A 44,761-nucleotide genomic window follows, 5' to 3' on the forward strand; every position below is an offset into this window, starting at 1 on the left:
CCGCCCTCCCCCTCTCCCGCGGAGAAGGCAGCCCGAGCATGTTACCCGCTTCCGGCCCCGGGCGCAAGGGGGCATTTCGGGTTTTTTTCGGACAAGGGCTTCGTGCCGTCGGGCCGACGAAGTCGTGACCGCATGGTTTTGCGGTTAGGACGAACGCTCGCTTATATTAGTATAGGAAGCGAATGAAAGGAGCTTGCGCCATGCCGAACCAGCCCGACCTCGATCCGACCGTCGTCATCCCTTTGCCGCAGCGCACGCTTGCCGCCCTCGATGCGCTCGAAAACGCCGGCTTCGAGACGTGGATAGTGGGCGGATACGTCCGCGACGCGCTGCTCGGGCGGCCTTCCTCCGATATCGACATCGCCACGCAGGCTCACTGGCAGGACGTGCAGCGCGTTTTCGAAGGGCAAGGCTATCGCACCCACGAGACCGGAACCGCGCACGGCACGCTCACCGTGATCGTCGACGAACAGGCGCTGGAAGTCACCACGTACCGCAGCGACGGCGCTTATGCCGACGCGCGTCATCCGAACCAGGTATCGTTCGTGCGCACCATCGCCGAAGATCTCGCGCGCCGTGATTTCACGATGAACGCCCTAGCCTATCACCCTGCGCGCGGCCTGTTCGACCCCTACGGCGGACACGCCGATTTGGAGGCGCGGATCATCCGAGCCGTAGGCGATCCCGATCGGCGCTTCTCCGAAGACGCCCTGCGCATGCTGCGCGCCTGCCGGTTCGCCGCGGAGCTGGGCTTCGCCATCGATCCGAACACCTTCGAAGGCATGCTGGCGAACAAGGGGCTGCTGCCCCGCATCTCCACCGAGCGCATCACCCACGAGTTGCAGCGCCTGTTGCTTGGAGAGCATGCCGGACGCGCGCTCACGGCCACGGTCGACGTGCTGGCTGCCGTGCTTCCTGAGCTCGTGGCCATGAAAGGCTTCGAGCAACGCACGCCGTACCATATATACGACGTGCTCGAACACACAGCGCGCGTGCTGGACGGCGTGCCGCCTTACCCGCTTGTCCGCTGGGCAGCGCTGTTCCACGACATGGGCAAGCCCGCGGCGTTCTTCACCGACGAAGACGGGACGGGGCACTTCTACGGGCACGCCGCCATCAGCGTGATGCTGGCGCGCGGCATCATGGGCCGACTCGCGCTGTCGTCGGCGTTCGCCGCACAGGTGCTGACGCTGGTCGAACGCCACGACGACGTGATCGATCGCACGCCGAAAGCCGTGAAGCGCGCGCTTTCGCGCCTGGGCGGCAACGTCGAGCTGTTCGCCGCCCTGTGCGACCTCAAACGCGGGGACGCGCGCGGCCAGGCGCCTCGCTGCATCGACCGCGTGTCCGATGCCGACGAGCTGGAGCGCATCCTGTCCGAGATCCTCGCCGCCGACGAGGCGTTCTCGCTGAAGAAGCTAGCCATCGACGGTCGCGACGTCATCGAGCTCGGCGTGCCGCAGGGTCCCCTCGTCGGCCTCGCCTTGTCGGATGCGCTCGACGCCGTCATGGACGAGCGCATCGACAACAAGGCGTGCGCTTTGCGCGCTTTCATAGAGGAATGGCGTGCCGAGCATGAAGATCGAGCCCCTCTATAACGGCCGAGCCACCGCCCGGTGACGGCTTCCCGCATGCCGATCGCTGCACGCGTTCGCTTTCTATACTGACATACGCTCATCACGATCATCCCTGGAAAGCGAGGCACCTCATGACCACACCCTCCGCAACCGCCCAGTCGCAGCCGGAAGCCGCCGTCGACGCCCCCGTCGATCGCATGAGCATCACGATATCCCTCAACGGACCGTATCTCGTAAACGGAGGGGTGCCCTTGACCCAGGAGGTCATCACCCCCGTCGGCGGCCATCGCGAGTACCGCACGGCGCGCGCCTTTCCCCACCAGGAAACCTACGCGCTGTGCCGCTGCGGGCAGACGAGCACGCCGCCGTTCTGCGACGGCTCGCACGTTGCCGCCGGCTTCCACGGCGCGGAAACCGCGTCGCGCGCGTCGTTCGAGGAGCGCGCCGACATCTACCCTGGCCCCGGGGTGACGCTGTACGATGACAACCGTTGCGCGTTCGCCCGCTTCTGCCACCGCGAGGACGGCGACGTATGGACGCTCACCGAGCTGTCCGGCGACGAGCGCCTGAAGCGCGAGGCTGTCCAGGAGTCCACCGACTGCCCAGCCGGAAGGCTCGTGCACGTCGATTCGGAGACCGGAGCGATGTACGAGCCGGAGCTCGGCCCCTCCATCGCCCTGCTCGAAGACCCCGAGGAAGGCGTGAGCGGCCCTTTGTACGTGCGCGGCGGCATCCCGCTCGTCGGCGCGGACGGCACCGAGTACGAGCTACGCAACCGCTATGCGCTGTGCCGCTGCGGCGCGTCGCGCAACAAGCCCTTCTGCGACGCCATGCACGTGACCGTGGGCTACGAAGACGGTTTGAACGGATAAACACCTGGTAAACGCCGGGAAATCGCACGCTTGCGTCCTGTCCGACCATCCAATTCATCAACTTTTCCAAAATAATTTGCCGATAAGGCTTGACGAAGCGCCGCATACCCCGTAATATACCAACTCGCGCTTGCGACTGTTGTTCAAAACAACAGGAGCACATCGGTTAGCCGATGGGGTGTCGTCTAATGGCAGGACAGCGGTTTCTGGTACCGTATGTGAGGGTTCGACTCCTTCCACCCCAGCCATTTTTACGGTATACTGCACAGCGCACTATGTGGCTCCGTCGTCTAGCGGTTTAGGACGCCGCCCTCTCAAGGCGGAGGTCGCCGGTTCGAATCCGGTCGGAGCTACCAAGAAATTGCAGGCCAGGAGCGCACAAGCTCCTGGCCTTTTTCTTTTCGATCGTCTTTCGTGTGCCAAAATGTGCCATCTTGCGGAATTACGGTGCCTTACGCCCTTCTCGCCTAAAGCCTTCTACCGCCGGCCGCGCATGCTGTCGTACAATGGCGGCGAACGAAGAGAAAAGGAAACCTCATGGAGCAAGAACAGAACCGCGCACCCGAGACCCCGCCAGCTGGCGCCCCTGCGGAACTGCCGTTCGGCGAGCCCCTGCTGATCTGTCCCGGGCTCTACCGCGTACGCGTGCCGCTTCCCCATAACCCCCTGCAGGCGCTGAACTCCTACATCGTCCTTGGAGACGAGACGACTACGATCATCGACGTTGGCTTCAACCACCCGGCATGCGAGAAGGCGCTTGACAAGGCGTTGGAATCCCTCGGGCGAACCTGGGACACCGTCGAGATCGTCCTGACGCATTCCCATCCCGACCATACGGGCAATCTCGATCGGATCTACCGCGACGGTATGCGCGTGTATGCGAACCTCCACTCGTTCAAAGAGGTGGAGAATCTCATGCAGATGCAAGCGAACGTGTTCGGCCCCCTGCTTCGCAAGGCGGCGACGCCGCAGCAAAGCGGGCTCGTGTTCCGCAAGGGCAAGCATCGCCTGCACATATCGGCCGAGCTGCTGCCGCTGACGTGCAAGCCCGATCTCATCTACCTGCACGAAGGCGATGTGCTGCGCGCCGGAAGTTTCTCGTTCGAGGTGATCGAAACGCCAGGACACGATCCGTGGCATATCTGCCTGTACGAGCCCGACCGCAAGCTCATGATCATCGGCGACCACGTGCTGGAGCGCATAACGCCGTCGGTTTCGTCGTGGTTCCCCGCGTACAACGCCCTCGAGGAGTTCTTGGAGAGCTTGGGGAAGATGTACTCGTACGACGTCGATCTGGTGCTTCCGGCTCACGGAACGCCCTACACCGGACTGCGCGAACGCGTCATGTTCCTGATAGCGCATCATGGGGAGCGCCTCCAGGAACTGTACGACCTCGTGGCCGCCGGCCACGACGACATCGTATCGATATCGTCGCATGCCAAGTGGCGCTACGAGAATTGGAACGAATGGCCGCTCGACCAGAAGTTCTTCTCGATGGGCGAGACGATGGCCCACCTCGTGCACCTCGTGTGCGAAGGCAAGATCAAGCAAACCATCTGCGGCGACGAGTACCGTTTCGAGCTGCCGTAGCGCCGCAGCCGCGATAGAAGGGAGCATCACATGCGCATCGATCTGATCATCGAGAGCCGAAACGTGTTCACAGGAGTCGGCGACGTCGCCCGACCTGCGGCCATCGCCGTCGCGGGCGATCGTATCGTCGCCGTCGGATCGCGCGAGGACGTGCGCGCCTTCGCGCTCGAGGCGAACGCAGGCGGGGGCGCGCCCGAGGTGCGCGACTTCGGAGACGCGCTCGTGGTTCCGGGATTTCACGACTCGCACCTGCACTTCTTCCATTCGGCCGTGTATTCCTCGCCCTTGGCGACCATGTTTCTGGGCGAAAGCGAGACCGACTGCGTGGCGCGCATGCAAGCGTTCGCGAAAGACCGGCCGAACGGCTGGCTTCTGGCACAAGGATGGCGCGAATACCGCTGGAACCCGCCAGTGCTGCCGTCGAAGCGCTCGCTGGACGAAGCGTTCCCCACGCGTCCCGTGGCGCTGTACTCGGGAGACGCGCACACGCTGTGGCTGAACTCGGCCGCGCTCGACGAGCTGGGGCTCACGCGCGACAGCGTGCCGCCGGCAGGCGGCTCCTACGACCGCGACGAGACAGGCGAGCTGACCGGCATCGTGCGCGAGGCGGCCGCCATGGAGTTGATGCCGCAGATCATGGGGTCGTTCACCGACGAGGAGGTGGCCGACGCTTACCGCGGCTTCTTCGCGCGGCTGGCCGAGAACGGCGTGACCAGCGTATGCGACATGTCGCTCATGGCCCATCCGGGGCTCGACTTCATCCGGGACGACGTGCACGCATCCCTGCTGGAGCGCGGCGAGCTGACCGCGCGCGTGCACCTCTTCCCCACCTTGCTCGACGACATGAGCCGCTTCGAGGACATGCGTGCGCGCTACACGGGTCCGTGCCTGCAGGCACCCGGTTTCAAGCAGTTCTTCGACGGCGTGTCGAGCCAGCATACCGCCTGGGTGACCGAACCGTACGCGAACGCGCACGTCGAAGGCGATTGCGGCCGACCCACGGTAGATCCCGAGATCATGCGACGCTACGTGCTTGCCGCAGCCGAACAAGGCTTCCCCGTGCGTATCCACGCCATCGGCGATGCGGCCATCCATGCGGCGCTCGACGTCTTCGAAGAGGCGCGCGCGAAATTCGGACCGCTGCCGGAGGGGCAGCGAAACTGCCTGGAGCACCTGGAGAACTTCCTGCCCGGGGATATGAAGCGACTGGCCGATCTGCAGGTGGTGGCCGCCGTGCAGCCTCCTCACATGACGCTGGATCCCGGCGGCCCCGAGCGCGACCTGGGGCCCGAACGCGTTCCGTACATGTGGCCCTTCCGCACGCTGCTGGACGACAACACGGTGCTGGCGTTCGGCACGGACTCGCCCGTGGTAGGTGTGAACTCGATGGACGTGCTGTACAGCGCGGTAACGCGGCAGGACCCGGGCACCCACGAGCCGACAGGCGGATGGCTGCCCGACGAGCGCATCGGCATGGCCGAAGCTCTGCGCGCCTACACGCAGGGCAGTGCTGCGTCGGCAGGACGTAGTAGCGAGCTGGGCACGCTGGAAGCGGGCAAGCTGGCCGACATCGCCGTGCTCGACCGCAATCTGCTGGCCTGCGACACCGACGACATCCAGAAGACGAAGGTGCTGGCCACCTTCATGGGCGGGACGTGCGTGTTCGAGCGGTGACGGATCGGAGCTTCGCGCTAAGCGCGAAACGGGCGCGCAGGTCGGCGTAGTAAGTCAGCGAGGGCGGCCATGGTGCCCGAGATCGTGGGGATGGCGAGGGTGAAGCGTACCTCGGTACGCGAGCCCTCGGCATCGCCGCGAGATCGGGTGCCATGGGCGGCCGCAGCATCGGCATGTTCCGGCGGCCGGAAGGCCGCCGGAACCTAATACTCCCACATGTGGTCGAGGGGGCCGCTTCCCTTTCCCAGGTTGAGGCCGGCGGCGAGGGCGCCGCGAACGTAGTCCTTTGCGGCGCGCACCGCTTCTTCCATCGGAAGACCCTTGGCAAGCCCGCAGGCGATGGCGGACGAGAGCGTGCAGCCCGTGCCGTGGGCGTTCTCGGTGTCGACGCGCGGCGCGCGCAGCCACACGACATCGCCCTCCGCCGTGACCAGCACGTCGTCGGCGCGATCATGGCGATGACCGCCCTTCACGAGGGCAGCGCCCGTCCCCGCCTCGGCAAGGCGCAGCGCGGCGCGTTCCATCGACGCCTCGTCTACAACCTCGAACCCGGCCAGCACCGCAGCCTCCGGCATGTTCGGCGTGACCACGTCCGCGAGCGGCAATAGGCGCGCCTTCAAAGCTTCGATCGCATCGTCGCCGATGAGGCGGGCGCCGCTCGTGGCCACCATGACGGGATCGACCACGATATTGGCGGCTGCGTGGCGCTCGAGCGCGTCGGCGACGGCTTCTATGATGGCGGCCGACGACACCATGCCCACCTTCACGGCGGCAGGCCGGATATCCTCGAACACGACGTCGATCTGCTTCGCGACGAACGCCGGATCGACGTCGAGCACGCCCGTCACGCCCAGCGTGTTCTGCGCGGTGAGCGCCGTGATCGCCGTCTCGGCGAACAGGCGGTGCGCGGCGATGGTCTTGATATCGGCCTGGATTCCCGCGCCGCCGCTGGAATCCGAACCCGCGATGCTGAGCACTGCTTCCATAGCGCTTTCCTTTCTATCGGCGAGCGTCGGCTATGCGCCGAGCGCTGCTTGCACCGCCGCCCGCAAACGACGCGTCTCTTCCTCGATATCCTCAGCCGCGAAGATGGCCGACACCACCGCCGCGCCGTCGGCTCCCGTCCCCGCGAGCTCGGGGATCGTACGCTCGTTCAGGCCGCCGATGGCCACCACGGGAATATCGACGGCGGCGCAGATGGCGGCAAGGCCGTCCGTCCCCACGTCGGCGGCATCGGGCTTCGTGGGCGTGCCGAACACGGCTCCTACGCCCAAGTAGTCTGCGCCGTCGGCCTGGGCGACCAACGCCTGCTCCACCGTCTGCACCGACACGCCCACGATGGCGTCGGGCCCCAGCTTCTCGCGCGCCTCGACGCATGCGGCGTCATCCTGCCCCACGTGCACGCCGTCGACGCCCGCGATGCGAGCCGCCTCCACGTCGTCGTCCACCACGAACGGCACGCCCGCCTCGCGGCAGAGCGGCGCGAGCGCCCGGGCGCGCAGCACCACCTCGGCCTGGGGAGCGTCCTTCTCGCGCAGCTGCACGAACGTCGCACCGCCCGCAAGCGCCTCTTCGACGCACGCGGAAAGCGTGCGCTCGCCCAGCCACGCGCGATCGGTGACCGCGTACAGCGCCATCGCCCGGCGCAGGTTCTCCCTCGGGTACATGCGCTCCTCCTTATGCTAGCTCTTCGACCCGCGCGCCCGCTTCCAGGGCATCGCCGTCGAGGTTGTACAGGGCGTCCAGCAGGTACGTGCGGAACGACCCGTTGCCGTCGTAGCCGCCCATGCGGCCTTGGGCGATCTGGCCTGCCAGCCCCATGCCGGCGACGGCGGCCACCGTGGCGTCGAGCAGCGCATCGGGGTTCGCCGTCGCGAACGCCGCGCACACGCACGACAGCATACAGCCGGCGCCCGTGATGCGGCCCATGAGGGGACTGCCGTTGCGAACGGCGTAGGCGCGCTCGGCGTCGGCCACGATGTCGATGGCGCCCGTGACGGCCACGACGGCGCCCGTCTTCGCGGCGAAGTCGCGCGCGAACGCCGCGCCGGCCGCCAGGTTGTCCTCAGTGACCGCATCGCCGGGGCACACGTCCACGCCGCGCGTGGCCGCCGCGCCGCCTGCGAGCGCCTTCGCCTCCGACATGTTTCCGCGCACGACGGACACGGCCAGCTTGTCCAGCAGGTCGGAAGCCGTGCGCGTGCGCAGAGCCGACGCCCCGGCGCCCACCGGGTCGAGCACGATGGGATGGCCCAGCTCGCTCGCACGCTCGCCGGCCGCGAACATGCCCCGGATGGAGCGCTCGTTGAGCGTGCCGATGTTCAGCGTGAGGCCGCCGCAGATGGACGTGATGTCGAACACGTCGGCGGGCTCGTCGCTCATGATGGGGCTTGCGCCGATGGCCAGCAGCGCGTTCGCGCAGTCGTTCACCGTCACGTAGTTTGTGATGTTATGCACGAGCGGCGTCGTCGCCCGCACGTTGTCCAAGGCCCTCTTCAAAGCGAACGGTTCCATAGGCTACTCCTTCCCGAGATCGACCGTCAGGCCGTCCATGATGGTGTTCACGGTTCGCATGGCGCACATCTCGCCGCACATGGTGCAGGTGCCGTCGGTCGAGGGCGGAGCGCTCTCGAAGTAGCGGCGCGCCTTGACCGGATCGAGCGCCTCGGCGAACATGCCCTCCCAGTCCACGCGGCGCCGAGCGTCGCTCATGCGGTTGTCGCGGTCGCGCGCTCCGGGCACCCCGCGCGCGATGTCGGCCGCATGCGCGGCGATCTTCGTGGCCACGAGGCCCTCGCGCACGTCGGCGGCGTCGGGCAGGCGCAGATGCTCGGCCGGCGTGACGTAGCAGAGGAAGTCGGCGCCCGAAGCCGCGGCAACCGCGCCCCCGATGGCGGCCGTGATATGGTCGTAGCCCGGCGCGATGTCGGTGACCAGCGGCCCCAGCACGTAGAAGGGCGCGTCGTGGCACAGCCGCTTTTCCAGCTTCATGTTGGCGGCGATCTCATCGAGCGCCATATGCCCGGGGCCTTCCACCATCACCTGCACGCCCGCGTCCCATGCGCGCTTCGTGAGCTTGCCGATCTCGATGAGCTCGGCGATCTGCCCCGCGTCGGTGGCGTCGTACGTGGAGCCGGGCCGCATGGCATCGCCCAGGCTGATGGTCACGTCGTGCTCGTGCAGGATGGCCAGCACCTCGTCGTAGAACTCGTAGAAGGGGTTCTCGTTGCCGGTGGCCTCCATCCACGCGAAGATGAGCGACCCGCCGCGGCTCACGATGTTCGTGAGGCGGCCCGTCTCGCGAAACGACTCGATGGTGCGCCGATTCATGCCCGCGTGGATGGTGACGAAGTCCACGCCGTCCTCTGCATGCGCGCGGACCACGTCGAGGAAGTCCTCCACCGTGATGGTGATCAGCGGCTTCTCCAGATAGCCGATGGCGTCGTACATGGGCACGGTGCCGATCATGGCCGGCGACTTCTCGATGAGCGCGCTGCGGAACGCGTGCGTCTTGCCGGTGTTCGACAAGTCCATGATGGCCTCGGCGCCCAGCTCCAGCGCCACGTCCACCTTCTTCCATTCCTCGGCCTCGTCGGCGACGTCGCCCGAAATGCCCAGGTTCACGTTCACCTTCGTGCGCAGGCCGCCGCCCACGCCTTCGGGCGACAAGCTGGTATGGTGGATGTTGGCGGGGATGGCGATGCGCCCGGCCGCAACCCCCTCGCGGATGAACTCGGGGTCGCGCCCCTCCTTCTCGGCCACGATGGCCATTTCGCGGGTGATGGTGCCGGCGCGTGCCGCGTCGATCTGCGTCATAGAACTCCCTTCGTTGGCATTACCCATGTCAGGTTCCTCGGGTCGAAGCGTGAATCGGCGCTTCCTCTCAGCCTGTCCGGCCGCGATGCGGCTGCAAGCTCCCCGGTATGTCAAGCCGTCGCGCATGCGACGGAGCGTTTAACCAGTATACGCCAGCGGGTAGAACACGTACAGCGTGCCCTCCTCGACGGCTACAGTGGCCTCCTCGCCGGTCAGTTCGTTCGACAGCCCGCGCGAGGTGCGGTTCGACAACGGCTCGTCGTCGATGGAGTACTCCATGCCGCGCTCGATGACGCCGCGCGCCATGTCGTTGGCCGAGAACACCGACACGGTTCCCCCGCCAAGCGCCGGCAGCTCGAACACGTCGGGACCGGTGAGCAGCCGCACGGCGTACGTGTCGGCGACGGCGGTCACGTACACGTCGCGCTCGGAGAACTTCGCGAACAGCTGCAGGTTCGCCAGCGTGTGGTCGAGCCGCGCTCCCAGCGCGCCGTAGACGATCAGCTCGTCGTGGCCCCAGGACAACGCCTTCTCCATGGCCAGCTCCATGTCGCTCTTGTCCTTCTTGACCGGGTGGCGCGACACGCGGCGGCACTTCGGCACATAGCCGAGCGAGTCGAAGTCGCCCACAGCCATGTCGGGCACCGCACCAATGGCCTCGAGGTGCGCGAAGCCCGCGTCCACCGCGATGACATAGTCGAACTCCCCGGCCGCCTGGCGGGCCTTGAAGTCCTCCGCGTTGAAATCGACCGCCCCCACGAGCGCGCACGTAGCCATGTTCCACACTTTCCTTACCTTCGAGCCGTACCGATCGTGATAGAATACCATACGCGAGCGGGCCAGACGATCGCGCGCTTCGGCGTGAGGAAAGTCCGGGCTCCATAGGGCAAGATGCCAGCTAACGGCTGGGCGGGGCGACCCGACGGAAAGTGCCACAGAAAAGAAGACTCCCCCGCGAACACGCGCTTCGGCGCGCAGAAACGGGAGAAAAGCTGAAACGGTGCGGTAAGAGCGCACCAGCGCGCCGGCAACGGCGCGGCTTGGAAAACCCCATCTGGAGCAAGCGCAAATAGGAACGCGACACGGTTGCCCGCCGTACGTTCGGGTTGCGTGCTAGAGGCGTCTGGCGACAGGCGTTCGAGATAAATGGTCGTCCAACGACAGAACCCGGCTTACCGGCCCGCTCGCATTCTTTTTTTCCACGTTTTCCGTCACACTTCCGACATTCGACCGTCTAACCTATCGAAGGAAGGCATCGGGCGCATCGCAGAGCGCCCGGCCGACGACGAGACGAGCGGAAGCGCCCGGCGGGCCTTTCGCGGAAGGCGGCACCATGCATCGCGAAGAATTATCGAAAGAAGCGCAGCTCGACCTGGTGGACAAGGCCATCGTAGGCGACGGCCAGGCGTTGGAGGAACTGCTGCGGTCCACGAGCGGGCTCGTGTTCAACCTTGCGCTCAGGTTCCTGGGCACCGTCCACGACGCCGAGGACGCGAGCCAGGAGATCGCGGTCAAGATCATGACCCGGCTCTCGACGTTTCGCAAGGAGAGCGCGTTCTCCACATGGGTGTACCGCATCGCCGTGAACCACCTCAAGGACTGCCGCACGCATCAGTTCGCGAACGCCCCGTTCAGCTTCGAGATGTACGGGGCCGACATCGTCGACGAGCGCGCGAAGGACGTCCCCGACCTGTCCGAAGGGGTCGACCGCGGCATGCTGGCGCGTGAGCTGAAGCTGTCGTGCACGAACGTGATGCTGCAGTGCCTCGACGCCGACAGCCGCTGCGCCTACGTGCTGGGCACCATGTTCAAGGTGGACAGCTCCACCGCGGCCGACGTGCTGGGCATCACGCCCGAGGCGTACCGCCAGCGCCTGTCGCGCGCCCGCAAGACGGTCGCCGAGTTTTTGGGCGCGTACTGTCAGCACGGCGGCGCGGAGACGTGCTCGTGCGAGCGGCGCGTGAACTTCGCCATCGCCACGCATCGGCTGGCCCCGCACAACCTGGAGTACCTCGAGCTCACCGAGGAGGAGCGCGCGCAGGACGCCTTCGTCGACGCCATGGACGAGATGGACGGCTACGCCAGCCTGTTCGACCGGCTTCCCTCCTACCGCCCCACGCCGCGCGCCAAGGAGCTGCTGGAAGCGTGCATGGGCACCGCCAGCTTCGACGCCGTGGTGAACGCCGGCAAGGAGGCCTCCCATGCCTAACGTCCTCATGCTGGATTTCCTGGCCGACCTGCGCGAGAACAATTCCCTCGACTGGATGCACGCCCACAAGAAGCGGAAGAAGGAGGCGCAGAACGCGTTTCTGGAGCTCGTGCAGGGCTGCATAGCCGACCTCGCGGAAACGGAGCCGTGCTTGGCGGCGCTCGATGCCAAGGACCTCGCGTTCCGCATCAACCGCGACACGCGGTTCAGCGACGACAAGTCGCCGTACAATCCGACGTTCCGTGCGCACATCTCCCCCGCCGGGCGCATGCCGGTGCCCGTGGGGTACTTCGTCAGCGTGACGCCGGGCGGGTCGTTCGCGGGAGGGGGCCTGTTCGCGCCGCACTTCAAGGACGCCACGCGCATGGTGCGCGACCGCATCGCAGCCGACCCGCAGGCCTTCCTCGACATCGTCGAGGCGCCGGGGTTCGCCGAGCGCTTCCGGTTCGTCGGCATGCCGCTGAAGAACGTGCCGAAGGGCTACGACCCGCAGAGCCCGGCCGCTGAGTACCTGAAGTGCAAGTGCTGGGCGGTGGAAGAGCACTTCGACGATGCCGTCGTCGCCGACGACGAGGCCTGCCGCCGCGCGCTGCTGGACAGCTTCGCGGCCATGAAGACGTTCAACGAGTACCTGAACGAGGCGCTGAAAGGCTTCGCGATGCCGACGCGCTAGGGCGGTTTGCGGCCCGGCCCCGGCGCACCCCGTTCGATTGGGCGCAAAACGATAGCCATGGCAAAGGCAGTCGAAGCTTCACGGATGGTTCGGTATTGCGCGGGCACATAAGGCCTGGTCGCAGATTCCGCATACGAGGAATCTGCGACCAATGCCCCGCGTTTTCTGCCATAGGGTGCAATTCGCGCCCAACGTTTACCGGACGGTTCGCGATGCCAGGCCTGCGGAGCCGCATCGCAGAACCCTACGCCGGGAACAGCGTGTAGGCCCGTCCCTCGGCGGCCTCGTGCGGACGGATGCTCACGCCGAAGGCCCGCTCGATGGCGCCGGTTGCGAGCACCTCTTCCACCGTGCCGGCCGCCGCGGCGCGCCCGCGTTCCATGACCAGCAAACGGTCTGAGTAGCGCAGCGCCAGGTCGAGATCGTGGATGACCATGACGATGGTCTTGCCCGCCTCCTCGTTCAAGCGGCGGATCAGCTCCATCGTCTCGTGGCAGGCGCGGATGTCGAGGTAGGTGGTGGGCTCGTCGAGCACGATGAGGTCGGTGTCCTGCGCCAACGTCATGGCGATGAACGCTCGCTGGCGCTCGCCGCCCGACAGCCGCCTCAGCTCCTGCGTCCGGAACCGCGCGATGCCCGCAAGCTCGAGGGCGCGCTCCACGTGCTCGCGATCCTCGCGCGAGAGCTTCCCCTGATGCGCCTGGTACGGATAGCGCCCGCATGCTACGAGCGCCTCCACCGTCATCGCCGGCGGGCGGCTGGCCTGGGCCAGCACGGCCACGCGACGGGCGCGCGCCTTCGCCTTGAGCGACAGCGTGGGCACCCCGCCGACGCGCACCTCCCCCGCCTGCGGCCGCAGCAAGCCGTCGACGAGTTTGACCATCGTGGACTTCCCGCAGCCGTTCGGGCCGACGATGCTGGTCACCGCCCCATGCGAAAACATCGCGGAAAGCCCCCCGATGAACGGTTCCTTGCCGTAGGAGAACGACACCTCGCGAAGCTCGATGGCAGGAACACAGGGCTGCGCGACCTCTGCGGTCGAGGAGCCGAGGGCCGAGAGGTCCGCCGCGAGTTTCCCCGAGGGGACTTGCTTCGCGGTGCCGCGACGAGCCGAACAGCCCAGCGGGCTGTTCGTGCGAGCAGGACTGTTTGAGCGCCGGACCTCTCGGCCCGCGGCCCCGCAGGATGCAGGCGCATTATTCAAGGCTTCCCCTCCTGTTCTTCAAAATGAGGTAGATGAAGAAGGGGCCGCCGAGGAACGCCATGAGGATGCCCACCGGCACCTCGTAGGGTGCGAACAGCACGCGCGCCAGCAGGTCGCACACGACGACGAACGCCGCGCCCGACACGGCCGACAACGGCAGCACGATGCGGTTGTCGTGCCCGACGAAGAACCGCACGAGGTGCGGGATGATGAGCCCTACGAACCCCAGCAGGCCCGCGAAGCTGACGGCCGCGCCCGCCAGCACGGCGGCGAGGCCCAGCATGGCCAGCCGGCACGCGCCCACGTTCATGCCCAGCGCATGGGCCGTGTCGTCGCCGAGCGCCATGATGTTCAGCTTGCCCGCCGCAAGCAGAGCCGCGGCGAGGCCTGCCACGATGTAAACGGCGGGCCACCACAGGTCGTCCATGAGCACGCCGGCCAAACCGCCCACGAGGAACGCCGACGAGCCGATGTAGGCGTCGGGGTTCACGATGAGGATGGTGTTCATGCCCGCACCGAACACCGACGTGATGGCGATGCCCGCCAGCACCACGGTGAGCCTCGACGTGCTGGCGCCCAGCGAGATGCCGAAGATGATGAGCGCCGTGGCCAACGCGCCCGCAAATGCCGCGAGCGGCGGCAGCCAGAGCGCGCTGGGAAACACGCTGGCGGCGATCAGCACGAACAGCCCGGCGCCCGAGTTGATGCCGATGATGTTGGGGCTTGCCAGCGGGTTGTCCAGCACGGCCTGGATGATGGCGCCCGCCACGGCCAGCGCGCCTCCTGCCAGAAGCGCCGCCAGCACGCGCGGCAGGCGCACGTTCACGAGGATGCTCTTCGCCGACGCGCTCACGTCGCCGCCCGTGGCCCAGGCGACAAGATCGCCCAGGCTCACCGACGACGACCCCACGAGGAAGGCCGCCGCCGTCACCGCCGCCAGGACGGAGGCGGATACGGCGATTGCGAGCGGTGCGGCCTTTTCACGGTTGAACGAAGTCACCGGACGGCCTTCGCTTTACGCGTACAGAGCGTCGAACAGCACCTGGTAGCTCTGATCCCAGCGCTCGTTCGGCTTGTACTGGAACAGATGCGGGTCGAGCGTGACGTAACGGCCGTTCTGAACCGCATCGAGCGTCGACCAGGCGGGATTGGCAGCCGTTTGATCCTCGAGCGCCTTCATGGCGGCTGCGTCGTCATTGCCCATGGGCACCACGAAGATGTAGTCGGGGTTCATCTCGATGATCGATTCCAGGCTGAAATCCTTGAGCAGGCTGGGATTCTCGTCTGCCAGATTCTTGACGCCCAGATCGGCCAGCATGGCACCCGTCATCGTCGAGGACGCCTGCACGCGGGTGCCGCCCGAGAATGTGGTCAGCACCAGCGCCGTGGGCGCCTCGCCCGCAGGCACCTTGGCCGTGATCGCCTTGATGCGCTCGGACACGGCCTGGGCGTTCTGTTCGTAGAGATCGTCGCGTCCCGTGATGTCGCAGCAGGTGCGCAGCATGCGCTCGTAATCTGCGAACGTCGTCACCTGAAAGCACGCCACCGGGATGTTCGACGCTGCGAGCGCCGCCTTGAGGTCGGCCTGGTTCGAGTCGCCTCCGCGGCCGCCCGAGCCGCTCGTCATGATCACGAAGTCGGGCTCCAGCGCGATGATGGACTCGAGGTTCGGGTTCGAGAAGTCGCCCACCTTCTGCACGTTTTCGGACTTCAGATCGTAGTCGGACAACGTGAACGCATCATCGGATGCGCCCACGAGCGTGCCGCCCGCAAGCTCCCATATGCTGGCGAAACTGCCCATGCAGGCGACCACGCGCTGCGGATTGTCGACGGTCACCTCGGCGCCCGTGTCATCGGTGAACGTGACCGCTCCGGCCTGAGAGGCGGCCGGGGCTTCTGTTTGCGGAGCGCTTGCGTCAGCATCGGCGTTCGGCTGAGCAGCCGAGCAGCCGGCAAGCATCATCGTCGCAGCAAGGGACGCGGCGACGGCAGAAGGAATGATGCGTTCGGAGATAGTGGTCATGAGTGGTCCTTTCGATGTCGACGGTTTAGACGGCGGCCGCAACCAAAGCGTTGCCGTGGGCGCAGTAGTCGTCTTGAGCGAGGATGTCGCCGTCGTGGTAGTAGGCGGCGCGGGCGCGACAGCCGCCGCAGCCTTGCGCGTAGTCGCAGGTGCCGCACGAGCCGGAGTACGCCTGCGTGCGCAGCTTCTCGAACACGGGGCTCGACGCCCAGATTTCATCGAAGGGAGTCTCGCGCACGTCGCCCGCCTCCTCGGTCATGTAGGCGCAGGGACGCACGATGCCCTCGCTGCCGATGACGCAGTACGTGAGGCCGGCCAAGCAGCCCCGCTCGAAGCGCGTGTCCACGCCCAGCTGCTTCGCCACGCGCGTGAACTGGGGAGCGCACGTGGGCTTCACGTCGATGGGCACCTGCGAGGCCTTCGTCATGATGTCCTTGAGCAGCTGCTCGTTCTCCAGCACCTCGAGCGATGTCTCCTGGATGAACTTGCCGCGCCCCACGGGGATGAGGAAGAACACGTAGTGCGCCATAGCGCCGATCTCCACGGCGAAGTCGGTGATGTCGCACACCTCGTCGCGGTTCCAATCCACGACGGTGGTGTGCAGCTGGAACGGCAGGCCCGCCTGCTTGCAGGCCTCGATGCCCGCCATGGTGAGGTCGTAGGCGTGCTCGAGCCCGCGGAACCTGTCGTGCTTGACGGCATCGAGGCTGTCCACCGAGATGCCCATGGCGCAGGCTCCGGCCTCCTTCAGCCGCACGGCGACCTCCGGCGTGATGAGCGTGCCGTTCGAGCCGAACACGGGGCGCAGCCCGCGCGAGGCAGCGTGCGCCACCAGCTCGTAGATATCGGGGCGCATGAGAGGCTCGCCGCCCGAGAAGATCATCACCTTGAAGCCGGCGCGGGCGATCTCGTCGATCATCTTCTTGCCCTCCTCGCAGGAGAGCTCTTTGTCAGTGGCCTCCTCGGCGTCCTGGTAGCAATGGACGCACTTGAGGTTGCACTTGTTCGTCGTCATCCACGACACGAGCATAGGCGTATCCTTTCTTGGTTGCGGCTTCGCCTTTTGGCGGCGCCATGCTTGCTGAAACCGAACGAGGGTATGACGTGCCGTGCGGGAGCCGCAAAGGGAGGTAGGAGAGATGAGGTTTTGCGGCACCCGCACGGCGCCGAGATCGCAGCCTATTCGGCCGGATCGGGGCGGGAACGGTAGGAGGCGACGATGGCTTCCAGATGGTCGAACACCGCTTGACGCAGCTCGTCGAACGATCCGTCGCCGCCGGCGTGAGGGGCGATGTTCTCCATGAGGATGAAGTTCTGCTCAGCGCGCGCCGTGTCCTGCTCCATATCCAACTCGAGGTAGCGCTTGGCCAGCTCGCGGTTACGTTCGCTGTCCACGGGCTCGCCGGCAGGCATGAGGCGGATGGTGTCGGCGATCAGCTCGTGCCACTTCGACACGGATTCACCGCGCGCCACTTGGTTCTCGGCGGCCTCCTCCGAAGCCGGAGCGTCGTCGCGGATGCAAGTAAGGCGCCAGAAGAACTGGCTCTCGCCTTGGCAGCGTTCGATGGTGTCGGCCATGGCCTCCCAGTTCACAGACGCATCGTCGAGCGACTCGTCATGCAGGGAGCGCAGCGTGGTCATGCGCTTGAACAGCGATTGGAACTGCTCTTCGATAGCATCCATCTGCTCGTCTGCCAACTCCTGCAATGCTGCCGGCTCTCGGTAAAGAGCTGCATCGGATTTGATCTGGGCCAGCGACAGCCCGAGGTACTTCAAGGTCAGAATGCGATACAGGTCTTTCACGTTGTCGTCGGTGTACAGGCGCTGGTTCTGCGGACCCTTCGCCGATGGCGACAGCAGCCCCTGCTGGTCGTAGTACTGGATGGTGCGCACCGTCACGCCGACGCGTCGCGCCAGCTCGCCGATAGTCAGGTAGTTCTGATCGGTCATGGATGCTCCTCCGAGGCGACCGAAGCTCGGCCGCCGCCTTTCCTCTCGCCTTGCCGCGCGTCCCCCGCGCGCTCGAACTGCAATCGAGCATACGCGATGACGTAACGTCACCGTCAACGATCTCCAAAAGATGGCGACAAAAATCAGGGAAAACCCTAAGCGTTTCCTGTCGGCGAAAAAAAAAACGCGCTCCCGGGCGGGAGCGCGTTTCGTCGTCCATGCTGCGAGCGTGATAATACGCGCGGTTTAGTCGATTTCCTCGAACTCAAAGGCATCGTCGGCATCGCCGAACCCGGACAGATCCTTCTCGACGCCAGAAGGAGTCGGCGTGGCCGGCGCCACCACGGCGCCCGTCGCCTGGGGCACAGAGTACGCGCCCGCGCCGTCGCGGTTGATGGGAGCCTGCGCCGGAGCCGTCACACGGCCCGTAGCGGTGGTCTCGACCACGTCGATCGTGCGCGCATGGGCGCTGACCGGCAGGGAAGCGGGCATCTCGCCGCCGATCTCGGCCAGCTTGCGCGTAGCGTCGCCGATGAAGTCGGTGAGCAGGTCCCGGTAGTCCTCGCGCACGTCCTCGCGGTCGTCCTCGAGCTTCTTGATGGCGTCGAGCACCTTCTGACGCTCGGCTTCCGCCTTGTCCACGATGCGCGTGCCCTCGTCCTCGGCATCTTTGATGGTGGCCGCTGCCTGGGCATTCGCGTTCGCGATGATCTCGTCTGCGGAACGCTGCGCGATGATGAGAGCCTGCGCGATGGCGTTGTCGTCGGCCTTCTTGGCCTCGAGCTGGCGCTCCAAATCGGCGATGCGCGCGTCCTTCTCGGCCAGCGCGGCATCGTCCGTCACGACGACGGGAGCTTCGACGCGAGCCGGCGTGTCGAAGCCTTCGAACTTACGATCGTCCAGCTGGTTCTCGAGTTGGGCGATCTGGGCGTTCATGCCGTCGATCTCGTCGGCGACATGCTCGAGGAACACATCGACTTCGTCGACGTCGTAGCCTTTGCGATCGATCGAGAAGCTCTGGTTGTGTATCTCAGCCGAGGTGATAGCCATCTGTAGTCCCTTCGTCTTGTTCGCACGCGAACACGATTCTACGCATTAAAACAAGTTTATCAGTAAACGTACTCCAAATTGTAATACAAGCAGGGCGATGATGGGCGTAACGTCCACCATACCTCCAAGCGGGGGTATCAGCTTCCTGAAGAGGTTGAGATACGGGTCGCACACTTTGGCCAGTACCCGGTTGATGTCCGCCAAGATGCCACGGTCGGTGGGAAACCACGACATGAGCACGTAGACGAACAGCACCATACTGTACGCATCGGCAAGCGACACGATGAGGTATTTGATGCTCAACATGCGTTCTACTCCTTAGAACGTCGGGCGGCGGCAGCCGCGCCGGCGAAGAATCGAATACGGGATCACAGCACGCCCTGCCCGCGCAGGCTCATGCGCTCGGCATCGGTGAGCGCAGCACCGCGCGAGATGACGAACACCTTGTCGGCCACGCAGTCCACGCTGGCGTCGAGAGCGCTCGACACGCCGAACGAGAAGTCGAGGATGCGCTTCGACAGATTGTCGGGCGTGTTGCGCAGCGCGAGCACCACCACATCCCCCGCCTTGAGAGCCTTCGCGATGCGCTCGACCTCGGCGTAGCTGGCCGGCTTGAGCACGGTGACCGAGCGGGAGGGGTTGTGCTTGACCGCCCCGGCGCCCGCGTAGGCGTCGAACGGATCGAACGCCGCAGTCGTCGCCGTGGCGGTTGCCACGGTAGCGCCCGAAGCGGTGGTTGCCGTTTGCACCGCGACGCCCGAACCAGAAGGCCCAGAAACGCTCGGCGCATCGTCGGACGTGGAGGTGAACAGCGAGTTCAGGCTCTCGGAGCGCTCGCGGTTCGCTGCGGCGGCCGCACGCGCGATAGGCGTGTTCGCCGGGGCGGGCTGCGCCGCTTCCACCATGGTGCGATCGCCGCGGTAGGAGCCGCTTGAAGGCGACGTCACACGGCGAGGCGGCAACGGATCGCGGTTGAGGCTCTCGGGCACCTGGGTGTGCGCGCGCACGTCGTCGATGGACACGAGCTTCGCGGATCCCACGGACGAGCTGCGCGCCGAGGAGCGCGCGTGCGAGGCGCGCGCAGGACGCGAAGTCACGGGCGCATAGGGCTCATAACGCGAACCGGGAGCATCGTCGGCGGGGAAATCGTCCTCGTTGTAGTCGGGACCGTACTCGCCGTACTCCTCGCTGTAGTCGTCGAACCCCTCGTCGTAGTAGCCGTCGTCGTAATGCGGGTTGGCGTCTGCGAAACCCAGTTTCGATTTGATTCCCTCGAGCATTCCGTGCTCCGATTTCTTGATCTTTGGCAGCTCCATACCGTTCACCTGCTTCGTTTCTTATCCGGCGGTCCAGCCGCCGCTGCGTTCAGCGTCATGGCCGCGCCGCGCTCTCACGCGTGCGCGGGGCCCTCGAAAGCGTCGTCGAACAGGGCTCGCCCGATGCGCACTATGGTAGCGCCCTCGGCTATCGCCTCATGCCAGTCTTCGCTCATGCCCATAGAAAGCTCATCGAATACGGCGGCCTGTTCCCCGTCGAGCCCAAGCCGCACTTCGTCGCGCAAACGCGCCAGATCGGCGAAGCATGCGCGAGCCCGTTGCGCATCGCCCTGCGGCGCCATCGTCATAAGCCCGCGCACGCGCACGTGCGGAAAGCCCGCGCAGTACTCCAGCATGCCGGCCACCTCGCTCGGCGCGAGACCGCTCTTGCTCGCCTCCCCCGACACGTTCACCTCGAGCAGCACGTCTTGCACCTTGCCCGACGCCGCAGCTGCGGCGTCGAACTTCGGCACGTGACGCTGTTGGTACAGCGAGTGCACGAGCGCGGCATCCCGCACGATGTCGGGAATGCGGCGCGATTGGATGTTGCCGATGAAGTGCCAGGTCTGCTGCGGAAAGCGAGCGCGCTTCCCCTCGAGGGAGTCCGGGCGGTTCTCGCCGAAGTCGTGCGCGCCGGCCTCGATGGCCTCGGCCACTTCGTCGGCACCCACCGTCTTCGACACCGCCACTACGACCACGCTCTTCGGATCGCGCCCGCACGCCTCGCAACAGGCGGCCGCCTCTGCGACCGTGCGCTCGTAGCGCTCTTTGAATCCCATGCCGCTCACCCAGCCTTTCGAAACGCCACCGCGCCATGGCGCCCGCAGATGCCGCCCGCGGCGCGGTACGAGAAGAATTCGTCGCACGAGCATACCGTGCACACGCCCGCATCAGCCACGCGCGCGCGATCGATGCCTGCCTCTTCGAGCCCGACCGTCAACGCCTCCAGCAGGTCGACATGGCGTTCGTCGGGAATGCAGGAGGAACCGAAGCGGTCTTCGAAGCGCTTGCGCACGTCGGCGCCCGTCTCGAAGCAGGACGCGTGGATGTGCGGCCCCACGTACACGTTGTAGCCGCTCGCCGCATCCTCCCCCAGCTCGGCGGCATCGGCCCGCGCGAGCGCGCGGACGGCCTTCGCGGCCACGCCGTTCTCCACGCCGCGCCATCCGGCGTGCGCCACCGCGAATCGGCCCGTCGGCGACACGACGATCACGGGGACGCAGTCGGCGAAGCACAGCAGCGCCGCGATCCCGGGAACGGTGGCGACAAGAGCGTCGGCGCCCGCGAGCGCCGCTTCGCGCGCGGCATCGAGCGCCTCGGGCGACGCGTCGTCGAGCTCCACCACGACTTCCCCGTGCACCTGGCTGGGCACCACGAGCGGAACGTCGGCCGCATCGAGCGCTTCCAGCACGAGCGCTCGGTTGCGCTCGACCGACGCAGGGCCGTCGCCCACGTGATTACCCAAGTTGAGCGAGGAATACGGGCCTTCGCTCACCCCGCCCGCGCGTCCGGTGAACGCGACGCGCACGCCCGTGCGCTCGTACAGGGCATCGTCGGTAAGCACAGGAAGACAACGCGCGCCGAAGCGGCGCGCGGTTATCTGAGGGATGGGCAGTTGTCCGGTCGCGACCATCAAGCGACCGCTCCTTACCGCTGGCGCTTCAGGAAGTCGGGGATGTAGTCCTCGTCGGCGAAACGGCCGTCGCGCGACGTCGTGGAGAACGTCACAGGAGGAGCGGACGGCATCGGGTCGGGCGCCGTCGTGGAGGCGAACAGGTCCTTGCGCGAGAAGTCCATGGAGGACTGCTGCGAAGAACCCATCTTAAAACCCGTGGCGATCACCGTGATGCGCACCTGATCCTGCATGCCTTCGTCGATGATCTGGCCGTAGATGATGTTGGCGCTCTCGTCGGCGCAAGCTTCCACCGTGCGCGCCGCCGCGTCGACCTCGGTGAGCGTGAGGTCGGGGCCGCCGGCGATGGAGAACAGCACGCGCGACGCGCCCGCGATGGAGGCTTCCAGCAGGTTGGAGTTCGTGGCCTGCTGCGCCGCGTCGAGGGCGCGGTTCTCGCCGGAGGCGAGGCCGATGCCCATCATGGCCGTGCCGGCGTCTTTCATGACCGTGCGGATGTCCGCGAAGTCGAGGTTGATGAGGCCCGGGATGGTGATGAGGTCCGTGACGCCCTGGATACCCTGGCGCAGCGTGTCGTCGGCGATGCGGAACGCGTCGAGCATGCTCGTCTTCTTGTCCACGATCTCCAGCAGGCGGTCGTTCGGGATGACGATGAGCGTGTCGACTTTCTGGGACAGGAGGTCGATGCCCTGATCGGCCTGGTTGCGGCGGGTGCGACCCTCGAACGAGAACGGCTTGGTGACGATGCCCACCGTCAGCGCGCCGATCTCCTCGCGGGCGATCTCGGCGATGATGGGCGCCGCGCCCGTTCCGGTTCCGCCGCCCTCGCCGGCCGTGACGAACACCATGTCCGCCTCGGCGAGCGCCTCGCGGATCTCCGCGCGACTTTCCTCGGCCGCCTGGCAGCCCACTTCGGGGTTCGCGCCGGCGCCCAGGCCGCGCGTGAGCTCTTCGCCGATGTGGATCGTCTTGTCGGCGTCCGACATGAGCAGAGCCTGTCGATCCGTGTTCACGGCGATGAACTCGACTCCTCGCACGCCCGCTTCGACCATGCGGTTCACGGCATTCGTGCCGCCGCCACCGACGCCGACGACCTTGATGACCGCCAAATGCTCGGAACCTATCTTGTTTGGCATTGTATCCTCCACACCTGCTGCGTTTTCAAATGCTGCGTTTCCCGTCAGGGCACAGTTCACGTGCGGTTATTGTACACGATGCTCAACCATTTGCAAATTACGCTGCGGTAATGAAATGCGCACGTCCACAGATATAGCGGATGAGCCGGGTAAGCGGAAACGATGGATGCCGCCGTGGCGCGCCGGCGCGGCCATCGACGTCGCCGCTCATGGTCGACAGGCAACCGCTGGCGAAGGGGCTCGCCCGTTCGCAAATCCGCGCGGCGCCGCTCGCAAGGCGGCTGCTGGCCGAACATGCAGGCGAGGCTATATCGTATAAGAGCAGCATCGCGTCGACCGGCTGACCGAAAACGAACGTCCGCGACCGGAAGGGAGTCCCCCATGGTTCCGCTCGTACTCACCGCCTTCAAAGTATAGAAAGCTCGCGCGTCGATTCGGCGCGCGCGAACATCCCCCTCCTCAAACCAATACGCTTATCGTCGCGTCCTCTTGCGAGGTCGGGCGAAGCTTGTACCGAAAGGAAGACCCCATGCCCTGGTTCGATCAAGCGCCCTGGCTCGTCGCCCTGGCGCCGTTTTTCGGTCTGTTCCTTTCCGCATTCGCGAAACGAACAGACCCCTTCATCGCAGGCGACCGGGTGTACCGCCACGACGCCCCCGCGCGCCTGTCCCACTGGACCCACGGCATCGGCACCGCCGTGTGCCTCGCGTCGGGCATCGTGCTGGGACTGAGGTTCACCCCGGCATTCGTGGAGGACGGCCCGGCCGCCATCCTATGGCAGAACGTCCATTTCGCGGCCGCGATCGTGTTCCTGTTCGGAACGTTCTACTACCTGGGCAACACGATCATCTCGAAATGGCGCTTGCGCGAGCACCTTCCCACGAAGAACGTGGTCGCCTACACGGTGCGCCACTACGGCCTGCTCGTGGGCATCAAGAAGTTCACGATGCCGCCCGAGGACAAGTACTTCGAAAGCGAGAAGGCCGCCTACGTGATGGCCGTGGTCACGGCCGCGTTGCTGGTGGTGACAGGCCTGGTCAAGGCATTGGCCCACGTGGTGCTCACGCTGCCCGACGGCCTCATGAACGTCATGTTCTGGGTGCACGACATCGCGGCCGCGCTCATGCTGCTGTTCTTGGCGGCGCACGTGTTTTTCGCCGTGATCGCGCCGTTCTCGTGGAAGACCTTCCCGTCCATGCTGATCGGATGGATGCCGCGCGGCGAGGCCGAGAAGGAACATGCAGGTTGGATGGAGCGGCTCGAGCGCGAGCAGTCCGAGCGCGGCATGGACGAGTCCGCACTCGGCGCCGGAGAGCGCGCGGCCGCGCAAGAGACGATGGGAGCCGCCGCGCGCGCAGCAGCCGCCGACGGCACGCAAGGGAGATGAGCGATATGACCGAGACGAATCAGCGCGCGACCGACGCGCAGCATAAAGGCGGCCTCTCCAGGCGCCAGTTCATCGCCGGGATCGGCGGATTGGGAATCGGCGCCGTGCTGGGAAGCGGCATCACGGCGCTGCTGTTGCCCGACGACGTGTACGCCATCGAGGCGAGCCAAGGCTACCTGCTGGTGGATGCGAAGAAGTGCGCCGGCTGCGAGACGTGCGTCATCTCGTGCTCGCTCGCGCATCTAGGCCGTATCAACACCTCGCTTTCGCGCATCCAGGTGATGAAGAACGCGCTGGGAAGCTTCCCCTCCGACGACGTCATGCAGAACCAGTGCCGCCAATGCCCCTACCCTTCCTGCGTGGAAGCCTGCCCCGTGGGCGCCATGCACGCCGACCCCGAGACGGGCGTGCGCCTCGTGGACGAGGGCAAGTGCATCGGCTGCGAGCGCTGCGTGGAGGCGTGCCCCTTCACGCCGTCGCGCGTGCAGTGGAACTTCGAGGACAAGCACGCCCAGAAGTGCGACCTGTGCAAGAACACGCCCTTCTGGGATGAAGAGGGCGGCCCGTCCGGCAAGCAGCTGTGCGTCGAGATCTGCCCCATGAAGGCCATCGCGTTCACCAACGTGCTGCCCGTCCAAACCGACGAAGGCTACACGGCGAACCTGCGCAACGACCACTATCTGGAAATCGGCCTGCCCAGCGACGACGAGGCGCGCATCCCTCCCGCGCGGCTCGGATACGGCGCAGGCGGCACGGCAGCCCAGGCGGCAGCCGGCTCGAACGACAAATAATAGGAGGACCTCATGACCGAACATTACGGCTACGCCGGCAAGATACTCATCGTGAACCTGACCGACCGCACCTCCCAGACCATCGACACCGAACCTTACATCGAATGGGTGGGCGGCCACGGGATGGCCTCGAAGCTGTTCTGGGACTACTGCGAGGACAAGACCGTGGAGGCGGTCGATCCGGGAAACGTGCTGGTGTTCGCCGCCACGCCGTTCTCGGGCGCCGTGGTGCCGGCCGCCTCGGCGCGCTGCGAGTTCACGGGCATCAGCCCGTTCTCGCTGCCCGAATGGTACAACCGCTCCAGCATGGGCGGCCGTTTGGCCGGCATGATGAAGGAAGCGGGCTACGACGCCTGCGTGGTGCGCGGGAAAGCGGAAGCGCCCGTGTGGATCAGCGTGGTGAACGACCAAGTGACGTTCAACGACGCGACCGACCTTTGGGGACTCGACACCTTCGAGTGCCAGGAGAGAATCTGGGAAGAGGTGACGCACGGCACCGCCCCTGGCTCGTGGTACGAGTTGACGAAGGGACGCGACGGAGGCCGAACCACGCAGCGACCGTCCGTCATCTGCATCGGACCTGCCGGCGAGAACCTGGCGCGCGTGTCGTGCATCGTGCACGATGCCGGCCACGTGACGGGACAGAGCGGCTTCGGCGCGGTGTTCGGCGCCAAGAACCTCAAGGCGATGAGCTTCATCGGCTCGAAGAGCATACCCATCGCCGACCCCGCCGCGCTCGTGAGGCTGCGGTTGGAAGTGCAGGAGAAGTTCGGCTACGACATCGACGCCGGCAAGGTTCCGGGCGCGCCGGGCAGCCCGGGCGCCGCATCCACCGTGCTGGACACGAGCCCCACGGTGTCGCGCGCAGAAGGATGCCGCGGCTGCTTCAAGAACTGCCGTAACCTGTACCCCGGCGGCGTGGGCAACGAGCTGACCTGCTCGGCCGGCCTGTACTTCACCGACTCGGGCAAGATCGACGAGCAGCTGGCCGCCTACAGCCTGCTGTCGAAGCTGGGGCTGAACGGCTACGAGATCGACATGCCCGTGTACCTGCACAACCTCTACAAGATGGGCGTCATGGGCAAGGGCAAGGACATCGACACCGATCTGCCCTTCGAGCAGTACGGCACCTACGCGTTCATCGAGGAGCTGCTGATGCGCATCGCCTACCGCCGCGAGATCGGCGACGACCTGGCCGAGGGCATCGCGCGCGCGGCGCAGAAGTGGGGGCGTTGGGACGAGGACACGTCGTCGGGCCTGCTGGCGCGCCCGAACTGGGGCTACTGCGAGCACAACGAGCCGCGCGCCGAGGTGGAATGGAGCTACGGAAGCATCTTCAGCGAGCGAGACATCAACGAGCACGGCGTACACAACGCGGTGTACAACACCTCCATCATGGCGGTGCTCACCGGCGCCGAGCCGCCCGTCTCGGCCGAGAACATGGCCAAGCAGCTGGCCGATCAGTCCGGGCTGGGCGACCCGCTGTGCTTCGACTGGAGCGAGGAGGGCATCTATTCCGATGCGCGCGTGCGCGAGATCCACTGGAACCGCGCCTACGGGCGCTTCTGGCTGCAGTCGCTGGGCATGTGCGACTGGGTGTGGCCGAACTTCATCAGCCGCAAGCACACCGCCGAGACGGGCTCGACGTACGGGGCCACGCCCGAGTACGAGGTGAAGTTCTTCCAGGCCGTCACCGGGCGCGACCTCTCCTACGAGGAAAGCATCGAGCTGGGGCACAAGTTCTGGGTGCTCGACCGCGCCATCTGGGCGCTGGAGGGACGCCATCGCGACCAGGAGGTGTTCACGAACTACGTGTACGACGTGAAGACCACCAAGCCCTTCCCCCTCGTGGTGTTCGAGGACGGGAAGTGGAGCTACTCGCTGTGCCAGGGCCGCACGCTCGACCGCGACAAGTTCGAGGACTTCAAGACGCGCTTCTACGCCCACGAAGGGTTCGAGGAGTCCACGGGTCGCCCGACGCGCTCCGGGCTCGAGGCGCTTGACCTCGGCTTCGCCGCCGACAAGCTGGAAGCGGCCGGAAAGCTGGGAGCGTGATGGACATGGCAGCTCTCGACGAGACGGCCGCCGCCACATCCCGGGAGGCCGCTGCGTGCGGCGGCCCCGCCTCCCCTGCATGGGGCGAGGAGGCGGGGAGCGGATCCGAAGGCATACCCGGCATGGCCGAGGCGTGCCGGCGCTTCCCCTTGCCCTCACCCGACGAGGCGGCCCATGCGCTGCGCGAGCTCTCCTGGGGCGAGCACTTCGTTGCCGGGCGCATGGTGCCCTCCAAGGGCGGGTCGGACCTGTACCTGTACAACCTGCACAGCGCAGCCGTGTTCCTGCTCGACCGAGACGAAGCGCGCGTGGGCAAGGGCGCCGACCAGATCATCAAGCTCATCGACGTAGACGCCTTCGTCGCCTGGCTGCGCGACACGGTGGGCGACGCGGCGCTGGCGGACGCGATCGCGCGGGAATGTCCGGCCGACGACCCCTACCGCGACCGCCTGGAGAACGTGCAGCGGCTGCTCGCGCTGCGCATGGTCCAGTACGGTGCCGCGAGCGACGCGATGAACGCGGCCGACGCCGAGCAGGACGAGGGAGCTTGACGATGGCGGACGGACGGGCGTGCGCGCCGCTGGAGGACTTCCCCCTCCTCGCCGCGCACGCCGCGGGCGGCCCTCCGCTCGCCTACCTCGACAACGCGGCAACCACGCAGAAGCCGTCGTGCGTCCTCGACGCCATGGATGATTTCTACCGCACGGCATGCGGAAACCCGCACCGTTCCGCGCACGCGCTGGCCGCTGCGGCCACCCGGGTCTACGAGGACGCGCGCTCGACGGTCGCGCGCTTCATCGGCGCGTCGCCGGAGGAGACGGCGTTCACGAGCGGGGCCACGCACGCCCTGAACACCGTGGCGCTCTGTTATTGCGCCGAGCGGCTGGAGCCGGGCGACGAGATCGCGCTCACGCTGCTGGAGCATCACAGCAACCTCGTGCCGTGGCAGACCGCGGCGCGGCTTTCCGGGGCGAGGCTCTCCTTCATCGTGCCCGACCGCGCCGGGGTCGTCTCAGACGACGAGATCGACCGGGCAATCGGCCCGCGCACCCGCGTGGTGGCGTTCACCGGCATGTCGAACGTGCTGGGAACCGTGCCGCCCGTCAAGCGCATCATCGAAGCGGCGCACGCCTGCGGCGCCGTCGCCGTGCTCGACTGCGCGCAGAGCATCGCGCACGAGCCCCTCGACGTGCACGACCTCGACGTCGACTTCGCCGCGTTCTCGGGCCACAAGCTGTACGGCCCTATGGGCATCGGCGTGCTGTACGGCAAGCGGCGCCTCCTCGAGGAAACGCCGCCCTTGCTGCGAGGCGGGGGCATGGTGGAGGCGGTGTTCGAGGGCGCGTCCTCGTTCGACGGAACGCCGGGGCGCTTCGAAGCGGGCACGCAGAACGTGGCAGGAGCCGCGGGGCTGGCGGAAGCCGTGCGCTATCTCGACCGCATCGGCTTCGACGCCGTGCGCGCGCACGAGCGCGAGCTGACCCGCGCCCTGGTGAGCGGCCTGGACTCCATCCCCTCCGTCAGGCTCTACGGCCCCGGGCCGAACGCCGAGACGCCGCGCGGCGGCATCGTCTCGTTCAACGTGAAGGGCGTGGGCGCAGCCGAGGTCGCCCACGTGCTGGACCGCCGCGGAGTGGCAGTGCGCGCCGGCGCGCACTGCGCCCAACCCCTCCTGCGCCACATAGGAGCGGAAGCCGTCTGCCGCGCCAGCGTGGCCGCCTACACCACCATGCACGACATCGACCGTTTCCTAGAAGCCGTAGAGTCGTCCCGCAACGAAGCCGTAGCCCTGGCAACATCGCGCATGCTGTGAAACAGACGGTTCGGGGGTTCCCGCCTGCCGGAAACCCCCGAACCGCCGCACGGGATCCTTCGACTCGCTACGCTCGCTCAGGATGACAACGAGCACAAACCCCCAGGTCGAACCCTCCCAGCGAACAGGAAGCTCAAGCCGCTGCGCCTTGCGGGCGGGCGGGGCGCCCCACCAAGCGAGTTTCGCAGCGAAGCGAGGACTGTCTGAGCGACTGGGGCGTCCCGCCCGCCCGCAAGGCGCAGCGGCGCGCAGGTCCCTAGAGAGCCCTCCAGGTGGGCCGATCCACCACCCGCACGTTGATGTACGCCAGCCCGTCGGGATGCTCCTTCATGATCTCGAGGCAGACGCGCTCTTTGTCGCGGATGTTCTCGGCCGTGCCGAACACGATCTCCACGCCGCTTTCCAGCGTCAGCGTGGTGGACTCGGTCTCGGTGGCCGCCACCTTCTTCACCTGCCCCGCCAGCTCGGTGGTCATGCCGTCCACGATGGCCAGCGCGTTGTTCACGTTGGCGTCCGAGCAGTAGGCGCCCACCTCGGGGCGCGTGCCGTAGGGCACGTCGGTGATGTGCAGCACCTTGGCCGCGTCCTCGTACACCTTCGGGCTGGTCCTCTTGCCGGCCTCGGAATTCTGGTCGGGGATGGGCATGAGCCACATGCCGTCCGAGGCGATGGCCCACGGCTGCACCGACTCGGCGTTCTCAGTGGGCACGTCCACCACCGCCGTGATGGTGCGCTCGGTGACGGCCAGCTCCAGGGTGTTCGGGAACACGCGGTTCACCGACACGTCGTCCACCCATGCGTCTTTGAGCAGGCGCTCGCGGATGCCAGCGGCGTCGACGCGCAGAAGCGTGGTTCCGGCGGGCACGCTGGCAAGCTCGGACATGTCGGTGGCCGTGAGATGCTCCACGCCGGTGACCGAGACGTTCTCGATGGTGAACAGGTTGGAGTAGTACACGGCCAGGCCGCCGCCTACGAGCGCCAGCACGAGCGCGGCCACGATGCCGATGCGCACCAGGTAGCGACGGTAGGTTTTCTGCGCGCGAGAAGAGCGCTCGGCGCGGTCGAGATCCCCCACGCGCACCGACGACAACGGCGGGCGAACCTGGTTCGCACGACGCTGCGGCAGCTGGCCGCCGGGAATGGCGCGATAGGTTCCAGGCGTCGAAGCACGCGACGAAGTTCGCGGCATGCCGCCGCGCGCGGATTGGCGCGGCGCGCCGCCGGCGGGACGCACGCCCCTGCCGGCCTGCCCGGAAGCGCGGCTGTTGCGCGGGCTCGCCTTACGCGAACCCGAGGAAACGGACTTCCGGTTGTAATTCGATGCCATACGTCTCGTACACCTTCGTCTTGACCAGGTTGATCAGTTCCAGCACGTCGCGCGCCGTGGCGTCGCCCGTGTTCACGATGAAGTTCGCGTGCACCTCCGACACCTGCGCCCCGCCGATGCGCAGGCCCTTGAGCCCGGCTTCCTCGATGAGCGCGCCCACCGGAGCGCCTTCGGGGTTGCGGAACACGCTTCCGCACGACGGCAACGACAGCGGCTGCGTCTTCTTGCGCCGCGCGTGCGACGCTTCCATCTTACCGCGGATGAAGAACGGGTCGGCAGGCTCTACGGAAAGTTCGCATTCCACGATCACCTCGTCTGAAGCGAACGAGCTGGAACGGTAGCCCCACGCGATCTGGTCGCCGTCGCGCCGAACCAGCCCCTTCCCGGGCGACAGCGTGGTCACCGACACCACGCGCGAGCCGATCCACTCGTCGCGCGAGCCCGCGTTCATGCGCAGCGCGCCGCCCACGGTGCCCGGCGTTCCCACGGCGAACTCGAATCCCGCCAGCGATCGACGGAACGCCTCCTGCACCACCGACGACAGCGGCACGCCCGCGCCCACGCAGAAGCTGTGCGCGTCCTCGTCGTAGCGGCAGATGCGGAAGTCGCGGCCGAGCGTGATCACCACGCCGGGATACCCCTCGTCGGCGACGAGCAGGTTGCTGCCCCGGCCGATGGCCACCCACGGCACCCGGCTCTCCTCGCATACCGTGACCAGGCGCTTGAGCGCTCCGACGGAGGCCACCTGCACGTAGAAACGCGCGGGTCCGCCGATGCGGTACATGGTATGCCGAGCCATGGGCTCCGAAGGGTACACGTCGCCGTCGAACGCGTCGTCGACGAGCAGCGCCTCGAGCGGCGAGGTATGGCGGGCGGTCATCGCCGCATCACGCCTGCCGTCGCGCGGCGGCGCCGTCCGCCTGCGAAAGCGCGTCGACGAGCTGCGGGCCGATGGCGGTCACGTCTCCCGCGCCCATGGTGATCAACAGGTCGCCCTCGCCCAGCTTGCCGGCGAGATAGGGCACCACCTCGATACGGCGCGGCACGTAGGCGGCCTCGGGATGACCCGCATGGTCGAGCACCACGTTCAGGAACGTCTTGCCCGACACGCCGGGGACGGGCGCTTCGCCCGCCGGGTACACGTCCATGAACGTGACGGCGTCGGCCGCGTCGAACGCCCGGCCGAAATCGTCCTTCAGCACCTCGGTGAACAGCGGCGCGCGCGAGTAGCGGTGCGGCTGGAACAGCACGTGCACATGCGCGAAGCCCAGATGGGACGCGGCCTCGATGGTGGCGGCGATCTCGGTGGGATGATGCGCGTAGTCGTCGACCACGGTGACCCCGCCCGCTTCGCCCACGAGGTCGAAGCGGCGCTTCACGCCGGCGAAGTCGGCCAGCGCTTCGGCCGCTTGCGCAGGGTCGTATCCGAGCGCCCACAGAAGGCCGACGACGCCGGCGGCGTTCAACACGTTGTGACGGCCCGGATTCTGCTTGACGTGCGCGCTCACGACGCTTCCGTCGGGCAGTTCGAGCGTGAAGTCGCTGCCCACGCCGTTCGGCTCGTACGAGGCGATGCGCACGTCGCACGCATCAGAGAAGCCGTAGGTGAACAGGCGCTTTCCGGAGGCGCAAGCCACGCGCACGAGCGCCTCGTCCTCGCCGCAGGCCACCACCACGCCGCCGTCGTCGGGCACCGACCCGATGAACGAGGCGAACTTCTCGTAGATCTCGTCGAGGTCGCGGTAGTGGTCGAGGTGGTCGGCCTCGATGTTCGTCACCAGCACGGCGCGCGGCGACAGATGCATGAACGACTTGTCGCTCTCGTCTGCCTCCACCACGTAATGGGCGCCCGTTCCCGAGTGCGCGTTCGTGCCGTAGGCGCGCACGATGCCGCCTATGAGGAACGTCGGATCCTCCCCCATGCCGTCCAGCACGCTGGCCAGCATGGACGACGTGGTGGTTTTGCCGTGCGTGCCGGCCACCGCGAGCGTCTGGAGCGCGCGTCCCAGATAGGCGAGCATCTGGGCGCGATGCCAGATGGTCAGGCCGCGCGCCTTGGCGGCGGCGAGTTCGGGGTTGTTGTCGAGGATGGCGGTGGACACGACGATCACGGGGTTTCCCTCGGGGATGTTCGCCGGATCGTGGCCGATGTGCACCTCGATGCCCGCCTCGCGCAGCTGCTTGGTGTAGCGGCTCTCCTTGAGGTCGGTGCCGCTCACGCGCATGCCCTGGTCGAACGCGACGCGAGCGATGCCGCTCATGCCGACGCCTCCAACGCCGATGAAATGTACCTGGTCGATGTGCATGGTGTCCATAGTGCGTCCTCGGTCTCTCTGATGTACTGCAAACCGCTATTGTACCCTATCGCGCGACCGCTCAACGCTGTGCGCGAGCCGCTTCCATGACCGCGTCGGCCAGCAGGCCCGCGGCGTCGCGCGTCTTCTGCGCGCGGGCCGCGGCGGTCATGCGGGCGCGCACGTCCTCGTCCTCGATGAGCTCGCGCAGCTTGCGGGCGAACTCGGGCCCCTCCACGTCGGCGTCGGCCACGAGGTAGGCGGCGCCCGCCTCCACGCATGCCTGCGCGTTCATGGTCTGATGGTCCTCCGTGGCGAACGGGAACGGCACGAGCAGTGCCGGAAGCGCGCGGGCCGATATCTCGGCGAGCGACGTGGCGCCGGCGCGCGAGACGACGATGTCGGCCGCGGCCATGGCGTCGCCCATATGGTCGGTATAGCCCAGCAGCTGCCAACGAGCCTGCTGCTCGGGCGAAAGCGCCAGCTGCTCGCGCACGGCGTCGAGCTCCTTGGGGCCGGTCACCTGCACGATATGCAGGTCGCCGTAGGCCAGAAGCTCGTCTTTGAGCGCGGCGACGGCCTGGTTGAGGTGCCGCGCGCCCAGGCTGCCGCCCGTCACCAGCAGCATGCGCGCGCCCTCCGGCACGCCGAAGCGCGCGCGGCCCTGCTCGCGCGTGGCCGAGAACACGCTTTCGCGCACGGGGTTGCCGGTCACCCGGACGCGGCTCTTGTCGGCCAGCGCCTCGGCCGCGTGCTCGTAGGTGAGGCACACGGCGGCGGCGCGCTTGGCGAGGTACTTGTTGGCCATGCCCATGACCGAGTTCTGCTCGTGCACCACCACGGGGATGCCGCGCTGCTCGGCGGCGCGCGCCACGGGGATGCACACGTAGCCGCCGAAGCCCACCACCGCGTCGGGTCGTATCTCGTCGAACCACCGGCGCGCAAGCGTCGTGCTCTTCTGAATGGTGAGCACGGCCTTCGGCAGCGTGAGCGGATGGTTGCGGTTGAAACCCTGGGCCTCGAACGGCGTGAACGGGATGCCCGCCTCCCGCACGAGCCGCGCCTCCACGCCCGTGGGCGTGCCGGCGAAGCGCACCTCGCAGCCGCGCTGCTTCAGCACGTCCGCCAAGGCGAGCGCCGGGTTGATGTGGCCGGCGGTTCCGCCGCCGGAAAGAACGATCAGCATGTTCGCTACCTCCTGCCCCTGCTCGACGACGAGCGCCCGCCGCGTGAGGGCGGCGGCGCACCGTTCGTCGCGCGCACGACGCGCAGATCGGCGCGTCGGCGATCGTAGATGGTCGGCGCCTCGGCGCCGCGCGATACCGATAGGATGATGCCCACCATGATGAGCATGGCCACCAGCGACGATCCGCCCGACGATATGAACGGCAAGGGCTTGCCCACCACAGGGAACCACCCGATGACCATGGCGATGTTGAGGAACGCCTGGAACGCGATCATGATGGTGCAGCCGCCCGCCACCATGGTGCCGAAGTTATCGGGCGACGACTGCGCGATGCGGGTACCCGCGTACAGGAACAGCAGGAACAGCGCGATGACCACCGCGGCGCCCACCAAACCCAGCTCCTCGCCGATGATGGCGAAGATGAAGTCGGTGTCCGCTTGGGTGAGGTACAGGTACTTCTCGTGCGAGTTTCCCAGCCCCACCCCGAACAGGCCGCCGCCGGACAGCGCGTACAGCGAGTGGATGAGCTGGAAGCCCGTGCCGAAGCCGCCTTCGCCGTCGTTCCACGGATTCATGAACACCATGAGCCGGTCGCGGCGGTATGACGAGCCGAAGATGCCCACGAGGCCGAGGGCGACCACGACGCCGATCACGATGAGCATCGTGCGCAGCGGCACCTCGCCCAGCCACATGACCGCGAGGATGCCCACGACGCAGATCATGGCCGTGCCCAGGTCGGACTGGGGGCCCAGGATGATGAGCACCGGAGCCAGGACGAGCAGGCCCACGAGCGCGAAGAACACCAACACGGTGTACTGCCCCTCGCGGAAGTCCGTGAACAGACGCGCCGCCACCAGCACGAGCGCGATCTTCGCGAACTCCGAAGCCTGCAGGCTGGCCGAACCGATCATGAGCCATCGGCGGGCGCCCCATTCCTCATCGCCCACGCCCGCCACTGCCGTGATCACGAGCAGCGCGAACGCCACGGCCCAGATAACCCATACCGCATTGCTGCGCCAGAGCGAGACGGGCACGAACTTCCAGATGATCAAAGCAAGGATCACGCCCGCGACGGCGAACTTGATCTGGTTGAGCGTCTCGGCCATCGGATCGACCGCGACCTCGGTGCCGGCTTTCGCCAAAGTGATGACCGCCGAGGTCGAGTAGATCATCACGAAGCCGATGAGCATGAGGGCGAGCACCGACAGCAAGAGGATGATCCGAGGTCCCATGATATGCGCAGGCGCGCCGCGCTTGTCACGTTGAATAGCCATGGCGGGCCTAGGCGCCCAACGCGGAAGCCGCGTCGGCTACGAGCGTTTTGAATGCGGCTCCCCGCTCCTCGAACGAGCCGAACTCGTCGAAGGAGGCGCAAGCCGGGGACAGCAGCACGACATCTCCCGCCGAAGCTAGCGCGAGAGCCGCGTCGAACGCGTCGGCGAGGTGCGCAGCACGCGCCGCGGCGAAACCGGCAGGAGCCTGCGCGTCCGCCGCCTCGAACGCGGCCGCTAATCGCTCGCCCGCATCGCCGAAGCACACGACCGCGCCCGCATGGGCGTGGGCGGCCTCCACGAGCGGCGCAAGGTCGGTGCCCTTGTCGTCGCCTCCCAGCAGCACGACGGGGCGCGTCTCGGGAAATGCGGCGAGGGCCTTGAGCGTGGCATCGACGTTCGTCGCCTTGGAGTCGTTGTAGCAGCGCACGCCGGCCACCGAGCCGCACGGCTCGATGCGGTGCTCGAGCGGCGCGAACGTGCGCAACCCCTCGGCCACGTCGCTCTCGTGCACGCCCAGCGCGAGCGCGGCTGCCGCCACGGCCAGCGCGTTCGAGGCGTTGTGCTCGCCTTTGATCTGCAGTTCTTCGACGCGCGCCGCAGCGTGCTCCGCACCGTTCAGCGCCACGCGCAGCGTGCCGTCGGCATCCAGGAACGCGGCGTTGTCGCTGCCGCACGCGGCGCGCATGTCACCGGTTAGCCCCGCGGCCGTGCCCAGCGGCACGTACGAGAAGCCCCGCTCGCCCGCGTCCAGCGCGCGCAGGCGGCGCACCTCGGCGCGCACCACGTCGTTCGTCGCGTCGAGCACCGCCACGGCGCCCGGCACGCCGGGCAGGTTCGCCAGCAGCTTGAGCTTCGCGTCGCGGTACGCCTCGAAGCTGCGGTGCCAATGCAGGTGGTCGGGCGTGATGTTCAGCAGCACGGCCACGTTCGGCGCGAAGCGCGCCGTGGAAGCCAGCTGATACGACGACACCTCGGCCACGTACACGTCCGTGCGCCCCGCGGCCACGGCCTCGATGCACGGATCGCCGATGTTGCCCACGGCGGCCGCGGCAAGGCCCGCCCCCGCCAGCACGTGCGCGGCCAGCGCGCAGGCCGTGGTCTTGCCGTTCGTGCCCGTCACCGCCACCCAGCGGCTGTCCGCGGCGCTCTCGCGCCAGGCGAACTCCACCTCGCTGATCACCTCGGCCGATACGGCCGCGGCTGCCTCGTAGAAGGCCGAGAACTGCGAGATGCCGGGGCTCGCGATGCACAGGTCGAACGACCCGCCCGCCTCGGCCGCCAGCACGCCCACCGCTTCGTCCCCGAACGCGACGAGCGCGCCGGCCGCGCGCGCCTCGGCCGCGAATTCCTCGGAGGCCGCGCTGCGCGCCCCGGCCGCCACGGCCAGCGCTTCCACGCGACCGTCCAGAAGCGGCAGCAGGTACGCGACCGCCGCGCGGCCGCTCTTGCCCAGACCCAAAACGAGCACGCGCCCCAGATGGTGCGGCGCGTGCTTGCGATTCGCTATGAGCTCCCGCGAAGCCATGGACTACGCCACCGCCATGAGGGTCTCGGCGAAGTACAGCGAGAAGCCCGTCGCGGCCAGCACGCCGGAGATGATCCAGAAGCGCACGACCACCTTCGTCTCGCTCCAGCCCTTCTTCTCGAAGTGGTGGTGCAACGGCGCCATGAGGAAGATGCGCTTCTTCGTCTTCTTGTAGTAGAACACCTGGATCATGACGGACAGGGCCTCGGCCACGAACAGGCCTCCGATGATGAGCGACACGAACTCGGTCTTCGTGAGCACGGCCAGGCAGCCCAGCGCCATGCCCAGCGCGAGCGATCCGGTGTCGCCCATGAAGATGTCGGCCGGAAACGAGTTGAACCAGAGGAACCCGATGCACGCGCCCGCGAGCGCGGCGGCGAAGATGGCGGGTTCCAACAGATCGGAACGGTACGCGATGGCCGCCATCACGATCATCACGATCATGACCGTGCCCGCCGCCAAACCGTCCAGGCCGTCGGTGAGGTTCACGGCGTTGCACATGCCCACCAGCAGGATGTTCATGAACAGCAGGTACAGCCAGGGGATGGCGATGCCGTCGCCGACGGGAACCACCGTGGTCAGGATGCCGAAGTCGAGCGTCACGACGAAGGGAATCTCCACGGTGGGCTGTATGCCCAGCCAGTTCACGGCCACGAGCACGAACGCCGTGGCGATGGCCACCTGCCCCACGATCTTCGCCTTCGGGGTGAGACCGAGCGAGCGCTCCTTCACCACTTTCGACGCGTCGTCGACGAGGCCCAGCAGACCCGTGAGCACGGTAGCCGCCAGCAGCACGAACGTCTCGGGCGTGGGCATGCCGACGAACAGCGCCACCGCGATGACCGCGATCAGCATGATGACGCCGCCCATGGTGGGCGTGCCCTGCTTCACGAGGTGGCTCTCGGGGCCGTCGGCGCGCACCTGCTGGCCGATATGGCTCGACTTGAGGAACTTGATCCACAACGGCGTGAGCACCATGGTCACCACCATGGCGAACACGACGGCAAGGAACACGAGAAACGTCGGATATTGGTTGAATACCGTAAACATAGCTAATTGACCAGTCCTTCGACTACGCGAGTCAGACCCATGAAATGAGACGCCTTCACCAGCACGGCGTCTCCGGGCTCGACGCAGGCGTCCAAATCTCCGAACACTTCAGAAAGAGAGCCCGCGCGCACGATGCGCTGGGGATCCATGCCGGCGCGCTCAGCGGCGTCGGCTATGTGCAGGGACAGCTCGCCTACGCACACGAGCCGGTCGAGCGGCAGCGTGGCGGCGAACTCCCCGATGCCCGCATGGCAGGCCGGGGCGTAGCTTCCCAGCTCGCCCATGTCGCCGAGCACGGCCACGTGCTTGCCCGGCACGTCCAGCGCGCAGAACGTCGCAAGCGAGGCGCGCATGGAGTCGGGGTTGGCGTTGTAGGCGTCGTTCACCACGGTGAACCCGCCGCGCGCACGGAGCACTTCCTGGCGGCCGGCTTCCGGCTCGGCATGCGCGAGGGCATCGGCGCAGACGGAAAGCGGGATGCCGCAGGCGCGCCCGACCGCGGCCGCGGCGCACGCGTTCGACACGTTGTGCAAGCCTCGCAGCGTGAGCGCGCAGCGCGCCGTCTCCTCCTCAGGGGCATCCGCGAAGCCGACGGCGTGCAGCCGAAAGCGCGGGCGACCCTGCTCGTCGAGCTCCACCTGCTCGGCCCACACGGCGGGACGCGCCGCTTCGGCGGCTTCGGCCTGGGCGCGGCGCTCGGCTGCGGCGGCGGAGCCGTCGAACAGCACGGTTTCCACGCGGCGCGCATCGAGGCGCGCATGCTCGCGCACGAAATCGGCGTAGTCGTCGTCGGCGTTCACGAACGCCCGGCCCGTGCCCTCCGGCAGCGCGCACAGAAGCTCGGCCTTGGCGCGCGCGATGTTCTCGCGGCTGCCCAGAAGCTCGATATGGCTCTCGCCCACGTTCACCACGAGGCCCCAATCGGGGCGCACGTAGTCGCATAGGTCGGCCAGCTGGCCCGCACCGCGCATGCCCATCTCCACCACCACCGCCTGCGTGCCCTGCTCGGCGGCGAGCAGCGTTTTGGGAACGCCCAGCTCGTTGTTCTGGTTGCCGGCCGTCGCCACCGTGGACAGCGTGCTTGCCAGCACGTCGCGCACAAGGTTCTTCGTGGTGGTCTTGCCGGTGGAACCCGTCAGCGCGATCACGCGACCGTGCAGGTGAGAGCGCCATTCGCGCGCGATGTCCGCCACGGCGTGGGCCGTGTCGGGCACCTCGATAACGCTTGCGCCCAGCTCGGCGGCCAGCATGCGCACGGCCTCGTCCAGCGGCTGCATCACAAGCGCGCACACGGCGCCGCCCGAGAGGGCCGCACCGACGAAGTCGTGGCCGTCCACGCGCTCGCCCGGCAGCGCGACGTACACGTCGCCCGGCTTCGCGTCGCGCGAGTCCCAGGTGAGCCCCGTGGCCAGCGCGCGCGGATCGAGCGGCTCCACCATGAACGAGCCTCCCGTGCATGCGGCGATCTGCTTGTGGTTCAAACGCATGCTATCGATCCTCGCCTGCGGGTTCGTCGCCGAACGCACGCGCGAGCTCCTCGGCGGCCACGATGCGATCGTCGAACGAGAGCACTTGGTCGCCCACGAGCTGATAGTCCTCGTGGCCCTTGCCCGCGATGAGGATCGAGTCGCCCGGCTTCGCCTGCGCGATGGCGCGCGCGATGGCGGCGCGACGGTCGGCCTCCACTTCGAAGCGGCCGGCTCCCGAGCTCATTCCGCTCACGATGTCCTCGATGATGGCCTGCGGATCTTCGGTGCGCGGGTTGTCCGACGTCACCACCGCATGGTCGGCCGCCAGGGCGGCCTTGCCCATGATGGGACGCTTGCTGGCATCGCGGTCGCCGCCGCAGCCGAACACGCAGACGGTGCGGCCGGGCGTGAGCGCCATGATGGACGCGAGCGCCTTCTCCAGCGCGTCGGGCGTGTGGGCGTAGTCCACGAACACCGACACGCCGCCCGTGTTCGGCGCGCTCACGCGCTCCAAACGACCCGGGATCTGCGGCGCCTCCTCGAGCGCTTCGACGATGGTCTCGGCCGGGAAGCCCAGCTGCAGCCCGATGCCGAAGGCGCACATGACGTTCTCCACGTTGAACTTGCCCACGAGCGGGTAGTCGAACGTATGCAAGCTGCCGCGCACGTCGAGCGTGACGGTGGTGTGGGTAGGAGCATACTGCACGTCCACGGGATGGATCTGCGCGGAAGGATCGAAGCCCGTCGTGACCACGCTGTCTTCGGCAACCGAGCAACGCCGCAGCAGCTCTTTGCCCCACTTGTCGTCAATGCAGATCACGCGCTTGGCCGGATAATCTTTCGAGAACAGGCGCGCCTTCGCCTCGAAGTAGGCCTCGAACGTGTGATGGTAGTCCAGGTGATCCTGCGTCAAGTTGGAGAACGCCGTAACGGCGAATGCGGCGTCCCACGTGCGATCGAGGTCGAGCGCATGAGAGCTCACCTCCATGGCCACGACGTCGCAGCGCGCATCGCGCATGCGGGCGAGCAGCTGCTGCAGGTCGGGCGATTCCGGCGTGGTATGAGCCGATTTCTCGGCCTCGTCGCCGATGCGGATGCCCACGGTTCCGATGACGCCCGTGCGCTTCCCCGCTACCCGCGCGATGTGCTCTACCAGGTAGGTCGTGGTGGTCTTGCCGTTGGTGCCGGTGATGCCCACCAGCGCAAGGTCCTTGGAAGGATGGTCGTAGAAGTTCGCCGCAGCGGCCGCCATGGCCTTGCGCGTATCCTTCACCACGATCTCCGTGACGTCCGTAGCGTCGGCCAGGTACACCTTGCGCTCGACCACGAGCACTTTCGCGCCCCGATCGATGGCGTCCTGGGCGAACGAGTGCCCATCCGTCGTCATGCCTACCACGCAGAAGAACGCGTCGCCGGGTTGCACCCGGTCGCTGCGGTAGGCGATACCGTTCACCTCGTCGTCGGCGTTGCCGAGGATGGTGCAGTCGATACCTGCGAACAGTTCGGTACAGGTCTTGCCCATGGCTTCCTCACTCCGGATAAATGTTGAATCGGTCGATGGCTGTTGTCATTATATCCTTAAAAATCGGCGTGACCACACCGTCGGTGGGAACCTCGTTGGCACCCACAAAACAAACCAATTGGCTGGAAGAATCGGCCAGGAAACCGGTGAAGGCCAGGTTGTACACCCCTTTTCGGTAGCCGCCGTTCTTCTCGTCGTAGATCTCCGCCGTGGACGTCTTGCCCGCCACGTTGAAGCCGTCGATGGCGGCGGCCTTGCCCGTGCCCTCGGTGACGACGGTCTTCAGCATGCTGGTCAGATCGTCGATGGCTTTCTTGTCCTTGATGACGGTGTCGCTTCCGTACTCGGCCGTCTCGCCGCTTTGGGGCTTCGACAGGAGGAAGTGCGGCGTGCACTCCACGCCGTCGTTCACGAGCGCTCCGTAGAAGCGGGTGATCTGCAACGGCGTGAGCGACAGGCCCTGCCCGAAGCTGACGTTGTAGGCGGTGACCTTGCTCCAATCGTCGAAGGGAAGCAGGTTCCCCAGGTACTCGGTGCCGGCTTCGCCCTCGCCCGGATAGTCCACGCCCGTCTTCGTGTGCAGGTTGTACTCGTTGATCTTGTTGTAGAGGTTCCGGAACCCCGACACGTCGCCCACCGTCGCGTTCTCGGTGGCCAGCGAGATGCCGACGTTCGACGACTGGTCCATGATCTGCCGCAGCGTGTACGTGGCGTCTCCGCGCTCGTGCGCATCCCTAATGACGTAGCCGTCGGCCTCGATGGAGGACGGGCAGAACAGCTCGGTGTCGGGCGTCATGGTGCCAGCTTCCAGGATGGCCATGGCCGACACCGACTTGAAGATGGAGCCCGGCTCGAACAGGTCGGTCACGCATTTGAGCTTCGGCGCATCCGCTTCCATATTCGTCCGGTCGGCCGGATTGAGCAGCGGCAGCGATGCCGCGGCGTAGATCTCTCCCGTGCCGCCGTCCATCACGATGGCGCTGCCGCCGTTGGCCGTGATGCCCTTGGCATCGGCCGTCAGGCGCTCCTCGACGGATTGCTGCAGCTCTATGTCGATGGATATGATGATGTCCTCGCCGTCCACGGCCGCCTTGGAGTCGCGCGTGCCGCCGGGAATGGGCGTGCCGTCGGGGCTGCGCTCCTCGCGCGTGTAGCCCGCCTCGCCTGACAGCACGTCGTCGTAGTACAGCTCGAGGCCCGATACCCCCTTGTAGTACTCGCGGTTGTTCTCGGCATCGGTTTCCAGCGTGCATACGCCGATGACCTGGCCTCCCACCTGAGCGTTCGGATACTCGCGCTTCCACAGCGTCTTATAGCGGATGCCGAAGTCCATGCCTTCGCGCGACCCTCCCGAAGCCGAGAGCTCGCGCACGCGCTCCTTGAGAGCGTCCCCCACCGCCACGTCGGCCTTCTCCTTCACCACCGCGTACCGCGTGTTCGGAGCGGTGATGGCTTCCAGGTAGTCGGACTTCTGGCCGCCCAGCACGTCGACGAGCACCTGAGCCGTCGCGTCCGCGTCGTCGACTTCCACCGGGTCGATGTAGATGGTGGTCGACTCCACGGAGGTGGCCAGCACCACGCCGTTGCGATCGTAGATGGTGCCGCGGCGCGGCTCGATCCAGTCGTAGCTCATACGCGCGTTCTCGGCTTCCGAAGCCATGGCAGGGGCGGCTATCACCTGCAGGTACGCCAAGCGCAGCACGAACAGCGCCGCGATGACGGCGAAGGCGAGAATGGGAAGGAACACCCGGTTCGAATTCGAGTTGAAGTCGACCGCCGCAGCCGGGCGGCCGGAGGCGCGCACCGGACGCGCCGCGCGCGGCGGACGCGAGGGGCGGGCGGACGAGCGGGAGCTTCCGCGACCGCGAGCAGGGCGCTCGCCTCGCGGCGTGTGCGGTCTATCGGACATCGGCTTTACGCCTCGGAGCCAGCCGCTATGGCAACGCTCTTCGAAAGGGACAGGGCGCCGGACTCGTCGGTTGCGACGACGTCCTTATCCAGAGTGATGACCCCCGTGGTCTCGGGGGCGGCCATGCCCAGCTTGCCCGCCTGCTGCTTCACCTTCGTCGGATTGGACAGCGTGCTCTGGGACACTTCCAGCGCGGCGCCCGAAGAGCGGGCGTCGCTGATCTGGCTGGTCAGCTGGCTCGACTGCATCGTCGTGGAGATCGTCGCGGACATGAGCCCGATGCGCGCGAATCCCACAAGCGACACCACCAGCAGCACGACCGCCGCCGCCTTCGCCAAGAACACGACGTTCGACGGAAGCGTGGGGGTCTGCGTGCGGGTGCCGCGGCCCGGAACGACGCTGATGCGCTCGCGCGGGCTGCGTTCGGGTGCGCGCTCGGGATAGTACGAATACGCTGGTGCTGCGCCCATGTCCGACCCCCTTTCTGTGTTTCGACTGCATGTAAAGGTCGCGTGCGGTGCATATGGCTCCCGCTTGCGTCAGCGGGACGTTTTTGCTTATCGTTTCTGCGCTACGCGAAGCTTGGCGCTGCGTGCGCGAGCGTTGCGCTCGATTTCTTCGGCCGTCGGCAGAACCGGCTTCCTGGTGACGATGTCGAGTATCGGCTGCTTCCCGCACATGCACGCCGGCAGATCCGGAGGGCACGTGCATCGGTTCGCGAACTTGGCGAACGTTTCCTTGACGATGCGGTCCTCAAGCGAGTGGTAGCTGATGACCACCAGGCGGCCGCCGGGGTTGAGCCAGCGGATGGCCGCGTCGAGGCCGCTTCTCAGCACATCGAGCTCGCCGTTCACCTCGATGCGCAGCGCTTGGAACGTGCGCTTCGCCGGGTGTCCCCCTGCTCGGCGAGCCGAGGCGGGGATGGCGGCCTTGATGATGTCGACCAGCTGCTCGCTCGTCTCGATGGGAGCGTTCTGGCGCGCGCGCACCGCGAAATCCGCGATACGGCTGGCCCACTTCTCGTCCGAGTAGGTACGGATGATCCGAGTGAGATCTGCTGCGGTGTAGGTGTTGATGATCTCTGCTGCGGTAAGGGTTTGTTTACCCGGATCCATCCGCATATCAAGAGGGCCGTTCTCCTTGAAGGAGAAGCCTCGAGACGGCGTGTCGATCTGCACCGAAGACACTCCGAGGTCGAACAGAACCGCATCGACGCCGGGCACCTCCGTGCTGAGGAGCGCTTCATCCATATTTCCGAAGTTGCCGCGCACGAGTTCCAGGCGCGGGCGCACGTCGTCAGGCAACGTCCCGAGTTTGAGACGGGCAGCGGCCAGCGCCACCTCGTCTTGATCGATGCCGATGAGCGTGCCCCCGCTCCCGATGAGCTTGGCCGCTTCGAAGGAATGCCCTGCACCGCCGAGTGTTGCGTCCACGAATGTATGCTGTGGTTTGAGGTTCGAGTATTCGAGGCACTCGGCGAGCAGAACGGGTGTATGCCGATATTCGCTTGTCATATCGCTCACGCCTTTCGATCAGTCGAACAACAGACCGAGATCGGTCTCGTCGTCCACCGCGTCGTAGCGCTTTGCGTCCCAGATCTCGAAGTAGCCCGTGTTGCCCACGACGACGACCTCCTTGTCGATTCCCACGGCTTCGCGCTGCTCGGCCGAGATCATGATGCGGCCGGCTGCGTCGATGGACACATCGGCTGCACGCGACTTCAGCTTGCGGCGCAGGCGAACATGGAGATCGTTGGTGCGGTCGAACTTCTCGAACTTGTCCTCGAACACGCCGGCCACCCATGCATTGAACGCATCGGGCTCGAACACGTAGAGGCACTCGTCCTTCGGGTTGCGGGTTACCACCAGATCCGTCGAGAGAACCTTGCGAAACGATGCGGGAAGCGACATGCGGCCTTTGGCGTCCACCTTATGGCGGTACGCGCTGTTGAGATCGACAACCTTGTTGCCCTCTTCCGCCATGCCTTCCTTTCCGCCGCCGTCCCACGGCTCTTTCGATGTATGGAATTCTATCCCACTTCGCCCCACTTCGCAACAAAATATGCGACTTGACCCCCTTTTTGCCCATCCTGAAACCCACCGGACTCTTTCCCGTTAACCGCTCCCCTGCCAACCGAAAAACGACACGACCACATGTAGAACGGACGCGCTTGGGCGGGCACAACATGTAGGCCGCCCGCCCCCGCGGTGGGACGAAGTGGGGAGTTATGCGGAATCTGTGGCAGGATGGATCTTCAACCTGAATTTCAGTTCGCCGCCCCCTCCCATCAGGCACAAAACAGCGAACGGATGTTTGAAATTGAGTCAGCAGGGGGCAAAGTGGGAGACGAAGAGCGCCTTCCTACTTCGCCCGGGGGTGGGCGCTCAGATACTCCTCGCGGATATGGGTGCGGTTCACGTGGGTGTAGATCTGGGT

At 66.7% G+C, this 44,761-nt stretch carries 40 protein-coding genes, 2 tRNA genes, 1 other RNA gene and 1 riboswitch; of the genes, 14 read left to right on the forward strand and 29 right to left on the reverse strand.

From position 1 onward, the window contains the following. The first annotated feature begins 200 nt into the window (after positions 1-200). The 6 genes from GT613_RS13520 (at position 201) to GT613_RS13545 (ending at position 5,713) form a co-directional block, all read left to right on the forward strand. The gene (locus tag GT613_RS13520) at positions 201-1,598 is read left to right on the forward strand and encodes a CCA tRNA nucleotidyltransferase (protein ID WP_009306220.1); all 1,398 of its coding nucleotides are present in this window, start codon (positions 201-203) and stop codon (positions 1,596-1,598) included. A 110-nt stretch (positions 1,599-1,708) separates the two neighbouring features. Then, positions 1,709-2,449, forward strand: coding sequence for a CDGSH iron-sulfur domain-containing protein (locus tag GT613_RS13525; RefSeq protein WP_009306221.1), 741 nt, complete (start codon positions 1,709-1,711; stop codon positions 2,447-2,449). Between the two features lie 174 nt (positions 2,450-2,623). Further along, positions 2,624-2,697, forward strand: a tRNA-Gln gene (locus GT613_RS13530). A 31-nt stretch (positions 2,698-2,728) separates the two neighbouring features. Next, a tRNA-Glu gene (locus GT613_RS13535) sits at positions 2,729-2,805 on the forward strand. 181 nt (positions 2,806-2,986) lie between these two features. After that, complete coding sequence (locus GT613_RS13540; RefSeq protein WP_009306222.1) at positions 2,987-4,039, forward strand: MBL fold metallo-hydrolase; 1,053 nt, start codon at positions 2,987-2,989, stop codon at positions 4,037-4,039. A gap of 30 nt (positions 4,040-4,069) precedes the next feature. Then, positions 4,070-5,713, forward strand: a complete 1,644-nt coding sequence (locus tag GT613_RS13545) for an amidohydrolase (protein ID WP_009306223.1) — start codon at positions 4,070-4,072, stop codon at positions 5,711-5,713. Positions 5,714-5,916: 203 nt separating this feature from the next. Here GT613_RS13545 and thiD read toward each other — a convergent pair whose 3' ends face one another. From thiD to GT613_RS13570, 5 genes are all read right to left on the reverse strand, one after another. Then, the gene (thiD, locus tag GT613_RS13550) at positions 5,917-6,699 is read right to left on the reverse strand and encodes a bifunctional hydroxymethylpyrimidine kinase/phosphomethylpyrimidine kinase (RefSeq protein ID WP_009306224.1); all 783 of its coding nucleotides are present in this window, start codon (positions 6,697-6,699) and stop codon (positions 5,917-5,919) included. Between the two features lie 30 nt (positions 6,700-6,729). Beyond that, positions 6,730-7,380 carry a thiamine phosphate synthase gene (gene thiE, locus GT613_RS13555; RefSeq protein ID WP_009306225.1) on the reverse strand — a complete coding sequence of 217 codons (651 nt, stop codon included), beginning with the start codon at positions 7,378-7,380 and terminating at the stop codon, positions 6,730-6,732. 10 nt (positions 7,381-7,390) lie between these two features. Continuing rightward, the gene (gene thiM / locus GT613_RS13560) at positions 7,391-8,227 is read right to left on the reverse strand and encodes a hydroxyethylthiazole kinase (protein WP_009607882.1); all 837 of its coding nucleotides are present in this window, start codon (positions 8,225-8,227) and stop codon (positions 7,391-7,393) included. A 3-nt stretch (positions 8,228-8,230) separates the two neighbouring features. Then, positions 8,231-9,556: a phosphomethylpyrimidine synthase ThiC gene (gene thiC / locus GT613_RS13565; RefSeq protein ID WP_035576661.1), complete on the reverse strand. Its 1,326-nt coding sequence runs from the start codon at positions 9,554-9,556 to the stop codon at positions 8,231-8,233. Then, positions 9,518-9,644, reverse strand: a riboswitch (TPP riboswitch). Its footprint overlaps the gene before it by 39 nt. Before the next feature lie 23 nt (positions 9,645-9,667). Then, complete coding sequence (locus GT613_RS13570) at positions 9,668-10,306, reverse strand: thiamine diphosphokinase (RefSeq protein ID WP_009607773.1); 639 nt, start codon at positions 10,304-10,306, stop codon at positions 9,668-9,670. Positions 10,307-10,360: 54 nt separating this feature from the next. On the opposite strand from GT613_RS13570, the gene rnpB reads away from it, so the two are divergent. The 3 genes from rnpB (at position 10,361) to GT613_RS13585 (ending at position 12,411) form a co-directional block, all read left to right on the forward strand. Continuing rightward, positions 10,361-10,720, forward strand: an RNA gene (gene rnpB, locus GT613_RS13575) — RNase P RNA component class A. A 142-nt stretch (positions 10,721-10,862) separates the two neighbouring features. Continuing rightward, positions 10,863-11,738 (forward strand): RNA polymerase sigma factor, encoded by an 876-nt coding sequence (locus GT613_RS13580; protein WP_009306229.1) that lies wholly within the window; start codon positions 10,863-10,865, stop codon positions 11,736-11,738. Further along, complete coding sequence (locus GT613_RS13585; protein ID WP_009306230.1) at positions 11,731-12,411, forward strand: DUF2461 domain-containing protein; 681 nt, start codon at positions 11,731-11,733, stop codon at positions 12,409-12,411. Before GT613_RS13580 ends, GT613_RS13585 begins: the two co-directional genes overlap by 8 nt. A 244-nt stretch (positions 12,412-12,655) precedes the next feature. Here GT613_RS13585 and GT613_RS13590 read toward each other — a convergent pair whose 3' ends face one another. The 11 genes from GT613_RS13590 to ftsZ all read right to left on the reverse strand — a co-directional run bounded on the left by GT613_RS13590 (position 12,656) and on the right by ftsZ (position 22,723). Further along, complete coding sequence (locus GT613_RS13590) at positions 12,656-13,354, reverse strand: ABC transporter ATP-binding protein (protein ID WP_156996985.1); 699 nt, start codon at positions 13,352-13,354, stop codon at positions 12,656-12,658. A gap of 253 nt (positions 13,355-13,607) precedes the next feature. Next, positions 13,608-14,615 (reverse strand): iron ABC transporter permease, encoded by a 1,008-nt coding sequence (locus GT613_RS13595; RefSeq protein ID WP_009306232.1) that lies wholly within the window; start codon positions 14,613-14,615, stop codon positions 13,608-13,610. A gap of 15 nt (positions 14,616-14,630) precedes the next feature. Next, positions 14,631-15,638 carry an ABC transporter substrate-binding protein gene (locus GT613_RS13600; protein ID WP_009306233.1) on the reverse strand — a complete coding sequence of 336 codons (1,008 nt, stop codon included), beginning with the start codon at positions 15,636-15,638 and terminating at the stop codon, positions 14,631-14,633. Positions 15,639-15,663: 25 nt separating this feature from the next. Beyond that, a complete protein-coding gene (nirJ2, locus tag GT613_RS13605) occupies positions 15,664-16,668 on the reverse strand; it encodes a putative heme d1 biosynthesis radical SAM protein NirJ2 (RefSeq protein ID WP_009306234.1) in 1,005 nt (334 codons plus the stop codon). 149 nt (positions 16,669-16,817) lie between these two features. Then, complete coding sequence (locus tag GT613_RS13610) at positions 16,818-17,588, reverse strand: MerR family transcriptional regulator (protein ID WP_021410906.1); 771 nt, start codon at positions 17,586-17,588, stop codon at positions 16,818-16,820. 246 nt (positions 17,589-17,834) lie between these two features. Next, positions 17,835-18,638, reverse strand: coding sequence for a DivIVA domain-containing protein (locus tag GT613_RS13615; protein ID WP_009306236.1), 804 nt, complete (start codon positions 18,636-18,638; stop codon positions 17,835-17,837). Positions 18,639-18,683: 45 nt separating this feature from the next. Further along, positions 18,684-18,944, reverse strand: coding sequence for a YggT family protein (locus tag GT613_RS13620; RefSeq protein ID WP_009306237.1), 261 nt, complete (start codon positions 18,942-18,944; stop codon positions 18,684-18,686). 62 nt (positions 18,945-19,006) lie between these two features. Next, a complete protein-coding gene (locus tag GT613_RS13625) occupies positions 19,007-19,954 on the reverse strand; it encodes a cell division protein SepF (RefSeq protein ID WP_009306238.1) in 948 nt (315 codons plus the stop codon). Positions 19,955-20,028: 74 nt separating this feature from the next. Next, entirely contained in the window at positions 20,029-20,733 is a 705-nt protein-coding gene (locus GT613_RS13630; protein ID WP_035585960.1) for a YggS family pyridoxal phosphate-dependent enzyme, read from the reverse strand. A gap of 5 nt (positions 20,734-20,738) precedes the next feature. Then, positions 20,739-21,587 (reverse strand): polyphenol oxidase family protein, encoded by an 849-nt coding sequence (locus tag GT613_RS13635; protein ID WP_161172672.1) that lies wholly within the window; start codon positions 21,585-21,587, stop codon positions 20,739-20,741. Between the two features lie 14 nt (positions 21,588-21,601). Then, positions 21,602-22,723 carry a cell division protein FtsZ gene (gene ftsZ, locus GT613_RS13640; protein ID WP_009306241.1) on the reverse strand — a complete coding sequence of 374 codons (1,122 nt, stop codon included), beginning with the start codon at positions 22,721-22,723 and terminating at the stop codon, positions 21,602-21,604. A gap of 529 nt (positions 22,724-23,252) precedes the next feature. Between ftsZ and GT613_RS13645 the strand changes: the two genes are divergently transcribed. From GT613_RS13645 to GT613_RS13665, 5 genes are read left to right on the forward strand one after another with little or no spacing between them, the layout of a single operon-like run. After that, positions 23,253-24,110 (forward strand): cytochrome b/b6 domain-containing protein, encoded by an 858-nt coding sequence (locus GT613_RS13645; protein WP_009306242.1) that lies wholly within the window; start codon positions 23,253-23,255, stop codon positions 24,108-24,110. A gap of 5 nt (positions 24,111-24,115) precedes the next feature. Next, positions 24,116-24,901: a 4Fe-4S dicluster domain-containing protein gene (locus tag GT613_RS13650; protein ID WP_009306243.1), complete on the forward strand. Its 786-nt coding sequence runs from the start codon at positions 24,116-24,118 to the stop codon at positions 24,899-24,901. A 12-nt stretch (positions 24,902-24,913) separates the two neighbouring features. After that, the gene (locus tag GT613_RS13655; RefSeq protein WP_009306244.1) at positions 24,914-26,956 is read left to right on the forward strand and encodes an aldehyde ferredoxin oxidoreductase N-terminal domain-containing protein; all 2,043 of its coding nucleotides are present in this window, start codon (positions 24,914-24,916) and stop codon (positions 26,954-26,956) included. 5 nt (positions 26,957-26,961) lie between these two features. After that, complete coding sequence (locus GT613_RS13660) at positions 26,962-27,507, forward strand: hypothetical protein (RefSeq protein WP_114519589.1); 546 nt, start codon at positions 26,962-26,964, stop codon at positions 27,505-27,507. A 2-nt stretch (positions 27,508-27,509) separates the two neighbouring features. Further along, the gene (locus GT613_RS13665; RefSeq protein ID WP_009306246.1) at positions 27,510-28,769 is read left to right on the forward strand and encodes an aminotransferase class V-fold PLP-dependent enzyme; all 1,260 of its coding nucleotides are present in this window, start codon (positions 27,510-27,512) and stop codon (positions 28,767-28,769) included. A 256-nt stretch (positions 28,770-29,025) separates the two neighbouring features. Here the strand turns inward: GT613_RS13665 and GT613_RS13670 are convergent, their stop codons facing one another. The 13 genes from GT613_RS13670 to GT613_RS13730 all read right to left on the reverse strand — a co-directional run bounded on the left by GT613_RS13670 (position 29,026) and on the right by GT613_RS13730 (position 44,307). After that, positions 29,026-30,096: a cell division protein FtsQ/DivIB gene (locus tag GT613_RS13670; RefSeq protein WP_009607801.1), complete on the reverse strand. Its 1,071-nt coding sequence runs from the start codon at positions 30,094-30,096 to the stop codon at positions 29,026-29,028. Further along, positions 30,050-30,976: a UDP-N-acetylmuramate dehydrogenase gene (gene murB / locus GT613_RS13675; protein ID WP_009306248.1), complete on the reverse strand. Its 927-nt coding sequence runs from the start codon at positions 30,974-30,976 to the stop codon at positions 30,050-30,052. The genes GT613_RS13670 and murB overlap by 47 nt, the downstream gene beginning before the upstream one ends. A gap of 7 nt (positions 30,977-30,983) precedes the next feature. After that, on the reverse strand, positions 30,984-32,411 hold the full coding sequence (gene murC / locus GT613_RS13680) for a UDP-N-acetylmuramate--L-alanine ligase (RefSeq protein ID WP_009607868.1): 1,428 nt from the start codon (positions 32,409-32,411) through the stop codon (positions 30,984-30,986). Positions 32,412-32,472: 61 nt separating this feature from the next. Further along, positions 32,473-33,576 carry an undecaprenyldiphospho-muramoylpentapeptide beta-N-acetylglucosaminyltransferase gene (gene murG / locus GT613_RS13685; protein ID WP_009607825.1) on the reverse strand — a complete coding sequence of 368 codons (1,104 nt, stop codon included), beginning with the start codon at positions 33,574-33,576 and terminating at the stop codon, positions 32,473-32,475. Between the two features lie 5 nt (positions 33,577-33,581). Beyond that, positions 33,582-34,850, reverse strand: a complete 1,269-nt coding sequence (locus tag GT613_RS13690; RefSeq protein ID WP_009306251.1) for an FtsW/RodA/SpoVE family cell cycle protein — start codon at positions 34,848-34,850, stop codon at positions 33,582-33,584. A 7-nt stretch (positions 34,851-34,857) separates the two neighbouring features. Beyond that, on the reverse strand, positions 34,858-36,375 hold the full coding sequence (murD, locus tag GT613_RS13695; protein WP_161172673.1) for a UDP-N-acetylmuramoyl-L-alanine--D-glutamate ligase: 1,518 nt from the start codon (positions 36,373-36,375) through the stop codon (positions 34,858-34,860). Positions 36,376-36,378: 3 nt separating this feature from the next. Beyond that, a complete protein-coding gene (mraY, locus tag GT613_RS13700) occupies positions 36,379-37,425 on the reverse strand; it encodes a phospho-N-acetylmuramoyl-pentapeptide-transferase (RefSeq protein WP_009306253.1) in 1,047 nt (348 codons plus the stop codon). Between the two features lie 2 nt (positions 37,426-37,427). Next, a complete protein-coding gene (gene murF, locus GT613_RS13705; RefSeq protein WP_161172674.1) occupies positions 37,428-38,912 on the reverse strand; it encodes a UDP-N-acetylmuramoyl-tripeptide--D-alanyl-D-alanine ligase in 1,485 nt (494 codons plus the stop codon). Between the two features lies 1 nt (position 38,913). After that, positions 38,914-40,416, reverse strand: coding sequence for a UDP-N-acetylmuramoyl-L-alanyl-D-glutamate--2,6-diaminopimelate ligase (locus GT613_RS13710; protein ID WP_161172675.1), 1,503 nt, complete (start codon positions 40,414-40,416; stop codon positions 38,914-38,916). Between the two features lie 7 nt (positions 40,417-40,423). Next, entirely contained in the window at positions 40,424-42,220 is a 1,797-nt protein-coding gene (locus GT613_RS13715) for a penicillin-binding protein 2 (RefSeq protein ID WP_114526582.1), read from the reverse strand. Between the two features lie 110 nt (positions 42,221-42,330). Beyond that, positions 42,331-42,795 (reverse strand): cell division protein FtsL, encoded by a 465-nt coding sequence (locus GT613_RS13720; RefSeq protein WP_009306258.1) that lies wholly within the window; start codon positions 42,793-42,795, stop codon positions 42,331-42,333. Positions 42,796-42,882: 87 nt separating this feature from the next. Beyond that, the gene (gene rsmH / locus GT613_RS13725) at positions 42,883-43,839 is read right to left on the reverse strand and encodes a 16S rRNA (cytosine(1402)-N(4))-methyltransferase RsmH (protein WP_009306259.1); all 957 of its coding nucleotides are present in this window, start codon (positions 43,837-43,839) and stop codon (positions 42,883-42,885) included. A gap of 18 nt (positions 43,840-43,857) precedes the next feature. After that, positions 43,858-44,307, reverse strand: coding sequence for a division/cell wall cluster transcriptional repressor MraZ (locus tag GT613_RS13730; RefSeq protein WP_009306260.1), 450 nt, complete (start codon positions 44,305-44,307; stop codon positions 43,858-43,860). Positions 44,308-44,761 lie beyond the last annotated feature (454 nt).

This window comes from Eggerthella sp. BIOML-A4, from assembly GCF_009875575.1.
Classification (GTDB): domain Bacteria; phylum Actinomycetota; class Coriobacteriia; order Coriobacteriales; family Eggerthellaceae; genus Eggerthella; species Eggerthella lenta.

Coding starts and splice junctions, on each gene's coding strand:
- GT613_RS13585 (WP_009306230.1), top strand. CDS start 11,731: ATGCCTAACGTCCTCATGCTGGATTTCCTGGCCGACCTGCGCGAGAAC.
- GT613_RS13635 (WP_161172672.1), bottom strand. CDS start 21,587: ATGGTCGCGACCGGACAACTGCCCATCCCTCAGATAACCGCGCGCCGC.
- GT613_RS13645 (WP_009306242.1), top strand. CDS start 23,253: ATGCCCTGGTTCGATCAAGCGCCCTGGCTCGTCGCCCTGGCGCCGTTT.
- thiM (WP_009607882.1), bottom strand. CDS start 8,227: ATGGAACCGTTCGCTTTGAAGAGGGCCTTGGACAACGTGCGGGCGACG.
- nirJ2 (WP_009306234.1), bottom strand. CDS start 16,668: ATGCTCGTGTCGTGGATGACGACGAACAAGTGCAACCTCAAGTGCGTC.
- GT613_RS13720 (WP_009306258.1), bottom strand. CDS start 42,795: ATGGGCGCAGCACCAGCGTATTCGTACTATCCCGAGCGCGCACCCGAA.
- thiD (WP_009306224.1), bottom strand. CDS start 6,699: ATGGAAGCAGTGCTCAGCATCGCGGGTTCGGATTCCAGCGGCGGCGCG.
- GT613_RS13545 (WP_009306223.1), top strand. CDS start 4,070: ATGCGCATCGATCTGATCATCGAGAGCCGAAACGTGTTCACAGGAGTC.
- murC (WP_009607868.1), bottom strand. CDS start 32,411: ATGGACACCATGCACATCGACCAGGTACATTTCATCGGCGTTGGAGGC.
- GT613_RS13730 (WP_009306260.1), bottom strand. CDS start 44,307: ATGGCGGAAGAGGGCAACAAGGTTGTCGATCTCAACAGCGCGTACCGC.
- murD (WP_161172673.1), bottom strand. CDS start 36,375: ATGGCTTCGCGGGAGCTCATAGCGAATCGCAAGCACGCGCCGCACCAT.
- murB (WP_009306248.1), bottom strand. CDS start 30,976: ATGACCGCCCGCCATACCTCGCCGCTCGAGGCGCTGCTCGTCGACGAC.
- thiC (WP_035576661.1), bottom strand. CDS start 9,556: ATGGGTAATGCCAACGAAGGGAGTTCTATGACGCAGATCGACGCGGCA.
- GT613_RS13670 (WP_009607801.1), bottom strand. CDS start 30,096: ATGGCATCGAATTACAACCGGAAGTCCGTTTCCTCGGGTTCGCGTAAG.
- GT613_RS13570 (WP_009607773.1), bottom strand. CDS start 10,306: ATGGCTACGTGCGCGCTCGTGGGGGCGGTCGATTTCAACGCGGAGGAC.
- rsmH (WP_009306259.1), bottom strand. CDS start 43,839: ATGACAAGCGAATATCGGCATACACCCGTTCTGCTCGCCGAGTGCCTC.
- GT613_RS13520 (WP_009306220.1), top strand. CDS start 201: ATGCCGAACCAGCCCGACCTCGATCCGACCGTCGTCATCCCTTTGCCG.
- GT613_RS13710 (WP_161172675.1), bottom strand. CDS start 40,416: ATGGGCAAGACCTGTACCGAACTGTTCGCAGGTATCGACTGCACCATC.
- GT613_RS13610 (WP_021410906.1), bottom strand. CDS start 17,588: ATGACCGATCAGAACTACCTGACTATCGGCGAGCTGGCGCGACGCGTC.
- GT613_RS13660 (WP_114519589.1), top strand. CDS start 26,962: ATGGCAGCTCTCGACGAGACGGCCGCCGCCACATCCCGGGAGGCCGCT.
- murG (WP_009607825.1), bottom strand. CDS start 33,576: ATGCTGATCGTTCTTTCCGGCGGCGGAACCGCCGGCCACATCAACCCG.
- GT613_RS13625 (WP_009306238.1), bottom strand. CDS start 19,954: ATGGAGCTGCCAAAGATCAAGAAATCGGAGCACGGAATGCTCGAGGGA.
- GT613_RS13650 (WP_009306243.1), top strand. CDS start 24,116: ATGACCGAGACGAATCAGCGCGCGACCGACGCGCAGCATAAAGGCGGC.
- GT613_RS13590 (WP_156996985.1), bottom strand. CDS start 13,354: ATGTTTTCGCATGGGGCGGTGACCAGCATCGTCGGCCCGAACGGCTGC.
- mraY (WP_009306253.1), bottom strand. CDS start 37,425: ATGTTTACGGTATTCAACCAATATCCGACGTTTCTCGTGTTCCTTGCC.
- GT613_RS13525 (WP_009306221.1), top strand. CDS start 1,709: ATGACCACACCCTCCGCAACCGCCCAGTCGCAGCCGGAAGCCGCCGTC.
- thiE (WP_009306225.1), bottom strand. CDS start 7,380: ATGTACCCGAGGGAGAACCTGCGCCGGGCGATGGCGCTGTACGCGGTC.
- GT613_RS13580 (WP_009306229.1), top strand. CDS start 10,863: ATGCATCGCGAAGAATTATCGAAAGAAGCGCAGCTCGACCTGGTGGAC.
- GT613_RS13615 (WP_009306236.1), bottom strand. CDS start 18,638: ATGGCTATCACCTCGGCTGAGATACACAACCAGAGCTTCTCGATCGAT.
- GT613_RS13630 (WP_035585960.1), bottom strand. CDS start 20,733: ATGGGATTCAAAGAGCGCTACGAGCGCACGGTCGCAGAGGCGGCCGCC.
- GT613_RS13540 (WP_009306222.1), top strand. CDS start 2,987: ATGGAGCAAGAACAGAACCGCGCACCCGAGACCCCGCCAGCTGGCGCC.
- GT613_RS13655 (WP_009306244.1), top strand. CDS start 24,914: ATGACCGAACATTACGGCTACGCCGGCAAGATACTCATCGTGAACCTG.
- GT613_RS13690 (WP_009306251.1), bottom strand. CDS start 34,850: ATGGCTATTCAACGTGACAAGCGCGGCGCGCCTGCGCATATCATGGGA.
- GT613_RS13620 (WP_009306237.1), bottom strand. CDS start 18,944: ATGTTGAGCATCAAATACCTCATCGTGTCGCTTGCCGATGCGTACAGT.
- ftsZ (WP_009306241.1), bottom strand. CDS start 22,723: ATGCCAAACAAGATAGGTTCCGAGCATTTGGCGGTCATCAAGGTCGTC.
- GT613_RS13600 (WP_009306233.1), bottom strand. CDS start 15,638: ATGACCACTATCTCCGAACGCATCATTCCTTCTGCCGTCGCCGCGTCC.
- murF (WP_161172674.1), bottom strand. CDS start 38,912: ATGCGTTTGAACCACAAGCAGATCGCCGCATGCACGGGAGGCTCGTTC.
- GT613_RS13665 (WP_009306246.1), top strand. CDS start 27,510: ATGGCGGACGGACGGGCGTGCGCGCCGCTGGAGGACTTCCCCCTCCTC.